55 protein-coding genes (1 of these 55 cut by a window edge) are annotated in these 56,866 nt (G+C 67.7%); 16 read left to right on the top strand and 39 right to left on the bottom strand.

Annotated elements, in window-relative coordinates; genetic code table 11:
• Positions 1–37, bottom strand: partial view of a pyridoxal-phosphate dependent enzyme gene (locus WKF39_RS02915; protein WP_340385731.1) — the 5' portion only. The gene continues 947 nt to the left of window position 1, outside the view; the window shows 37 of its 984 coding nt (coding positions 1–37); it begins with the start codon at positions 35–37; the stop codon falls past the left edge of the window.
• A gap of 6 nt (positions 38–43) precedes the next feature.
• On the bottom strand, positions 44–517 hold the full coding sequence (locus WKF39_RS02910; protein WP_340385730.1) for a PGPGW domain-containing protein: 474 nt from the start codon (positions 515–517) through the stop codon (positions 44–46).
• Between the two features lie 69 nt (positions 518–586).
• Between WKF39_RS02910 and WKF39_RS02905 the strand changes: the two genes are divergently transcribed.
• Positions 587–1,894 carry a cyclopropane-fatty-acyl-phospholipid synthase family protein gene (locus WKF39_RS02905; protein ID WP_340385728.1) on the top strand — a complete coding sequence of 436 codons (1,308 nt, stop codon included), beginning with the start codon at positions 587–589 and terminating at the stop codon, positions 1,892–1,894.
• Between the two features lie 7 nt (positions 1,895–1,901).
• Complete coding sequence (locus WKF39_RS02900; RefSeq protein WP_340385726.1) at positions 1,902–2,708, top strand: DUF1295 domain-containing protein; 807 nt, start codon at positions 1,902–1,904, stop codon at positions 2,706–2,708.
• Positions 2,709–2,715: 7 nt separating this feature from the next.
• Here WKF39_RS02900 and WKF39_RS02895 read toward each other — a convergent pair whose 3' ends face one another.
• Positions 2,716–3,405, bottom strand: a complete 690-nt coding sequence (locus WKF39_RS02895) for a metal-dependent transcriptional regulator (RefSeq protein ID WP_340385724.1) — start codon at positions 3,403–3,405, stop codon at positions 2,716–2,718.
• A gap of 55 nt (positions 3,406–3,460) precedes the next feature.
• Between WKF39_RS02895 and WKF39_RS02890 the strand changes: the two genes are divergently transcribed.
• A complete protein-coding gene (locus tag WKF39_RS02890) occupies positions 3,461–4,807 on the top strand; it encodes a deoxyribodipyrimidine photo-lyase (RefSeq protein WP_340385722.1) in 1,347 nt (448 codons plus the stop codon).
• 13 nt (positions 4,808–4,820) lie between these two features.
• Entirely contained in the window at positions 4,821–5,537 is a 717-nt protein-coding gene (locus WKF39_RS02885; protein WP_340385720.1) for a hypothetical protein, read from the top strand.
• 8 nt (positions 5,538–5,545) lie between these two features.
• Here WKF39_RS02885 and WKF39_RS02880 read toward each other — a convergent pair whose 3' ends face one another.
• On the bottom strand, positions 5,546–6,814 hold the full coding sequence (locus WKF39_RS02880; protein WP_340385718.1) for an MFS transporter: 1,269 nt from the start codon (positions 6,812–6,814) through the stop codon (positions 5,546–5,548).
• 66 nt (positions 6,815–6,880) lie between these two features.
• Positions 6,881–7,546, bottom strand: coding sequence for a DedA family protein (locus WKF39_RS02875; protein ID WP_340385716.1), 666 nt, complete (start codon positions 7,544–7,546; stop codon positions 6,881–6,883).
• Positions 7,547–7,702: 156 nt separating this feature from the next.
• Here WKF39_RS02875 and rfbB point away from each other — a divergent pair, with 156 nt between their 5' ends.
• Positions 7,703–8,701 (top strand): dTDP-glucose 4,6-dehydratase, encoded by a 999-nt coding sequence (gene rfbB / locus WKF39_RS02870; RefSeq protein WP_340385714.1) that lies wholly within the window; start codon positions 7,703–7,705, stop codon positions 8,699–8,701.
• Between the two features lie 55 nt (positions 8,702–8,756).
• On the opposite strand, the gene pdxH is transcribed toward rfbB, so the two are convergent.
• Positions 8,757–9,401 (bottom strand): pyridoxamine 5'-phosphate oxidase, encoded by a 645-nt coding sequence (gene pdxH, locus WKF39_RS02865; protein WP_340385712.1) that lies wholly within the window; start codon positions 9,399–9,401, stop codon positions 8,757–8,759.
• 36 nt (positions 9,402–9,437) lie between these two features.
• Here pdxH and WKF39_RS02860 point away from each other — a divergent pair, with 36 nt between their 5' ends.
• Entirely contained in the window at positions 9,438–10,544 is a 1,107-nt protein-coding gene (locus WKF39_RS02860; RefSeq protein WP_340385710.1) for a citrate synthase 2, read from the top strand.
• Positions 10,545–10,653: 109 nt separating this feature from the next.
• Here WKF39_RS02860 and WKF39_RS02855 read toward each other — a convergent pair whose 3' ends face one another.
• A complete protein-coding gene (locus tag WKF39_RS02855) occupies positions 10,654–11,466 on the bottom strand; it encodes an ABC transporter permease (protein ID WP_340385708.1) in 813 nt (270 codons plus the stop codon).
• A complete protein-coding gene (locus WKF39_RS02850) occupies positions 11,463–12,425 on the bottom strand; it encodes an ATP-binding cassette domain-containing protein (RefSeq protein ID WP_340385706.1) in 963 nt (320 codons plus the stop codon). Before WKF39_RS02850 ends, WKF39_RS02855 begins: the two co-directional genes overlap by 4 nt.
• A 90-nt stretch (positions 12,426–12,515) precedes the next feature.
• On the opposite strand from WKF39_RS02850, the gene WKF39_RS02845 reads away from it, so the two are divergent.
• From WKF39_RS02845 to WKF39_RS02835, 3 genes are all read left to right on the top strand, one after another.
• Positions 12,516–13,298, top strand: a complete 783-nt coding sequence (locus tag WKF39_RS02845; RefSeq protein WP_340385704.1) for a TetR/AcrR family transcriptional regulator — start codon at positions 12,516–12,518, stop codon at positions 13,296–13,298.
• A gap of 105 nt (positions 13,299–13,403) precedes the next feature.
• Entirely contained in the window at positions 13,404–13,691 is a 288-nt protein-coding gene (locus tag WKF39_RS02840; protein WP_340385702.1) for a DUF4287 domain-containing protein, read from the top strand.
• Positions 13,692–13,720: 29 nt separating this feature from the next.
• A complete protein-coding gene (locus tag WKF39_RS02835) occupies positions 13,721–14,644 on the top strand; it encodes a hypothetical protein (protein WP_340385701.1) in 924 nt (307 codons plus the stop codon).
• Positions 14,645–14,931: 287 nt separating this feature from the next.
• On the opposite strand, the gene WKF39_RS02830 is transcribed toward WKF39_RS02835, so the two are convergent.
• The 4 genes from WKF39_RS02830 to WKF39_RS02815 are packed head-to-tail and all read right to left on the bottom strand — an operon-like array spanning position 14,932 to position 20,759.
• Entirely contained in the window at positions 14,932–15,723 is a 792-nt protein-coding gene (locus WKF39_RS02830) for a transglutaminase family protein (protein WP_340385699.1), read from the bottom strand.
• Between the two features lie 24 nt (positions 15,724–15,747).
• On the bottom strand, positions 15,748–16,719 hold the full coding sequence (meaB, locus tag WKF39_RS02825) for a methylmalonyl Co-A mutase-associated GTPase MeaB (RefSeq protein ID WP_340385697.1): 972 nt from the start codon (positions 16,717–16,719) through the stop codon (positions 15,748–15,750).
• A 27-nt stretch (positions 16,720–16,746) separates the two neighbouring features.
• Positions 16,747–18,930, bottom strand: coding sequence for a methylmalonyl-CoA mutase (gene scpA, locus WKF39_RS02820; RefSeq protein WP_340385695.1), 2,184 nt, complete (start codon positions 18,928–18,930; stop codon positions 16,747–16,749).
• Positions 18,927–20,759: a methylmalonyl-CoA mutase subunit beta gene (locus WKF39_RS02815; protein WP_340385693.1), complete on the bottom strand. Its 1,833-nt coding sequence runs from the start codon at positions 20,757–20,759 to the stop codon at positions 18,927–18,929. Before WKF39_RS02815 ends, scpA begins: the two co-directional genes overlap by 4 nt.
• A gap of 131 nt (positions 20,760–20,890) precedes the next feature.
• Here WKF39_RS02815 and serC point away from each other — a divergent pair, with 131 nt between their 5' ends.
• Positions 20,891–21,997, top strand: coding sequence for a phosphoserine transaminase (gene serC, locus WKF39_RS02810; RefSeq protein ID WP_340385691.1), 1,107 nt, complete (start codon positions 20,891–20,893; stop codon positions 21,995–21,997).
• Positions 21,998–22,036: 39 nt separating this feature from the next.
• Here serC and WKF39_RS02805 read toward each other — a convergent pair whose 3' ends face one another.
• The 3 genes from WKF39_RS02805 to WKF39_RS02795 all read right to left on the bottom strand — a co-directional run bounded on the left by WKF39_RS02805 (position 22,037) and on the right by WKF39_RS02795 (position 25,124).
• Positions 22,037–22,576, bottom strand: coding sequence for a gamma carbonic anhydrase family protein (locus WKF39_RS02805; protein ID WP_340385688.1), 540 nt, complete (start codon positions 22,574–22,576; stop codon positions 22,037–22,039).
• Between the two features lie 27 nt (positions 22,577–22,603).
• Positions 22,604–24,043: an NCS2 family permease gene (locus WKF39_RS02800; RefSeq protein ID WP_340385686.1), complete on the bottom strand. Its 1,440-nt coding sequence runs from the start codon at positions 24,041–24,043 to the stop codon at positions 22,604–22,606.
• Between the two features lie 67 nt (positions 24,044–24,110).
• Positions 24,111–25,124 carry a hypothetical protein gene (locus WKF39_RS02795; protein ID WP_340385684.1) on the bottom strand — a complete coding sequence of 338 codons (1,014 nt, stop codon included), beginning with the start codon at positions 25,122–25,124 and terminating at the stop codon, positions 24,111–24,113.
• 59 nt (positions 25,125–25,183) lie between these two features.
• On the opposite strand from WKF39_RS02795, the gene WKF39_RS02790 reads away from it, so the two are divergent.
• On the top strand, positions 25,184–25,594 hold the full coding sequence (locus WKF39_RS02790) for a DUF2530 domain-containing protein (protein WP_340385682.1): 411 nt from the start codon (positions 25,184–25,186) through the stop codon (positions 25,592–25,594).
• 1 nt (position 25,595) lies between these two features.
• Here WKF39_RS02790 and WKF39_RS02785 read toward each other — a convergent pair whose 3' ends face one another.
• Together WKF39_RS02785 and WKF39_RS02780 are read right to left on the bottom strand one after the other, a co-directional pair.
• Positions 25,596–27,149, bottom strand: coding sequence for an MDR family MFS transporter (locus tag WKF39_RS02785; protein ID WP_340385680.1), 1,554 nt, complete (start codon positions 27,147–27,149; stop codon positions 25,596–25,598).
• Between the two features lie 86 nt (positions 27,150–27,235).
• Complete coding sequence (locus WKF39_RS02780) at positions 27,236–27,976, bottom strand: DUF3027 domain-containing protein (protein ID WP_340385678.1); 741 nt, start codon at positions 27,974–27,976, stop codon at positions 27,236–27,238.
• 67 nt (positions 27,977–28,043) lie between these two features.
• Here WKF39_RS02780 and WKF39_RS02775 point away from each other — a divergent pair, with 67 nt between their 5' ends.
• Positions 28,044–29,543, top strand: a complete 1,500-nt coding sequence (locus tag WKF39_RS02775; protein WP_340385676.1) for an MFS transporter — start codon at positions 28,044–28,046, stop codon at positions 29,541–29,543.
• Here the strand turns inward: WKF39_RS02775 and WKF39_RS02770 are convergent.
• The 6 genes from WKF39_RS02770 to WKF39_RS02745 all read right to left on the bottom strand — a co-directional run bounded on the left by WKF39_RS02770 (position 29,457) and on the right by WKF39_RS02745 (position 33,547).
• Positions 29,457–30,188 carry an AEC family transporter gene (locus WKF39_RS02770; RefSeq protein ID WP_340385674.1) on the bottom strand — a complete coding sequence of 244 codons (732 nt, stop codon included), beginning with the start codon at positions 30,186–30,188 and terminating at the stop codon, positions 29,457–29,459. The two genes, WKF39_RS02775 and WKF39_RS02770, sit on opposite strands and share 87 nt — an antisense overlap.
• 181 nt (positions 30,189–30,369) lie before the next feature.
• On the bottom strand, positions 30,370–30,765 hold the full coding sequence (locus WKF39_RS02765) for a cold-shock protein (RefSeq protein ID WP_340385672.1): 396 nt from the start codon (positions 30,763–30,765) through the stop codon (positions 30,370–30,372).
• 49 nt (positions 30,766–30,814) lie between these two features.
• Positions 30,815–31,504 carry an alpha/beta hydrolase gene (locus WKF39_RS02760; protein WP_340385671.1) on the bottom strand — a complete coding sequence of 230 codons (690 nt, stop codon included), beginning with the start codon at positions 31,502–31,504 and terminating at the stop codon, positions 30,815–30,817.
• A gap of 31 nt (positions 31,505–31,535) precedes the next feature.
• Positions 31,536–32,549 carry a YihY/virulence factor BrkB family protein gene (locus WKF39_RS02755; protein WP_340385670.1) on the bottom strand — a complete coding sequence of 338 codons (1,014 nt, stop codon included), beginning with the start codon at positions 32,547–32,549 and terminating at the stop codon, positions 31,536–31,538.
• Positions 32,546–32,923: a type II toxin-antitoxin system PemK/MazF family toxin gene (locus WKF39_RS02750; RefSeq protein ID WP_340385668.1), complete on the bottom strand. Its 378-nt coding sequence runs from the start codon at positions 32,921–32,923 to the stop codon at positions 32,546–32,548. The genes WKF39_RS02755 and WKF39_RS02750 overlap by 4 nt, the downstream gene beginning before the upstream one ends.
• Before the next feature lie 78 nt (positions 32,924–33,001).
• Complete coding sequence (locus WKF39_RS02745) at positions 33,002–33,547, bottom strand: sigma-70 family RNA polymerase sigma factor (protein ID WP_340385666.1); 546 nt, start codon at positions 33,545–33,547, stop codon at positions 33,002–33,004.
• A 135-nt stretch (positions 33,548–33,682) separates the two neighbouring features.
• Between WKF39_RS02745 and WKF39_RS02740 the strand changes: the two genes are divergently transcribed.
• Complete coding sequence (locus WKF39_RS02740; RefSeq protein WP_340385664.1) at positions 33,683–34,573, top strand: hypothetical protein; 891 nt, start codon at positions 33,683–33,685, stop codon at positions 34,571–34,573.
• Here WKF39_RS02740 and WKF39_RS02735 read toward each other — a convergent pair.
• From WKF39_RS02735 to WKF39_RS02715, 5 genes are all read right to left on the bottom strand, one after another.
• Positions 34,542–36,137, bottom strand: a complete 1,596-nt coding sequence (locus tag WKF39_RS02735; RefSeq protein WP_340385662.1) for an AMP-binding protein — start codon at positions 36,135–36,137, stop codon at positions 34,542–34,544. The two genes, WKF39_RS02740 and WKF39_RS02735, sit on opposite strands and share 32 nt — an antisense overlap.
• Positions 36,138–36,288: 151 nt before the next feature.
• Complete coding sequence (locus WKF39_RS02730) at positions 36,289–37,707, bottom strand: exopolysaccharide biosynthesis polyprenyl glycosylphosphotransferase (protein WP_340385660.1); 1,419 nt, start codon at positions 37,705–37,707, stop codon at positions 36,289–36,291.
• Positions 37,708–37,715: 8 nt separating this feature from the next.
• Positions 37,716–38,636: a glycosyltransferase family 2 protein gene (locus WKF39_RS02725; RefSeq protein ID WP_340385658.1), complete on the bottom strand. Its 921-nt coding sequence runs from the start codon at positions 38,634–38,636 to the stop codon at positions 37,716–37,718.
• 2 nt (positions 38,637–38,638) lie between these two features.
• Positions 38,639–39,073: an adenylyltransferase/cytidyltransferase family protein gene (locus tag WKF39_RS02720; RefSeq protein WP_340385656.1), complete on the bottom strand. Its 435-nt coding sequence runs from the start codon at positions 39,071–39,073 to the stop codon at positions 38,639–38,641.
• A gap of 116 nt (positions 39,074–39,189) precedes the next feature.
• Positions 39,190–39,981: a sigma-70 family RNA polymerase sigma factor gene (locus WKF39_RS02715; RefSeq protein ID WP_340385654.1), complete on the bottom strand. Its 792-nt coding sequence runs from the start codon at positions 39,979–39,981 to the stop codon at positions 39,190–39,192.
• Between the two features lie 395 nt (positions 39,982–40,376).
• On the opposite strand from WKF39_RS02715, the gene WKF39_RS02710 reads away from it, so the two are divergent.
• Positions 40,377–41,669, top strand: a complete 1,293-nt coding sequence (locus tag WKF39_RS02710) for a Wzz/FepE/Etk N-terminal domain-containing protein (RefSeq protein ID WP_340385652.1) — start codon at positions 40,377–40,379, stop codon at positions 41,667–41,669.
• A gap of 67 nt (positions 41,670–41,736) precedes the next feature.
• Here the strand turns inward: WKF39_RS02710 and WKF39_RS02705 are convergent, their stop codons facing one another.
• From WKF39_RS02705 to adh, 6 genes are all read right to left on the bottom strand, one after another.
• A complete protein-coding gene (locus tag WKF39_RS02705; protein WP_340385650.1) occupies positions 41,737–43,239 on the bottom strand; it encodes a polysaccharide biosynthesis C-terminal domain-containing protein in 1,503 nt (500 codons plus the stop codon).
• The gene (locus WKF39_RS02700) at positions 43,232–44,518 is read right to left on the bottom strand and encodes an O-antigen ligase family protein (protein ID WP_340385648.1); all 1,287 of its coding nucleotides are present in this window, start codon (positions 44,516–44,518) and stop codon (positions 43,232–43,234) included. Before WKF39_RS02700 ends, WKF39_RS02705 begins: the two co-directional genes overlap by 8 nt.
• Before the next feature lie 11 nt (positions 44,519–44,529).
• On the bottom strand, positions 44,530–45,273 hold the full coding sequence (locus WKF39_RS02695; RefSeq protein ID WP_340385646.1) for a CDP-alcohol phosphatidyltransferase family protein: 744 nt from the start codon (positions 45,271–45,273) through the stop codon (positions 44,530–44,532).
• A complete protein-coding gene (locus WKF39_RS02690; RefSeq protein ID WP_340385644.1) occupies positions 45,270–48,122 on the bottom strand; it encodes a fibrinogen-like YCDxxxxGGGW domain-containing protein in 2,853 nt (950 codons plus the stop codon). The genes WKF39_RS02695 and WKF39_RS02690 overlap by 4 nt, the downstream gene beginning before the upstream one ends.
• Before the next feature lie 127 nt (positions 48,123–48,249).
• The gene (locus tag WKF39_RS02685) at positions 48,250–48,642 is read right to left on the bottom strand and encodes a DUF779 domain-containing protein (protein ID WP_340385642.1); all 393 of its coding nucleotides are present in this window, start codon (positions 48,640–48,642) and stop codon (positions 48,250–48,252) included.
• Positions 48,642–50,165, bottom strand: a complete 1,524-nt coding sequence (adh, locus tag WKF39_RS02680) for an aldehyde dehydrogenase (protein WP_340385640.1) — start codon at positions 50,163–50,165, stop codon at positions 48,642–48,644. The genes WKF39_RS02685 and adh overlap by 1 nt, the downstream gene beginning before the upstream one ends.
• 99 nt (positions 50,166–50,264) lie before the next feature.
• Between adh and WKF39_RS02675 the strand changes: the two genes are divergently transcribed.
• Positions 50,265–50,765, top strand: a complete 501-nt coding sequence (locus WKF39_RS02675) for a serine acetyltransferase (RefSeq protein WP_340385638.1) — start codon at positions 50,265–50,267, stop codon at positions 50,763–50,765.
• Here the strand turns inward: WKF39_RS02675 and WKF39_RS02670 are convergent.
• The 4 genes from WKF39_RS02670 to WKF39_RS02655 are packed head-to-tail and all read right to left on the bottom strand — an operon-like array spanning position 50,762 to position 54,534.
• Positions 50,762–52,048 carry a GAF domain-containing protein gene (locus tag WKF39_RS02670; protein ID WP_340385636.1) on the bottom strand — a complete coding sequence of 429 codons (1,287 nt, stop codon included), beginning with the start codon at positions 52,046–52,048 and terminating at the stop codon, positions 50,762–50,764. The genes WKF39_RS02675 and WKF39_RS02670 overlap by 4 nt on opposite strands.
• A 56-nt stretch (positions 52,049–52,104) precedes the next feature.
• On the bottom strand, positions 52,105–52,806 hold the full coding sequence (locus WKF39_RS02665; protein ID WP_340385634.1) for a hypothetical protein: 702 nt from the start codon (positions 52,804–52,806) through the stop codon (positions 52,105–52,107).
• On the bottom strand, positions 52,796–53,614 hold the full coding sequence (locus WKF39_RS02660; protein WP_340385632.1) for an ABC transporter permease: 819 nt from the start codon (positions 53,612–53,614) through the stop codon (positions 52,796–52,798). Before WKF39_RS02660 ends, WKF39_RS02665 begins: the two co-directional genes overlap by 11 nt.
• Entirely contained in the window at positions 53,611–54,534 is a 924-nt protein-coding gene (locus WKF39_RS02655) for an ATP-binding cassette domain-containing protein (RefSeq protein ID WP_340385630.1), read from the bottom strand. The genes WKF39_RS02660 and WKF39_RS02655 overlap by 4 nt, the downstream gene beginning before the upstream one ends.
• A 51-nt stretch (positions 54,535–54,585) precedes the next feature.
• On the opposite strand from WKF39_RS02655, the gene WKF39_RS02650 reads away from it, so the two are divergent.
• Positions 54,586–55,464, top strand: a complete 879-nt coding sequence (locus WKF39_RS02650) for a tryptophan 2,3-dioxygenase family protein (protein ID WP_340385628.1) — start codon at positions 54,586–54,588, stop codon at positions 55,462–55,464.
• A 167-nt stretch (positions 55,465–55,631) separates the two neighbouring features.
• On the opposite strand, the gene groL is transcribed toward WKF39_RS02650, so the two are convergent.
• On the bottom strand, positions 55,632–56,866 hold a 1,235-nt coding region (groL, locus tag WKF39_RS02645; protein ID WP_340385626.1), incomplete at its 5' end, for a chaperonin GroEL.

Genomic DNA, 56,866 nt, shown 5'->3' with positions numbered 1-56,866 from the left:
GATCCGCGGTGGGGAATCGAGTGCCGAGTCGGGTCATGGCTCGCTACACATCGGAGTGGGAGCGCGGCTTGGGCTCGTGCCAGCGGATCACGCTGTAGACCAGCAGTCCCCAAGCGGCAGCCGCTGAGGCCCACAGGCCGAGCGCGGTCGCCCATCCGTGCGCCGGGAGCTGTGGACCGAACCCGACACTCAGCACCTCAAACTCCGGGATCTCGGGGCTGATCCACCACACGACACCCAGGGACACCAGCCACAGGCCACCCAGGAATCCGAGCAGGATCCGAGGCCACGTCGCGACGCCGTACTTGGCTGCCTCGATCGCCCTGCGCTCCAGCGGGCCGAGCAGCTTCTGCGCCCACACGTAGTGGCGGGACAGGAGCGCGACACCCGCCACGACGATCAGCAGGCCCGGTCCCGGGAGCGGCATGAGGACCAGTCCGAGAGGTATGAGGATCCAGCCGAGGATCTCCCTGCCAGTGCGCTGGAACCAGCTCTTCAACGTGGCTCCGGCACTCATGGACCAAGTCTGCCAGCAGACAGCAATTTGGGCTGGCGCGACCCGGCCGACCACGGTTGACTTGTTCGGGTGAACACCGCATCCTCACTTCTCCGGCTTGCCGAGGAGACCCTTGGTCTGACCCTCCCGATCCGCCTGCGCGCCTGGGACGGCAGCGAGGCCGGCGTGCCCGGCGCACCGGTCGTGGTGATCCGCAACAAGCGCGCGCTGCGGCACATCATCTGGAAGCCGGGCGAGCTCGGCGTCGCGCGAGCGTACGTCCAGGGCGACCTCGACATCGAGGGCGACCTCGGCGACGGGCTGCGGGCCATGTGGGACGCCGTGCGCAACGCCCGCATCGCAGACGATTCGGCCGGCCGGCCGAAGATCGGGCCGAAGCAAGTCCTCAAGGGTGCAGCGCTGGCCATCCGCCTCGGCGCGATCGGTCGACGCCCCCCGGCCCCGGCCGCCGAGTCCAACCTGACCGGCGAGCTGCACAGCAAGGAGCGGGACCAGGCCGCGATATCGCACCACTACGACCTGTCGAACGATTTCTACGAGCTGATCCTCGACCCCAACATGGCCTATTCGAGCGGCTTCCACGTCACCCCCGAGATGACCCTCGAGGAGGCACAGACCGCCAAGCTGCACCTGATCTGCAAGAAGCTCGGCCTGCAGCCCGGTATGCGGATGGTCGACATCGGCTCGGGCTGGGGATCGCTGACCCTGTTCGCCGCGGAGCACTACGGCGTCCACGTGACGGGGGTGACCCTGTCGGTCGAGCAACGCGACTATGTCATGGGCAAAGCCGCCGAGCGCGGGCTCAAGGGCAGGGTCGAGGTCAGCCTGCGACACTTCCGCGACCTCGAGGCGTCAGGGGTGCGCGACAACGAGATCGACGCGATCGCCTCGGTCGAGATGGGCGAGCACGTCGGAGACGCCGAATATGTTGTGTTCGTCGACTCGATCCACCGATACCTCAGGCCCGGCGGGCGCGCACTGATCCAGCAGATGTCGCGGAGCAACGACGCGCCCGGCGACAGCCCCGGTGGCGGTCCGTTCATCGAGACATACATCGCTCCGGACATGCACATGAAGCCACTGGCCAAGACGATCGGCCTGATCGCCGATTCCGGGCTGGAGATCCGCGATGTGCAGGCGATGCGGGAGCACTACCCGCAGACGGTCGCCGGCTGGGCAGCCAAGCTCGAGGACAACTGGGACGCGGCGGTCAAGCTGATCGGCGAGGAGAACGCCCGGGTGTGGCGGCTCTACCTCGTCGGCGGCTCGCTGGCCTTCGAGGAGAACCGGATGGGCGTCGACCAGATCCTGTCGGTCAAGCCAAGCGCGCGAGGTGTCAGCAGCATGCCGACCTCCCCGCTCGACTGGCTGACATAGTCATCGCATGATCCCCAACGACCTGTCACAGTCGGTCACGAGCCTCGCCGCCGGCCTCGGTGTGGTTGTCGCCTTCATGGCCGTCGGCCTGGCGATCGCGCAACACCAGAAGAAGCTCACCGTCGTCGACACGATGTGGGGGCTGGGCTTCGTGCTCGTCGCCGCCGAGACCGCCCTGGTCTCCTCAGGCGGCGACGGCGACCCGGCGCTCCGTTGGATCCTGCTCACGATGGTCACGATCTGGGGCGTACGCCTCGCGTGGCACCTGCACCGGCGCAACTCCGGACAGGCCGAGGACCCCCGTTATCAGGAGCTCGCGGACGCCGACGGGCGCTCGTTCACCCGGGTTGCCCTCATGCGGGTGTTCCTGCCCCAGGGTGTCGCGATGTGGCTCGTCGCGACCCCCATCATGGTCGGCGCCAACAATCACGACATCTGCACTCCGTTGCTGGCCGTGGGACTCGTCGTGTGGGCCATCGGCGTGTTCTTCGAGACCGTCGGCGACGCGCAGCTCGCGGCGTTCAAGCGCGACCCGTCCAACAAGGGCAAGCTCATGGACCAGGGTCTGTGGCGCTACACGCGCCACCCCAACTACTTCGGTGACGCCTGCGTCTGGACCGGGATCTGGATCGTTGTCGCCGGCTCGTGGGCGGGCCTTGCCACCGTGATCGGCCCGATCGCGATGACGGTGTTCCTCACCAAGGTCACCGGCGCCGCGCTCAACGAGAAGGGCATGAAGAAGAGCAAGCCCGGCTACGACGAGTACGTCCGGCGTACCAGCGGCTTCATTCCCCTACCCCCGAAGAAGAAGTAACCCCGGGTCAGGAGGAGACGAAGATGTGGACGGCGGCCTCGGCGTCGATCTCGGCGGTCTCACCCTGACGCGCGACGATCACCCCATCATGCCCCTGCGACACCAGCACGTCGTTGCCTGGCAGCACCCCGACGCGACGCAGGACCGACATGACCTCGGTGTCGGTCTGCAGGGGCTCGCTGATGCGCCGGACGACGAGGCGGATCGGCTCGATCGCACCGCTCACAGCCTTGGTCATCGGCAGCACCCCCTCGAGGAAGTCAGCGTCGCCGCCCAGCTGGCCCAGCTCGGCCAGGCCCGGGATCGGGTTGCCGTAAGGGGACTCGGTCGGGTGCTCGAGCAGCTCCACGAGCCGGCGCTCGACCTGCTCGGACATGACGTGCTCCCAGCGGCAGGCTTCCTCGTGGACGAATTCGATCTCGAGCCCGATGATGTCGGTCAGCAGGCGCTCCGCGAGACGGTGCTTGCGCATCACGCGAGTCGCGAGCTGACGACCCTTGGGCGAGAGCTCGAGATGGCGGTCCCCCTCGACCGTCAGGAGACCGTCACGCTCCATCCGGGCGACCGTCTGGCTGACCGTCGGTCCGCTCTGGTGGAGGCGCTCGGCGATGCGCGCGCGCAACGGGATGATGCCCTCCTCTTCCAGCTCGTAGACCGTGCGGAGGTACATCTCGGTGGTGTCGATCAGGTCGCTCACCCAGCCATTGTTCCACGCCCTGCACCAACGCCGTTCGCACCTGACAATAGGAGGCGTGACGACTTCGGTGATGTGGTTCCGGCGCGACGTCCGACTGGGTGACAATCCGGCGATCCACGACGCCCGTGACGCGGGGCCCGACGGTGTCGTGCCGCTGTTCGTGCTCGACGATCGGCTGTGGGGTTCGGGGGCGTCGACGCGCACGGCCTATCTCTCGCGCCTGCTCCAGGACTTCGCGGACCGGATCGGTAGCCTGCACGTCGTGCACGGTGACCCCGTCGAGGAGGTCGTTCGTGTCGCCCGTCAAGCCGGCGCCTCGAGCGTCCACATCGCGGCCGACTTCGCACCGTACGGAGCCCGGCGGGACGCCCGGGTCGAGACGGCGCTGGCGAAGCACGACATCGCACTGGTGCGCACCGGCTCCCCCTACGCCGTGGCACCCGGCCGGGTCACGAAGGACGACGGCACCGGTTACCGGGTCTTCACGCCGTTCTTCAATGGATGGAAGGAGCACGGCTGGCGCGGCCCGGCGCCCGAGGTCGGCGACATCCCGTGGCTGCGCCCCGATGGCCGCACGCACCGCATCCCGGCAGCCGCGATCCCCCACGGCCTCACCCTGCCACCGCTCGGTGAGGACGCAGCGCTCGAGCGTTGGCAGAGCTTCCTTGCCGACGACGTCGCCGACTATGCCGAGACCCGCGACCTGCCCGGTCCCGACCGGACCTCGCGCATGTCGGTGCACCTCAAGTGGGGCACGATCCATCCGCGTACGCTGCTCGCCGACCTGGCCCCGCTGCGCTCGCGAGGCGCAGAGGCCTACGCCCGTGAGCTGGCGTTCCGCGAGTTCTATGCCGACGTGCTGCACCAACGCCCGGACTCGGCGTTCGGCTACTACAACACCGCGTTCGAGCAGATGGAGTACGACGAACCCGGGGAAGCGCTCGAGGCGTGGAAGGCCGGGAGTACCGGCATCCCGGTCGTCGATGCCGGGATGCGACAGCTGATGGGTGAGGGCTGGATCCACAACCGCGTCCGTATGATCGTCGCCAGCTTCCTGGTCAAGGACCTGCACATCGAGTGGCAACACGGAGCACGGCACTTCTTGGACCTGCTCGTCGATGCGGATCTCGCATCCAACCAGCATGGCTGGCAATGGGTCGCCGGATCGGGCACAGACGCCTCGCCATACTTCCGGATCTTCAACCCGATGACGCAGGGCAAGAAGTTCGACCCCGACGGCCAGTACGTACGCCGGTGGGTCCCCGAGCTCGCCGATGTCGACGCCAAGCACATCCACGAGCCGTGGACGCTGGAGCAGCCGCCGGCCGGCTACCCGGCGCCGATCGTGGATCACGCCGAGGAGCGAAGGGAGTCGCTTCGCAGGTATGACGCGATCAAGTAGATAGGTTGATCCCGTGGTCACGATTCCTGCCCAGTTCAACGGGCCCCTCCACTCGGGCAACGGCGGTTATGTCGCGGGTCTGCTCGCCCAGGAAGTCACCGGCGACGGCCCGGTCACCTCGACATTGCGAATTCCGCCGCCGCTCGACGTACCGCTCAGCTGGGAGCGCGACGGCCCCGATGTCAGACTGCTGACCGCCGGCGGCGCCATCATCGGCAGTGCATCGCCGGGTGCGTTCGACCGCGAGGTCCCGGCCGGTCCCTCCGCGGAGGAGGCCGCCGCAGGCCTGGCCAACTATCCCGGCTTCACGCACCACCCCTTCGATCACTGCTTCACGTGCGGCACGGCTCGCGGCGAGGGCGACGGGCTGCGACTGTTCGCCGGGCCCATCGACCCGGCGAACCCCGGGCTGACTGCGGCGCCGTGGACACCGCACGAGGCATTCGCCGGTCCCGACGGGACGATCGGCGCCTGCGTGGCCTGGGCATCGCTGGACTGCCCCGGCGGCTGGGCAGCCGACTTCAGCAAGCGCACGATGGTGCTGGGCCGCATGACCGCCGAGCTCCTGCGGCGGCCGCTCGCCGGCGAGCCCTGCATCGCGGTCGGCGACCTGCACGCGCAGGAGGGGCGCAAGTTCTGGACCGGCACCGCGCTCTACGCAGCAGACGGCGAGCTGCTGGGGCGGTCCGAGCAGACCTGGATCCAGGTCGACCTGCCGACCTCACCCTGAACCGGGGCCTAGGGCTCAGGGTCCCTGGCGTCGTACGCGAGGAACCTGCGTTGCAGGATCACGGCGGTCGCCAGGCCGGCGAGGCACAGCGCTCCCCCGATGATCATGGCCCATTCCTCGTTGGTTGCTGCCGCGATCGAGCCGATCAGGAAGTCGCCGAGGCGCGGCCCGCCGGCGACGACGACGATGAACACGCCCTGAAGTCGTCCGCGCAGCTCATCAGGAGCGGCGGTCTGCAGGATCGTCGAGCGGTATGACGCGCTGACCATGTCCGCAGCGCCCGACAGCGCGAGGCAGGTGACGCCGAGCCACAGGACACCCGGCAACCCGATGGCGGAGAATCCGGTCGCGGCGACCGCCGCCCCGTAGACCGCGATGGCAACGACGATCGCGACGCCTTGCCGTCGCACCCGGCCGATCGAGCCGGAGACCGAGAACGCGATCAGCGAGCCAATCGCCGGCGCCGCCTGCAGCAGGCCGAGCGTCGAGGCCGAGCCGGCGTAGACCGTGATCGCCAGGGCCGGGAACAGCGCCCGGGGCTGGGCGAAGACCATCGCACACAGGTCGACGATGAACGTCATGCGCAGATTGGGTGCCGCCGCCAGGAATCGCAGGCCCTCGACGACTGAGCGCAGCCCGGGCGCCTGTCGACCGGTGTGGGCCGGAGGCATGGGCGGCAAGCGGATCAGCGAGTAGAAGGCGGCTCCGAATGTGAGCGCATCCAGGGTGTAGGCGACGTCGACACCGCGCCACCCGATGATCACCCCGCCGAGCAACGGGCCGACCGTGAAGCCGAGGTTGAACGAAGCCATCCCGAGCGCATTGGCCGCGGGCAGCTGCTCGGCCGGCAGAAGACGGGGCAGCATCGCAGATCGAGCCGGGTTGTTGACCGCGAAGAACACCGCCTGCAGGCCCACGAGGACATACAGGAGGCCGACCGAGTCGATCTCCGCATATGCCTGTGCAACCAGGACGCCGGAACAGATCCACAGGCCGACTGCCGACCACAGCGCCACGAGGCGTCTGTCGAACGCGTCGACGAGCGCACCACCATAGAGCCCGCCGAGCACCAGGGGAACCAGGCCACACAGCCCCACGAGCCCGACCTTGAACGATGACTGTGTGAGGTCGTAGACCTGGAATGCGATGGCGATGACGGTCATCTGCTGACCGAACTGCGAGATCGTCTGACCGAACCAGAGCCGGCGGTACGCAGGTGACTCCCGCAGGGGCCGGACGTCGGTGACGACGCGTCCCGCACGGGCCAGGAAGCTCACCGGTCGATCATGTCACCGTGCCGCACCAGCCGGAGTCGATGGCCGCCCTCATCGGGCCGGCCGAGGTCAGGGCTGGAGGTCGCCGACCAGCGGTGAGAACCTCGACCGCCGGGCGGCAAGCTCGAGGGACGCCACGTCCGGTGCGGCAGACACCGGACGAACGCCCACGACGGTGCGAATGATCAGCACCGGGATCACGGCCAGTGCGAGCAGCACCAGCAACAGCCACGAAGCGCGCCCGAAGATGTCGGACGTCATCGCCGCGAGTGCACCGACGGTGGAACCGCCACCGACGTATGCCGCTGCCCATGTCGCCGATCCCGCGAGCGATGGCGGTCCGAACCGGCGATATTCCAGTCCTGAGGCACCGGCCGCAGCCGGTGTGAGGGTGCGCACGATCGGGACGAGCCGCGTCGCGAACACCGCGACGCCTCCGCGACGGCGGAGCAGGTCGGTCGCGCGGTCGTAGTGGCGTACGCCGAGGCGCCTGACCATCTTGGTCTCGCGCAGGGCATCTCCGTATCGACGACCGAGCAGATAGCCCACGTGATCACCGAGGCACGCGCCGATCATCACCGCGACACCGAGCATGACCATCTCGACCGGCGAGCCCATCGTCGCGGCGAGCACGACGACGGCGGTCTCCCCGGGCACCACCATGCCGAACCCCAGGCCGGATTCGGCGAAGGCGAGGCAGAAGCCCAGGGCGAGAGTCAGCGCGGTTGCCGTCATGCCTCCAGCGTGACGCGGTGGCATGACGCGATCCCTGCGTCGAGGTGGATGCCGCGTGAACAGCAGGTATGCAGTCATGGGACAGCTCAACGGTCGTCGAGCAGGCCCAGCCCTTCCTTTCGCCGAGGCAGCGAACCGGGCCACTACTGTGGCCACATGCGAAACGTCCTGGTGACCGGGGGCGCCGGCTTCATCGGCTCCAACTTCGTCCGTCACCTCATCGCATCGACCGATCTCGACGTCACGGTCCTCGACAAGCTGACCTATGCCGCAAGCCGGGAGAGCCTCGACGGCCTGCCCGAAGAACGCTGCCGCCTCGTGGTCGGTGACATCGCCGATGCCGCGCTCGTCGACGGCCTGGTCGGCTCACATGACGCAGTCGTCCACTTTGCCGCGGAGTCACACAACGACAACTCGCTCGCCGACCCCAGCACGTTCGTGCAGACCAACCTCGTCGGCACGTTCACCATGCTCGAGGCCGCCCGCCGGCACGATGTGCGCTTCCACCACATCTCGACAGATGAGGTCTACGGCGATCTCGACCTCGATGACCCTGCACGGTTCACCGAATCGACCCCCTACAACCCCTCGAGCCCCTATTCCGCGACCAAGGCCGGGTCGGACCTCCTCGTCGCAGCATGGGTCCGCTCCTTCGGCGTACGTGCGACGATCAGCAACTGCTCGAACAACTACGGTCCCTATCAACACGTCGAGAAGTTCATCCCACGACAGATCACCCAGCTGATCGACGGCCTGCGGCCTCGGGTCTACGGCGACGGGCTCAACGTGCGGGACTGGATCCACGTCGATGACCACAGCCGAGCCGTCCTGACGATCCTCGAGCGGGGTGCGATCGGTGAGACATACCTGATCGGCGCCGCCGGTGAGCTGGGCAACCGTGAGGTCGTCGCGCAGCTTCTGGCACTCTTCGGCCGCGAGCCCTACGACTTCGATCACGTCACCGACCGGGCCGGCCACGATCGCCGCTATGCGATCGACTCGGGCAAGCTGAGGGCCGAGCTGGGCTGGGCGCCAGAGCTCGCCGACTTCACCTCGGGCCTGGCGGACACCGTCGAGTGGTACCGCGCCAACGAGCACTGGTGGCGACAGAGCAAGGCCGCAACCGAATCCATTTATGCACGACACGGGCAGTGAGTGTCGGGTCTTCGCCGAGATCTACGCCCCGCGCACGACCTGACAGGGTGTCCCGTCACGGCGCGAGGCGATCGCGACGCCAGCCATCGCCCTGGCGTAGGTATCTCAGCCGATCGTGCAGCCTGCTCTCACGGCCCTGCCAGAACTCGACCTGCTCGAGCGCGATCCGGTAGCCACCCCAGATCGGCGGTCGTAGCACGTCATGGCCCGCGAAGATCTGCTCGACCTCGATGACCCGCTCCTCGAGCACCTCGCGGCTGGCGATCCGTCGGGACTGGGGGGAGGCGACAGCGCCGATCTGAGAACCGCGAGGACGGGACTGGAAATACGCGTCGGACTCGGCCTCATCGATCCTGGCCACCGGCCCCTCGACACGGACCTGACGCTGCAGCGGATGCCACAGCATCGTTGCCGCAGCCCGCGGATTGGCCGCCAGCTCGGCGCCCTTGCGCGACTCGTAGCCGGTGAAGAAGGTGAGGCCCCGGTCGTCGAGGCCCTTCAGCAGGACGATGCGCGACGACGGCCGGCCGTCGGGCGTCGCGGTCGCGAGCGCCATCGCGTTCGGCTCGTGCAGACCCGCGTCGATCGCCTCACCCAGCCATCGTCCGAACAGGGCCAGCGGATCGTCACCCGCAGCCGCCTCCTCGAGCCCGTCCCGGGCGTACTCGGCTCGCATTCGGGCCAAATCAGGGGACTCCATGACTCAACGGTAGTAGCGCAGGGCAGAATGCACGGTATGACTGAAGTGCACCACGGACTTGAAGGCGTCGTTGCGTTCGAGAGCGAGATCGCCGAACCCGACAAAGAAGGGTCTGCGCTGCGCTATCGCGGTGTCGACATCGACGACCTCGTCGGCCGCGTGCCGTTCGAGAAGATCTGGGGGCTGCTCGTCGATGGCTGCTACGAGCCGGGGCTCCCGCCGGCCGAGCCGTTCCCCATCCCGGTGCACTCCGGCGACATCCGTGCCGACGTACAGAGCGCGATCGCGCTGACGGCACCTGCCTGGGGCCTCAAGCAGCTCTATGACATCGACGACGCCCAGGCTCGTGAGGACCTTGCCCGCACCGCGGTCATGGTCCTTTCCTATGTCGCCCAGGCCGCTCGCGGTGTCAGCAAGCCGATGGTGCCGCAGGCAGAGATCGACAAGAACGACACGATCATCGGCCGTATGCTCACGCGCTGGCGGGGCGAGGTCAACCCCGATCACGCCAAGGCCATCGACGCCTACCTCGTCTCGGCCGCTGAGCACGGCATGAACGCCTCGACGTTCACGGCCCGCGTCATCGCGTCGACCGGCGCCGATGTCGCCGCCGCACTCTCCGGAGCCGTCGGCGCGATGTCCGGCCCACTGCACGGCGGCGCCCCCGCCCGGGTGCTCACGATGATCGAAGAGGTCGAGAAGTCCGGCGACGCCACGGCCTACGTCAAGGGCCTCCTGGACAGCGGCGAGCGCCTGATGGGCTTCGGTCACCGCGTCTATCGCGCCGAGGACCCCCGCGCACGGACCCTGCGACGTACGGCCAAGGAGCTCAACGCTCCGCGCGCCGAGGTCGCAGTCGCGCTGGAGGAGGCTGCCCTCAAGGAGCTCCGCGAGCGTCGTCCCGACCGCGTGCTCGAGACCAATGTGGAGTTCTGGGCGGCGATCGTCCTGGACTACGCCGAAGTTCCGCCGCACATGTTCACCGCGATGTTCACCTCGGCCCGCACAGCGGGGTGGAGCGCCCACATCCTCGAGCAGAAGCGCACGGGCCGCCTGATCCGCCCGTCGGCGATCTACACCGGCCCGGCAAGCCGCGGCGCTGTTGAGGTCGAGGGCTGGGACCCGGCCTGGGCCACGGACTGACCCCAGGTCCGGCGGCCCACCGCCCCGCCACCAGCATCGAGCGGTGGACCAGCGACCTATCCGAGGTGCTGAAAGGTCGGTAGGTCACCGCCGAACTGGCGAGGTCCCGCTACAGGATGCTCTTGGTGACGGTGCGGACACCGACCCACAGACCTCCGGCCGCCGTGACGACGGCCGCGATCAGCCCGAACAGCACCGCCCGGTCATCAAAGGTGCCGGAGAACAGCACCCGCTCGGCATCGACGATGTAGGTCAACGGGTTGAACTTCGACAACACCTGCATCCACTCGGGTCCGGTCTCCAGCGGCAGCATCATGCCCGACAGGATCAGCAGCGGGAACAGCAGCGACTGCTGCACCGCCCAGAACGCCCACTCGTTCTTGCGGGTCGCGATCGCCAAGGCGTACGACAGCGCGCCGACCCCGACCCCGAAGACGCCAAGGATCAACAGTCCGACCACGATGTGCCCCGGGAAGAACTCGAACCCGAACGGGACCGCCACCAGCGTGATGATGAGCGCCTGTACGACCAGCGGCGTCAGCTCCTTCAGGGCCCGGCCGATCAGCAGGGCGGGACGGGCAAGCGGCGTCGCGAGGATCCGCTCGAACGCGCCGGTCATGATCTCGAACTGCAGGTTGGCGCCGGTCATCGACGTGCCGAACATCGTGATCATGACCACGACACCGGGCAGGAAGAACTGCAGCGTCGAGCCGAAACCGAGCCCGTCCTCACCGGCGACACCTGACAGAAGCGGGCCGAACAGCCCCAGGAACACCAGTGGCTGGATGAGGGAGAAGATCAGCGAGAACGGGTCCCGCAGGATCGTGAGCGTCTCGCGCATCCACACCGACCTGATGTCGCCGAGCAGCGATCGTCGGGCGATGCGGTCGGAGGTGGCGGCTGAATCGATGATCGTGGTCATGCTTCTGCTCCTTCGCGAAGGCTGCGGCCGGTGAGGTTGAGGAATACGTCATCGAGAGTGGGTTGCTTGAGCGTCGCCGCCCTCACGGCAACCCCCTTGTCGCCGAGCGCGTGCAGGACGCCGGGCAGCGCCGCCGGCCCTGCATCGACGCGGAACGAGATCGTGACGCCTCCCGCGTTCGGCGCCTCCTGGACCTCGGTGCCGGTCCGCCCGACCACGTCCCTGGTCGTCGGGAGATCGGCCGCATCGATCGTGAGTGAGATGCGGTCGCCGGCTTGCTCGGCCTTCAGCGCATCGGCGGTGTCGTCGGCGATGATCCTGCCGTGGTCGATCACGACGACTCGTTCGGCCATCGTGTCGGCCTCCTCGAGGTAGTGCGTCGTCAGCACGATCGTCGTGCCGAACTCCTCTCGCAGGCGCAGGATGTGGTCCCACAGGTTGGCCCGGTTCTGCGGGTCCATCCCGGTCGACGGCTCGTCGAGAAACAGCAGGGCAGGTTCGTGGATGAGACCCAGGGCGATGTCGAGGCGCCGCTTCTGGCCACCGGACAGCGTGCTGACCTTGCGCAGCTTCATGGCCTCGAGGTCGAGCGAGCCGAGGAGCTCGTCGGCCCGGGTCGCGGCACGATCCTTGCTGAGTCCGTAGAAGCGCCCCTGCAGGAGGAGCTCGTCCCAGACACGGTAGTTGTGGCCCGCCCCATCCTTCTGGCCGATGTAGCCGATGCGGCTGCGCACTCCGGCCGGGTCCGCCGTGACGTCGATGCCCGCCACCGTCGCGTTGCCCGAGGTCGGCGGCAGCAGGCTCGTCAGCATGCGCAGCGTCGTCGACTTGCCGGCGCCGTTGGGGCCGAGGAAGGCGACGAGCTCGCCCGCGGCGACGTCGAGGTCGATTCCGCGGACCGCCTCTACGGTCTCCTTCCCGGACACGAAGGTCCGGGTGAGCTGTTCGGTGTGGATCATGTGGGTCCCTTTTCGTACGTTGTACTGAATACTTACAATTACATCATACGGTGTACGGTGTGACAAGAACGTGGCTCGAGGAGGATTGCCGTGGCAGACGTTTCACAACCCGTTCCCGAGAGCGAACCCTCGACCTGGGGCACGCCCGAGGGACGCCACATGATCGAGCTCCTGTGGGATCCACCCGCCCCGGCCGGCCGGGGGCCCAAGCAGAAGCTCACCCTCGACCAGGTCATCGAGGCCGGCATGTCTGTGGCGGCCTCCGAGGGAGTCGACAAGCTCTCGATGCGCAATGTCGCAGCCCATCTCGACGTCGGCGCCATGAGCCTGTATACGTACGTTCCGGGTCGTGACGAGCTTTTCGAGCTGATGATCGATCGTGCGTATGCCGTACGGTCGCTCCCCGACCCGACCCTCCCCTGGCGGTCGCAGCTCGAGGCCCACGCCCGCGAGGCCTGGGCGATGTACCAGACCTATCCGTGGCTGATCCGTGCCAACCTCTGGCGTATGCCGCTCGGCCCCCACGTGCTGGATGTGCAGGAGTCGATCTATTCAGCCACCCGGCTGACGGGCCTCACCGAGGTCGACGTGGTGCGCGTGGCAAGCCTGGTCGAGTCGCACGTGTTCGGGGTGGCCCGCGGCCGGATCACCGACACCAGCGTCTCGTCCAACACCGGCATCACGGCCGATGAGTACTGGGAGTCGCGGGGCAGCTTCTGGGGCACCTACTACACACCGGAGCGCTTCCCATCCATGACGCACATCTGGGAGACCGGGGCGTTCGACCGGCCTTTCGAGGACGACATCGAGTTCGGGCTCGCACTCCTGCTCGACGGCATCGAGCTGCTGGTCGCGAAGTCCGTCGACGCATGATCCCTGCTCACCCGAAGAACGCGTGGAACCGATGTCGAAATCGGCGCCGGCCGGTCGACGTATGAGTGCCAGCACCACACCCCAGGAATCAAGGAGACGATCGCGATGTCATTTCAGGCCTACCTCGACAAGGCCGAGGAAAAGACCGGCCTCACCCCGCGGGAGATCATTGCGCTGGCGCACGAGCGCGGATACGACCAGCCCGAGATCAAGGCCGGCGTGATCGTCGAGTGGCTCAAGACCGACTACGACCTCGGCCGGGGCCACGCCATGGCGCTGGTCCATGTCATCAAGAACGGGCCCGCGATCAGCAACAAGCATGTCGGCACGGATGGGACACACCGGGACGACTCCGACACGCTCTGGCTGGACGGCAAGCACAACCGGACCTGACCCGGCACTCCTCGCCTATGCTGAGCGCCGTGAGATCAAAGTGGAGCACGATCCTCGCGGGGGTCATCTCCTGCGTCGTCCTCGCGAGCGTCGCACTGGTCCTTGCCTCTCCCGATGGGTCAGTCGGCGACGACAGGGCCCGCCCGACATCCACGGCGACCACGGAGGGCGAACCGTCCACTGCAACTCCCTCCCCCTCCCCCTCATCGACTGCGACCACCGCCGCTCCCGAGCCGAGCGGCCGGCTCGCCCCGGCCTCCGTGCGCGGCCCGTGGCCCGGCCGGCCCGACGCTGCCACAGCCGACGGCTCGAAGGTCGACTGGTGCCCGGCCGTACGGACGACCGGTGCCGCCGAGGCACAGCGAGAGTTCGGCAAGGCGAGAGTTCTCCGGGCTGCCTGCGCCGCAGTGAGCTTCATCTTCGATCGGCGCTATTCACGGTTGTCACTGCCCCGCAGCTCCTACGCCGCCAAGGATCTCGACTTCGTTCTACCGGCGCTCACGGAGTCCGCCGTGAGGGGATACCGACCCCGCATCAACACCTTTCTCGCCAATCCTGACAGCGTCGATGCCCGGGAGGATCTTGGGCTCGTGCTGTTCCGCGGCGAAGGCACCGCCAAAGGCGCGAAGCACGCGTCTGCCGGACGGGGCCGTGTCTTCTACGGCACGGCATTCACGACCAAGGGCTACAGGCATCGCGACGAGTGGATCAATCCGAAGTGGTCCCGCGTCCGGATCAGTGTGGATCGGTCGAAGGCCGAGCCGCGAATTGTCGCCAGGCTCGAAGCCTCGGCCTCTGCACCCGTGTTCAACACCAGCATCCGCCGTCACGACATGGTGACCGTCCCGACCAGCGCGACGTTCTTCCTGCGCCGCGAGGGCCGCGGCTGGAGGATCGGCGGCTGGGACATCACCAGCGGGTCCTACGCGTACCGGCGACTCGCGCTGAAGTGACCGCGGACAGGAGCCGGCCATCCCCCCGATCTGGCCGGCCCCATCACGCCGTCGCGACGGCCTTGCCCAGGCCCGAGCATCCCCCCGAACGGTTCGGGCCTGACACCTCAGATGAACGCTGACGTGTCCGCGCAACGAAGTTGCAGGCATGACTGTAGCGCAAAAACTAGTCCATTAGAACTATGTCGAACTAGTCCTCATGAGCATCGCGATCGCGCGAACCCCCAGCCGATCCCACGCAGGTGTCAATCTGTCAGCAAAGGCGTCACTTTCGCGATCGCGTTCGCTCAACGCAGCTGGGTCAGCTGCGCAAGGTCATCCGTGGGCAGCGAGTCCACAACAGCGGTGACGTTGATCGACAGCAGGTCGACCTGAGCCCAGTGTTGCGACAAGAATGCGGTCTCCGACGCGTCCTGGCCGGTCGCGATGCGGAGCAAGCTGCCCCGCGGAGCGAGAGTCGTGGCGTCGACGACGTGCCACGCGTCCTCGATGTACGCCTCGGCGACTGCGTGGAAGTCCATCGGTGAAAGCCCAGGGGCGTAGACCGAGACCAGTCGTGCCGGCACGTCCAGGGCACGCAGGATCGCGACGACGAGGTGGGCGTAGTCACGGCACACACCTTGCCTCGCCAACATCGTCGCGACGGCACCGTCGGTGGGCTGGCTGGCCCCCGGCACGTAGGAGAGGTGGGCGCCGACCCAGGAGCTGACGGCGTCGAGCAGATCCTTGCCGCGCACTCCCGCGAACTCGGACCTGGCGGTCGAGAACAGGGTGTCGGACTCGCAGTAGCGGCTCGGCCGGCGATATTCGATTAGGTCCAGCTCGTCGACGGGTGCCGGGTCGGCCGATCCGATGACCTCGGCGGAATAGTCGATCGTCATCCGACCCGGGGGGCCGGTCAAGCGGTGCAGCCGGGTGCCATGTCGACCGGCGATCTCGTGCGCCTCGAGCTCGGCGCCCTCAGACGTGATCGTGAACGTCTCGGTGGCATCGACGCCCTTGGCCACCGCGATCGAGAAGATCAGGTCCGCATCGGCGTGCAGGTTGAGCGTGAGATGGGCTGAGACTGATCGCTTCACTGCCCGATCGTGTCACACCACTGGTCAGGAGTCGTAGGCCTCGAGGATCTTGTCGGCGGCCGTGGAGGCCGGCATCTCACCGGAGAGCACGGCCTCACGGATCTCCTTGCGTACGGCCGCGACCCGCGCATCGGTCCGCAGTCGCTGGTCGAGCTCATCCCGGACCAGCGCCCAGGTGAAGTCAAGCTGTTGCTGCGCCCGCTTCTCCCGCAGACCCTTGCTGCCCAGGAACTCCCGGTGCCGGATGATCCTGCTCCACACCGTGTCGATGCCGGTGCCGTCGAGCGCCGAACAGGTCAGGACCGGCGGGACCCACCCGGTGCCGCCTGCATAGACCATGCGCAGGGCCCCGGCGAGGTCCTTGGACGTCGCCTCGGCCTCCTGTGCACGCTCGCCGTCGGCCTTGTTGACCGCAACGACGTCCGAGATCTCCAGGATGCCCTTCTTGATGCCCTGCAGCTGGTCACCCGTGCGCGCGATCGTCAGGAACAAGAAGGTGTCAACCATGCCGGCGACGGTGATCTCGGACTGGCCGACTCCCACCGTCTCGATCAGGACGACGTCGAATCCCGCCGCCTCCAGCACCGTCATGGCTTGGCTCGTGGCCCGGGCGACACCGCCGAGGGTGCCCGCGCTGGGCGACGGGCGGATGTAGGCATCGGGGCTCACGGCCAGCTTGGACATCCGCGTCTTGTCACCGAGGACCGAGCCTCCCGTGCGTACGCTCGACGGGTCGACGGCGAGAACGCCGACGCGGTGCCCCTCGTCGACCAGATGCGTGCCGAGCGCCTCGATGAACGTCGACTTGCCGACTCCGGGCACGCCCGAGATGCCAACACGTACGGCTCCTCCAGCCTCCTCCGTCAGCAGGCCGAGCAGCTCACGCGCCTCGGCCCGGTGGTCGCGCCGGCTCGATTCGATCAGCGTGATCGCACGCGAGATCGCCGCCCGCTTGCCCACCCGGACATCGTCGGCGAGGTCCGCGAGGTCGACCATCAGGCTCCGCCGATCATGGGTGGGCGATCACGGGGTGGAGGTCTGCTGCAGCTTGTCGAGCAGGTCGAGCGCTGAGTCGGCGATGACCGTGCCGGGCAGGAAGACCGCCGCGGCGCCCATCTCCTTGAGTGTCGGGACATCGTCAGGGGGGATGACCCCGCCGATCACCACCATGATGTCGGGGCGACCCATCTCGGCAAGCGACTGGCGCAGCGCCGGCAGCAAGGTGAGATGTCCTGCAGCAAGACTCGACACGCCCACGATGTGCACGTCGGCGTCGATCGCCTGCTGGGCGACCTCCTCCGGTGTGGAGAACAGCGGGCCGACATCGACGTCGAAGCCCATGTCGGCGAACGCCGTGACGATGACCTTCTGACCGCGATCGTGACCGTCCTGTCCCATCTTGGCGACCAGGATGCGCGGGCGACGCCCTTCGGCCTGCTCGAACGCCTCGGTGGCGTCGATGACCTTCTGGATGTTGCCCCCCTGGCCGGCCTCGGTGCGGTACACACCTGAGATCGTACGGATCACGGCCTGGTGACGCCCATAGACCTTCTCCAGTGCGTCGGATATCTCACCGACGGTCGCCTTCGCCCGAGCCGCATCGACCGCCAGCGTCAGCAGGTTGTCATCAAGCGACCCGTCACTCGCGGAGCCGCGCTCCGCACTCCATGTCAGCGCTGCGAGTGCGGCGTCGACATCGGCCTGGCTGCGCTCGGCGCGCAGGCGCTCGAGCTTGGCGATCTGCGAGGCATACACCGCCTTGTTGTCGACCTTGAGGACGTCGAGCGGGTCCTCATCGGCAAGCCGATAGGTGTTGATGCCGATGACGGCCTGCTGGCCGGAGTCGATGCGCGCCTGCGTACGCGCGGCGGCCTCCTCGATACGCATCTTGGGGATGCCCGCCTCGATCGCCTTGGACATGCCGCCGGCCTTTTCGACCTCCTGGATGTGCGCCCAGGCGCGGTTGGCCAGATCGTGGGTGAGGCGCTCGACGTAGTAGGAGCCTCCCCACGGGTCGATGATGTCGATCGTGCCGGACTCCTGCTGCAGCAGCAGCTGGGTGTTGCGGGCGATGCGGGCGCTGAAGTCGGTCGGCAACGCGATTGCCTCGTCGAGTGCGTTGGTGTGCAATGACTGCGTGTGCCCCTGGGTCGCAGCCATCGCCTCGATGCAGGTGCGGCCGACGTTGTTGTAGACGTCCTGGGCGGTCAGCGACCAGCCCGACGTCTGGCTGTGGGTGCGCAGGCTCAGGCTCTTGGCGTTCTTGGGCTTGAAGTCCGCGACCAGCTGCGCCCACAACGCACGGGCTGCCCGCAGCTTGGCGATCTCCATGTAGAAGTTCATCCCGATCGCCCAGAAGAAGCTCAGCCGCGGGGCGAAGGCATCGATGTCGAGGCCGACGTCGAGGCCGGCCCGGATGTACTCGACGCCGTCGGCCAGCGTGTAGGCGAGCTCGAGGTCGTTCGTCGCCCCGGCCTCCTGGATGTGATAGCCCGAGATCGAGATCGAGTTGAAACGAGGCATCCTCTGCGCGGTGTAGGCGAAGATGTCCGAGATGATCCGCATCGAGGGAGCCGGCGGATAGATGTAGGTGTTGCGGACCATGAACTCCTTGAGGATGTCGTTCTGGATGGTCCCTGACAGCTTCTCGGGCGGCACGCCCTGCTCCTCGGCCGCAACGATGTAGAGCGCGAGCACCGGCAGCACCGCGCCGTTCATCGTCATCGACACGCTCATCTCATCGAGCGGAATGCCCTCGAACAGCTTGCGGGTGTCATAGATCGAGTCGATCGCCACGCCGGCCATGCCGACGTCACCGACCACCCGAGGGTTGTCGGAGTCATAGCCGCGGTGCGTCGCGAGGTCGAAGGCGACCGAGAGGCCCTTCTGCCCGGCCGCGAGATTGCGGCGATAGAACGCGTTGGACTCCTCGGCGGTGGAGAAGCCGGCATACTGCCGGATCGTCCACGGCTGGGTCGTGTACATCGCCGGATAAGGACCCCGCAGGTAGGGCGCGAGGCCGGGGTAGGTGTCAAGCGCGTCAAGGCCCTCGAGGTCGGCGGGCGTGTAGAGGCCTTCGATGTCGACGCCCTCGGGTGCCGCCCACGGCTCAGCGCCGTCGGTCGCCCGGGCGTACGTGTCGGCATCCGGGTCGTACGGCCGCTCGGGATCCAGCGGCAGCCCATGGAAGCTGTCGGGAATGGTCATGCTGATACCTCCAGCTTGGTGCGGGTCTCTCGCAGGAAGGCGAGGGCGTCCTGGCCGACGGCTGCGGTCGTGTCGGCGCCGATGTCTGCCGTGCCAGCGACGACGACGTGGGTCGCGCCGGCATCACGCAGCGCTGTGACGAGATCGGCTCCCCACTCCCTGTATGCCTTGTCGTTGCCCACCAGGCACACCACAGCCGGCCTGCCGGCCTCGGCATGGGACGCGATGACGTCGTCGACGCCTTCGGTCGGCCCGGCGACGACGGTGTCGACGCCGCCTGCGGCGAACAGGTTGGCCGCAAAGGTTCCGCGGGCGGTGAAGGCCGCCACCGGCCCCATCGACGCCAGAAACACCGGCGTCGACGCGCGCTCGTCACGCAGGGCTTCGTACTCTCCCGCATAGCGGTGGACGCCGATCGGCTCTCCGTAGGGCCTGCGCTGCGGCAGCTCCTCATGCAGGTTGGGGAACGCCGAGACACCCGTGATGGATCGTTTGCGCGTCGCGATGTCGAGTGCGCGGGCTGAGACCGTCTCGGCGATCCCCGATCGGAGGACGTCGAGCGACTCCAGCAGCCCGCCCCTGCCCTCGATCTCGCCGAACAGCTCCCACGCTGCCCGCGCCAGGTCGTCGGTGAGCTTCTCGACCGCGTGCGCTCCCCCGGCCGGGTCGGCGACCTCGGCGACGTGCGACTCGCTGATCAGCAGGCTCGAGGTGTTGCGGGCGATGCGGCGGCTGAACGGCTCCGGCAGGCCCAGCGGCTCGTCGAACGGGAGCACCGTGACGGATGCCGCTCCCCCGACGCCGGCGGCGAACGAGGCGATCGTGGTGCGGAGCATGTTCACGTAGGGGTCATAGCGCGCCATCATGGGCCGCGACGTGACGGCATGCTGCAGCTGGCCGGCCGCAGCGCTCGTGACCCCGCTGAGCTCGGCCACCCGGTTCCACAACCGGCGGGCGGCACGGAGCTTGGCGATCGTCGGGAACTGCTCGTCGGTCGCGGCATAGCGGAAGTCGATGAGTGCGGCCGCGTCGTCGACGTTGGATCCGGCCTCGACCAGAGCGCGGAGATACGTCACCCCGGCGGCGAGCGAATAGGCGAGCTCCTGGACATCCGAGGCCCCCGCATCGTGCACCGCGGTCGCATCGACCGTGACGGCGCGGACGCCGAGCGGCCCGGCGAGTGCCGCTACGTCGCCGACGACCCCCAGGTCGGTGACCCCGCGGCCACGGATCAGGGCACCGAGCGGATCGGCGCCGAAAGACGTACCGGGCGCGGCAGTGACCGCCTTGTCGTCGAGGATCGCGGCCAGGGCCTGGGCCGCCTCGACCGGTTCAGCTGGAGCGTCGAGGACGACCGCAGCGAGATCGAGAAAGACCGGTTCGAGGATCGTCGCGAGCGCGTCGATGGGAATGGCCCCGGTGCCGGTGGAGAGCCACAGCGAGTTGACCCCGTTCTCGATGTCGGTGACGACGTCTCTGGCCGTGCGCTCGGCGTCCGGGTCGGCGAACCAGGCGCGGACGTCCCATCCGTCGAGCTCGCGGGAGGCCACGCTGCCGCGGGTGAAGGGCGCCTGGCCCGGGAGCCCACCGTCGGGCAGGTCCTCGGACAGTGTTGGGGTGCCGAGCGGGGTGACCGAGATGCCGTCGAGAGTCGTGGTCGCGAGCTGGTGCCACACCTCGCTGTCGGACGCATCGTCGGCGAGCTTCCCGGCCTTGCGGAGGACTGCGGCGGCCGCCTGCTCCCATTCGTCCTGTGAGTGCTCGAGGCCCTCGGAGAGCGGGACCTCGATCGCCGCCCTCCCTGATCCTGCCGTTGGGTCCGATGCCATAAGGGGCATCGTACGAACAGGCCGTGACCTCGGCCACCCAATGTGACAAATGTGACGGCCTAGTTCGGTCATGACCTGCGTGCTGGATGTGTGCTGAGACTCGCGTGGAGCAGGCCTGAGAGACTGGACGGGTGAAGATTCCTGCGGAGCTCCTGCCCGGAGACGGACGTTTCGGCTCCGGCCCGTCGAAGGTGCGCGTCGAGGCACTCGAGGCCCTGGCGTCCACCGGCGACTCGCTCATGGGCACGTCCCACCGACAGGCCCCCGTGCGCAACCTCGTCGGCAGCCTCCGCGAGGGTCTCGCCGAGCTGTTCACTCTGCCCGACGGCTATGAGGTCGTGCTGGGCGTGGGCGGCTCGCACGCATTCTTCGACGCCGCGATGTTCGGCTTGATCCGCGAGCGCAGCCAGCACCTCGTGCACGGCGAGTTCACCCGCAAGTTCGCTGAGGCGGTGTCCGGGGCGCCCTTCCTCGCCGATCCGCACCTGATCGAGAGTGACGTCACGACGCACCCCGTGCCGATCGCGGAGGCGGGCATCGACGCATACGCGTGGGCGCACAACGAGACGTCGACCGGCGTCATGGTGCCGGTCGAGCGCGTTGCCGGTGCCGACGACCACTCGCTCGTGCTGATCGATGCGACCTCGGGGGCCGGCGGGCTGCCGATCGACATCGCGCAGACCGACGTCTACTACTTTTCCCCGCAGAAGACGTTCGCATCCGATGGTGGGTTGTGGATCGCGTTGATGTCGCCTGCGGCGATCGACCGCGCCGAGGAGATCAAGGCCAGCGGTCGGCACATCCCCGGATTTCTCGACCTGCCCCTCGCGATCGACAACTCACGCAAGAACCAGACCTACAACACTCCGGCCCTGGCCACGCTCTTCCTGAGCGACGACCAAGTGCGCTGGATCAACGCTCAGGGCGGACTCGAGTGGGCAGTCGAGCGTACGACTGACTCCTCCACCCGGCTCTATCAGTGGGCCGAGGCCTCGACATACGCCACCCCATTCGTGACCGACCCGGCCGACCGCTCGCTCGTCGTCGGGACGATCGACCTCGAGGGCGTGGATGCCACCGCCGTGACGGATGCGCTGCGCCGCAATGGCGTCGTCGATGTCGCGGGATATCGCGGGCTCGGCCGCAACCAGCTGCGCGTCGCGACGTTCCCCGCGATCGAGCCCGACGACATCACCAGGCTCACGCAGTGCATCGACTTCGTCGTGGCCAACCTCTGACCCACGACGCCTCACCGATGACGCCTTGATGCTCGGCCCCTAGTCGCTGGCGCTCGTGGGCTCCTCGATCTCGACGCCCCGGCGGTGCAGCTCACGATGCTCCTCGTAGATCCCGGCGTTGGCGCGCAGACCGGCCACCTGCTCGTCGGTGAGGTCGCGCCGCACCTTGCCGGGCACGCCCGCGACGAGCGACCGAGGCGGGATGACGACACCCTCGGAGATCAGGGCGCCCGCAGCCACCAGGGACCCCGCACCGACCACCGCCCCATTCATGATGATCGCGCCCATGCCGACCAGCACGCCGTCCTCGATCGTGGCGCCGTGGATCACGGCCCCGTGCCCGACCGACACGTCCTCGCCCAGAACGACCGGCTTGCCCTTGTCGACGTGGAACGCGCAGTTGTCCTGCACGTTCGAGCGCGCACCGATCGTGATGGGCTCGTTGTCGGCGCGGAGCACCGCGCCGTACCAGACGCTGGCCCCGGCGCCGATCGTGACCGCACCGGCCAAGGTCGCATTGGGTGCGACCCACGCGGTCTCGTCGATCTGGGGGACCTTGTCTCCGAGTGCGATCAGCATGCCTTCAACCTACCCAAACACCGACGCTCAGCTGATCAAGCGGGTGATGGGATCGATCGCGAAGTAGACCACGAAGAGCCCGCCGATCAACCACATGAGCGGGTGGATCGCCGCCGCCTTGCCCATCACGAGCTTGATCAGGACGTACGCGATGAAGCCCGCACCGATTCCTGCGGTGATCGAGTAGGTGAACGGCATCAGCACGATCGTGAAGAACGCGGGAATCGCGATCTCCAGGTCGTCCCAGGCAATGTCCTTGACCTGGCTCATCATCAAGAAGCCGACCAGCACGAGCGCCGGGACAGCTGCCTCGCTGGGGATGTGCTCGACGAGCGGGGCTGCGAAGGTCGCCAGCAGGAACAACACGCCGGTCACGACCGAGGCCAGCCCGGTGCGGGCACCGTCACCGACACCGGAGGCCGACTCGATGTACGACGTGTTGCTCGACACACCCGCAGCGCCACCCGCAGCGGCCGCGATCGAGTCGACGACCAGAATCCTCTGGGCACCCTCAGGGGTGCCGTCGACGTCGTTGAGACCCGCTTCGGCGCCGATCGCGGTCATCGTGCCCATCGTGTCGAAGAAGTCGGCAAGCAAAAGCGTGAAGACCAGCAGAGATGCGGTCACGACGCCTGCCTGCTCGAAACCACCGAGCAGGTTGAAGTCACCCAGCAGCGAGAAGTCCGGCTTCTTGAAGATCGTGTCGGGCCACGACGGGTCGTTGAGGTTCCAACCCTTGGAGGTGGGGTCGCCGTTGCCGCGTGGCACGTCCGCGATCGCCTGCACGATCCCGGCGATGACCGTCGTGACGGCGATGCCGATGAGGATCGCGCCGGGAACCCCGCGTGCGTAGAGGCTGATCATCAGCAGCAGGCCGATGATGAACACCAGGACGGGCCAGCCGACGAGGTTGCCGCCGATGCCGAGCTGCACAGGTGGCGCCGCGATGCCGGTCGTACGGACGAATCCCGCGTCGACCAGACCGATGAGCGTGATGAACAGGCCGATGCCCACCGCGATCGCGGTCTTGAGCTGACGGGGAACCGCGTCGAAGACCGCTTTGCGGAATCCCGTCAGCACCAGAGCAAGGATGATCAAGCCCTCGATGACGACCAGACCCATCGCGTCGGCCCACGTCATCTGGGAGGCGACGGAGAAGGCGACGAACGCGTTGAGCCCGAGGCCCGTGGCGAGCGCCAGCGGGAAGTTGGCGACGACGCCCATCAGGATCGTCAGGATCCCCGCGACCAGCGCAGTGACGGCAGCGATCGTCGCGAAACCGGATCCCGCCTCCGATCCTCCGCCGAGGAAGTTGCCGTCGACGTCCGGGACACCCGCCAGGATGATCGGATTGAGCACGATGATGTAGGCCATCGTCAGGAATGTCACGACCCCGCCGCGCACTTCCTTGCCGATCGACGATCCGCGTTCGGTGATCTTGAAGTACTGCTCGAGCGTGCTGGTCATGGCACTCCTGGTCGAGTTGGAACCGATCGTCTCGGAGCATGCCAGAAGCGGAGCCGCAGCGCGACTGTCAGGTCCGGCGCGTGGCCGCGACAGCGATCGCCGCGAGCAGGGCCATGACGCCGGCGGCCCAGAACCAGGTGGCCCCGGCAAAGCCGTTGTCCGCAGGCGGCTCGGCGTCGGACGGCTGTCCTCGTCCCGGATCTGGCGTCGCCGGGCCCGAGCTGGCCTGCGGAGTCGGGAGGGTCAGGGGCATCCGGATCAGGGTCGAACCAGCCCCCTCGCTACCGATCAGGAACGATCGCCCGGACCGCTCGATCGCGATCGACTCGCCTTGGGGTTGCCGCGACGCCTCGTCGGAGCTGATGAGCTTCCACGTCGTGGCGTCGTAGAGGAGAACCGACGTGTAGGTCCGAAGGAGCGCATAGCGGCCGTCTGCCGTCAGCGTCCCGTCCGTCACGAGGAGCGGCAGCCCATCGCTGTCCTCGGTCGCCTCGTTCCGGCCGGTGGTCGAGAGTCGGTCCGGCAGGGACAAGACCCGGCCGCCGACCAGCTCCTTGCTGATGAGTGCCTTGGCGCCGGTCCGCCGGTCGATCAGCAGGGCCTCGACATCGACCGGACCGGACTCGTAGGTGATCGGGTAACGCTTGGCCGTGACGGTCCGGTCGCCCGGTCCCGGTCCAGGCTCGAGGAACGCATAGATCGCCACCTCGCCCCGGGACTCCTGGTTGTCACCGGTGTCCGCGACCCACAGCCTGCCGTCGCCGTCCAGCGCGATCGCCTCGGTGTCGAGCAACGAACCACCAGCGATCGTCGTCGTGCCGAGGACCGCACCGGTCGAGATCTTGATGGCATACACGACCGGATCAGCACCGGAGTCGTTGATCGTGTAGGCCAGGTCCTCATGGCGCTGGCTGACGGCCAGGCCGCTCGACTCCAGGATTCGTGGGTCGCTCAGCCGGCTGACCACGACGGGACCAGTGGGTGCGCCATCGGCGTTGCGGGCCAGGGAGCTCACCAGCACGACGACCAGCAGGGCAAGGAGCAGGCCCGGGATGAGCAGGCGTCGATGGCGCGGATTCATGGCAGTCCAGCATGACAGCACGCCCATCCCCCGACGTTCGCGGCGGGTAGGGTGACCCTGTGAGCGACAACGAGGACGAGTGGGTGATCCGCGAGGGCGATGGTCCGGAGACCATCGAGCGCAAGATGGGTCACCGTGAGATCGCTCGGCTCGAGCGAGCCGCCCGACGACACGAGTTCGGCCGACCCGAGCTCACCGAGCTCGAGATCGGCAGCAAGACACACCGCGTCGCCGAGGTCGAGCCGATGGATGTCGACGGCGTCCGCACCATGACGGTCGGCACGATCGTCTGGGGCGTCATAGCGGTCGCACTCCTGCCGTTCCTCGGCACGCTGGACGAGGACGGCCGCACGTGGTGGCTGTGGACCGCACTGGCGGGATTCGGCCTGGGCCTGATCGGCATCGAGTACTGCCGCCGCCGCCGCAACGCCCTGCGCATGCAGCCCGGGCGTCGCCGCCGCGTCGACTAGGTCAACCGTCCTTGTGCAGGGTCGTGCGCAGCGGGACTTCCTTCATCAGCAGCGCAGCCACCAGGCTCAGGACCGCGATGCCGGCCGCGACCATGAAGATCGTGCCGGTCGCATCGCCATAGGCCGCGCGGACGACCTCCGCGACTGGTGCCGGCAGGTTCTTCAGGTCGAGCAGCGACACATCGCCGCCTGAGGGCTGGACACCGAGTCCCGCAAGCCTGGTCGACACGTCGTCCCTGACCTGTGCCGCCAGGATCGCGCCCAGCACCGCGACACCGATCGCCCCGCCGAGTGAGCGGAAGAACGCCACGACGGCGCTCGTCGCGCCGACCTCGGACACGTCCACGGTGTTCTGGACCGCGAGCACATAGTTCTGCAACAGCATGCCCATGCCAAGTCCGAGGAAGCCGATGAATGTCACGGAATGCCACTCGGGTGTGCGGTGGTCGATCGTGCCGAGCAGACCGAGGCCGAGGGCCAGCAGCGCCGAGCCGAGAACCAGCCAGCGCTTCCACAGGCCCGTCCTGCTGATGAGTCGACCCGAGACGACGGTGCCGATCAGTGAGCCGACCATCAGCGGGATGGACAGGAGCCCGGCGTCGGTGGGCGTATGGCCGCCGGCGACCTGGAAGTACTGGCCGATGAAGACCGAGCCACCAAACATGCCGACGCCGACGGCGATGCTGCCGACGATGGCGAGCGCGGTGGTGCGCTGGCGTACGACCTGCAGGGGGACCATCGGCTCCGGGTGATGCAGCTCGACCCGGATCGCGATGAGGGCGGCGACCAGGGTGCCGCCGAGATAGGCCGCGGTCTGCCACGACATCCAGTCGAAGGCGCTGCCCGCGAACGACACCCAGATCAGCGGGAGGCTGGCGGCGATCGCGATGAGGATCGCGCCCCAGTAGTCGATGCGCACCGTGCGCCGGACCGTCGCGATGCGGAGATACTTCTGCAGGATGACCAGGCTGATCAGCGCCAGCGGCACGCACACGTAGAAGGTCCAGCGCCAGCCCAGGCCCGGTGTGTCGACGATGACGCCGCCGAGCAGCGGTCCACTGACTGTGGCAACTGCCATCGTGGCGCCCATGTAACCGCTGTAACGTCCGCGCTCGCGTGGCGGGATGATCGAGCCGATGATCGACTGGGCGTTGGCCGTCAGGCCACCCATGCCCAGACCCTGGATCACCCGCATCGCGATGAGCTGGGGGGCGTTCTGCGACAGGCCCGCAAGGATCGAGCCGATCACGAAGATGATGATCGAGGTCTGCACCAGCAGCTTCTTGTTGAACAGATCCGAGAGCTTGCCCCACACCGGTGTCGACACGGTCATGGCCAGCAGCGACGCGGTGATGACCCATGTGTACTGGGTCTGCGAGCCGTTGAGGTCGCCGATGATCGTCGGGAGCGCGTTGGACACGATCGTCGAGCTGAGGATCGCGGTGAACAAAGCAGCGAGCAGCCCGAACAGCACCTCGAGGATCTCGCGGTGGGTGAGCGGCTGTGATGCGGACGAGGCTTCGCGTTGACCGACCTGCTCGCCCGTTAGTTGCATACTGCAACTGTATGTCGGGATGCCGTCACGGCGCAACGCGAAAGAGAGGTACGTGAGCGGACTCACGTACCCAGAAGCCGTGCAGGCTAGAAGTTGTCGACCTCGTCGACGCCGACCGTGTCGAACACCGGAGGCGGGAGCTTCTGGGCTCCGGCCGAGCGGCTCAGACGGGCGCCGGAATGCGCACCGCAACCGTGCTCGAACGAGACGACCCGGCCGTCGTCGTTGGCCATGCCGTTGGCGCAGACACCGAAGCGGTCGGAAAGCGGGCCGGCCAGGCTGACCAGGAAGCCGCAGGAGTGACACACCCCGGCGGCCTGCTGGGCGATCGCCGTCTCGGGGCCCTGCTCGCCGTCCTGCCAGCGGTCGGCGGCCGACTCGCGACCCTCGACCGACAGCACCCACTCCCGACCAAGGCCGACCTCGCGGGCGTAGAAGCGGTCCGGGGTCTGCTCGTCACCGTCACCGGCAGTCCATGACGGCACGAGGCGTATGTCGTCCTCGTCGGGGGGCAGAACGTCGCCGGGGCTGAGATCGCCGGGCCGGATCCGCTCGCGATAGGGGGTCCACACCGGGGCGATGATCGCGTCGTCGCCGGGCAGCAGGACCACATCGTTGACCGTGATCCGGTCGCTGTCGGGCGCCCGGGAGATGCTGACCGACCAGTACCAGCCGGCATATCCGCGCCTGAGGCAGGCGAAGTGATGCGAGACGAGGAGCTCGCCGTCGTCGACGACACGCACGTGGTCACCGACGGTTCCGGCGTCGGCAGCCTCGTCGACGGCCGCGCGGGCTGCGGCGATCGCGGAGGAGAGCTGCTGATCCATGGGCATTGATCCATTGTCGCCCATGTCTGGCCAAGCATGCCTCCCGGGGTGAGGCAGGATAGTCGGTGTGGAGGAGCGCGGAGAGCACGACCCGGTCGGGCCGGATTCGACACGGGTCGATCCCCCCCACCCCGAGTCAGAGCAATCCCGCCTGAGCCGCTCGGCCCAGGCCGCGGGCCGACTCTCCACCGGCACGGCCCGTCTCGTCGCCCGTGGCAGCACCTCGGCATTCAGCGCGTCCCGCCGGTTCACCCACTCCGGTGGCGCGGGTGAGAGCGGCCTGTCGCGACTGCTCGAGCTGCACGCCTTCAACACCGCCGGCGACGCGGCGTTCGCGGTATCCCTGGCGGGCACGCTGTTCTTCACGGTCCCGACCGGCGAGGCGACCGGCCAGGTGACGCTGTTCCTCGTGCTGACGATGCTTCCGTTCGCCGTCGTCGCTCCCCTGATCGGCCCGTTCCTCGACCGGTTCCGGCGGGGCCGCCGGTGGGCCATCGGAGCAACGCTCGCGATCCGGGCATTCTGCTGCTGGGTGCTCGCCGGTGCCATCTCCTCGGATGACCCCCCGCCATCGTTCTACTTCGCGGCGCTCGGCTGCCTCGTGGCCTCCAAGGCATACGGCGTGACCCGGGCCTCCGCAGTCCCCCGGCTGCTGCCCGCCGAGTTCACCTTGGTCAAGGCCAACTCCCGCATCTCGCTGACCGGCACCGGTGCCGCGGCGATCTCGGCACCGCTCGCTGTCGGCGCCGCGGCGCTGGGAGCGGAGTGGGCGGTCCGATACGCCGCACTGCTCTTCGTGGTCGGCACGGTCCTCGCGATCCTGTTGCCGACCCAGGTCGACTCGAGCGACGGCGAGGAGCAGGTGGACCTGACGCGGATCGCGACCGGGGTGGCCAAGAAGGGCATCAGCATCTCGCGCGACGTCGTCAACGGGCTGCGGAGCAACTCCGGCCTGCGACTGCTGTCGGGATTCCTCACGATCTTCATGGCGTTCACGTTGCGCGACCCGCCCGCCTCGATGGGCTGGGATGGCAATCCCACGATTCTGCTCGGCCTCGTCATCGGCGGTGCCGGTGCCGGCAGCACTATCGGGACGCTCGTCGCCTCGATGACCAAGTCACGCCGTCCCGAGCGCGTCGTGATCGCGGTGCTCGTGCTGGACGTCGCCGTCGTGGTCACGGTCGCGGTGTTCTTCACCTGGTGGACCGCGGTGATCCTCGGCCTCACGGTTGGCCTGTGCCAGTCGCTCGGCAAGCTGAGCCTCGACGCACTGATTCAGCGCGATGTCGCCGATCGCGTACGGACCAGCATGTTCGCCCGCTCCGAGACCTTGCTGCAGCTGTCCTGGGTCATCGGCGGGCTGATCGGCATCGGCCTTTTCACGATCGACGCAACCCCGCGCAACGGCCTGCTGGTCACGGCCGTGATCCTCGTCGCCTGGCTCGTGTTCGTGCTCAGACGAGCACATGGCGCGCCGATGTCAGGCCAGCAGGGCCGCCAGCCCGAACAGCACGGGCACGGAGAGGGCCGTCGTGACCGCGATGCTGTCCCTGGCCAGGAGCGCTGACCGCTCGAATCGCGTCGCGTAGACGAACACGTTCTGCGCGGTCGGCAGAGCGGCCATGACCGTCAGACCAAACACCTCGTGCGACCCGAGACCGAAGGCGAAGCGGGCCAGGAGATAGGCCACTGCGGGCATCCACACCAGCTTGAGCACCGCGAGGGCCGCGATCTCACCACGGTTGGCCGAGCCGATCGCGCCGCCGAATCGCAGCGCCACGCCGTAGGCCAGCAGGGCGCCCGGAACCGCCATGCCACCGAGGAGGGAAATCGGTTCGGCAACGACGTCTGGAAGGTCGACGTCGAGCACCGACAGCAGGACGCCGCACATCGCAGCGATCGACACCGGGTTACGTACGCCGGCCAGCGCCAAGGCGATCGCCGAGGGCTGACGACCGCTCACATCGAGGTCCAGCAGCGAGAGGGCGAGCGGAGCGTAGACGAGCAGCTGCAGCAGCATGACCGGCAGGGCGAACGTCGCGTCGCCGAGCACGTAGACCGCGATCGGCAGCCCCAGGTAACCGCCGTTGGCATACGACGCCGAGAGCGCGCCGATCACGACGTGCGACCTGGAGCGCCCTCGCCGACGGGCCAGAGGTATGTAGACCACGAGCACCGCGAGCACGCTGAGCGCCGCTGTCGCAAAGCCCACCCCGAGCACCTTGGCACATCGGTCCTCGACAGCAGGTCGACCAGCAGAGCTGGCGTTGCGACGAAGTAGACGAGGCGCGACAAGATGTGCTGGGTCTCCTCCCCGAGCACACCCACGTGCGCGAGGACGAAGCCGAGAGCGATCAGGATCCCGATGACCCCGAAGCCCTGGATGACACCGGTCAGAGCTCGAGCTCGCTCGCCACGGCGCGGAGGACCTGGGCAGCGGACTTGGCCTTCTTGCCGTCCGGGTGGCGCCCGTGGCGATAACCCTCACCGATCGAGTCGAGCAGCCTGATCAGGTCCTCGACGATGACGGCCATCGTCTCGGGGTCCTTGCGGCGCGCCTGGGACTGGGACCGGCTGATCGACGTGACCGGATCAAGGACCCGCACCTGCAGAGCCTGGTCACCGCGGCTGCCCTGGACGATGCCGAACTCGACCCTCGTCCCGGCCTTGAGCGCGGTGGTGCCGTCGGGCAGCGCGTCAGAGCGCACATGGACATCCGGCCCGTCCTCCTGGCTCAGGAAGCCGAAGCCTTTGTCCGCGTCGTACCACTTCACTTTGCCCGTGGGCATGGCGCCACCTTCAGGTCGCAGGGTCACGACAGTCGTCGCGGAACCAACCTTAGTGGGCGCGGCCTTCGCGACAGAACCCGAGGACCGCGTCGCGTGTGCCTGTCGGGTCCTGGAGCATCGGCAGGTGGCCTGTTGCGAGCTCGGCCTGGTAGGACGCGCCGAGCCGGTCGGCGAAGACCGCTTGCAGCTTGGGCGGCACCTCGGGATCGGCGGTCGTCGTGAGATAGCCGCGCCGAACCGCGGGATCCAACGGCACGAGTCCGTCGCGGAACAGCCGTTGGGACTCCGGGGTGAACGACTCGACGACGCGATCGGCCGTCTCCTGATCGAGTCCGGCCGCGAGCCCCTTGCGGAGCATGGACTCCGGTGGCCGGGTGCCGGCGAACCGCACGATCAGACCCGCAATCAGGCTCTGCGGAAATCCGAAGGCAGCGAAGAAGCCCTTGCCCGGCTTGGGCACGACTCCGGCCACCGCCAGCACCCCGTCGGCGCGCGGGCCGAGACGTGCCGCCGCAGCGTGTGCGACGACCGTCCCGATCGAGTGTCCGACAAGCACGACTCGGTCGACCCCGGCGGCATCGACCTGTCGGACGACCCCTGCCGCATAGTCATCGACCGACCCGCCGGCGCGCACGGAGTCTGGGTGATCGATCGCGAGCGCGCCGGGAATGTCGGCCTCCTCCCAGATCCAGGAGCCGAGGCCCGAGCCAGGTAACAGGACAGGAGTCGGTGTGCTCATGTGTCCATCCAACTGTGGCCAGGTGACAGTTTCAGCGGTTCGGCGGCGGGTCGACCGGCGGCCTGGGTTCGCGGTCCTCGAACGTCACCTCGACGGACTGGAAACCCTTGTGCCGCTGCGACTTGGCGTACGCGGCATACGCCTTCTGGTCAGCCTCGGTGAGGATCACGTTGTCCGTGAACGGCGTCAGGAGGGCACGCGGATAGAGGTGCCGGCGCAGGACGACGTTGACCTCGAGGCCAAGGACGACCATGACGGCTGCGATGAAGATGAAGGCGATCAGACCGAGGACCAGCGCGAAGGTCTGGTTGACCTGGTCCTCGGCATTGCCGATGACCTCACGGACATAGGTGTTGCCGATGTACTGCAGTCCCTGCCACAGCACCGCGGAGACGAGTGCGCCCGGTAGGACCGCGCGCCACCCTGCTCGACCCAGGCTGACCAGGCGGTAGACGCTGACGAAGATCACGACGGTCAGTCCGAAGCCGACGATCCGGATGACCCATCGCAGCGCCACCTCGAGGTCGCCGCCAAGGGCGTCCGGATTGGCCAGCACCGAGGTCGCGATCGCCAGAGCGAGGATGCCCGCGCCGCCGATCGCCAGGAAGATGATGCTGCGCAACCGCAGGATGAACGGATTGGCGCGGCTGTTGCGCGGCACCGACCACGCGATGTTGGCGGCATTCTGGGCGGCCTGGCCGAGGCCCATCGCACCATAGAGCGCAGCGATCGAGCCGATGACGATCGCGGTGGTGCTGCCGCTGATCCCCTCGGGCCGGCCGAGCTGATCGCCGATGATCGGGAACTGGCTGAGGGCAGAGTCGAGCAGCCGGTCGCGGAGGTCAGGGTTGTTCTGCAGCACGAATCCGAGGATCGACGAGCCCAGGAGCAACAGCGGGAAGATCGCGATGAAGGCGTAGTAGCTGATGATCGCAGCGAGGTAGGGGCCCTGGTCGTCGAAGTACTTGTAGATGACCGCGAGCGGAAACCCGACCGCCGGATGCTTGCGTTGGAATGCGTCCACCTTGTTGATCCGGGACGTCATGGCAGGTAGGGCTCCAGCGCCGCGACGACCGCATCGAATCTCGGCTTGTCGAGGACGGCGCCGATCCGGCGGACATCGGTGGGGTCGACAGTCAGCAGTCGGTTGAGCCGCACCTCACTGGACCGGCCCTTCGAGTCCCACGGACCCGTGCCCACATCGAACCAGAACCGGCCTTCGTCGGCCTCCTGCTGCATGTCACGGTCGTGGTCCTTGGAGGTGAGCCCGACCGCGACGAGGGTCTCGCCCTGTCGGCCGATCACCAGGACCGGCCGATCCTTGCCCTGCGTCGGGTCATCTTCATAGGGCACCCAGGCCCATACGACCTCGCCCGGATCAGGAGCATCGTCAGGATGGGGGTCGTAGGCGATGTCCACCCAGCCAGCCTGCCACAGCGAGCGCACCTCGACCCGTTGACCGCGCCCCGGCAAACGGCGGACCTGACCGGTGATGAGCTAGGCGGCGTGGTCCCGGTATGCCTTGCGCAACCCCGCTCGCGCTCGCAGACCCAGCGCTGACACAGCATTGGGGGTCAGGCCGAGCTCGCCGGCCAGGTCCTGCGGTCGCCTGCCCTCGACCTCCAGCTGCCAGAGCACGAACTGCCAGCGCGCCGGAAGCGCGCGATAGGCCGTGGTGACGTCCTCGTGATCGAAGGCCGTATCGACCCGCTCGACGACGCAGTCATAGGTCTCGACGTCCTCGACCAGGACCAATCGACGGTGGCCGGCAGCCCGCCGGCCCGCCTCGTGCCGCAGCGCGGTCAGGAGATATCCCCGCACCGAGGTCGTGGGCCCGCGCCCGTGCCGCAGCTGGTCCAACGTCGCGGCGAAGGCCTCTGCGACCACGTCATCGACATCCGAGGGGCGCACGATCCGGCGGCCCATGGCGCGCAGCGCCGGTGCGTGCCGCTCGAACAGCACGGCATACGCCTCGACGCTGCCGCCTCGCGTGAGCATCACCAGATCGCCGTCACTCGGTTGGGTCGGTCCGTCATCGTCCATGGGTCACTCCGTCCTGTGGGTGATCCAGTTATTGCCCAATGAGCGGAGATGTTCCAGCACCGGGAGTCGCACCTGTGGACAACCGGCGGCGCTCCGAGATGCGACGCAGCACACTCGTGCTCGGAGGTGGTGTGGATGGCTGAGACCGGGCAGCCGATCGGGTTGAGCGACCTCATCCGCGGAGTCGGGCGATCGTGGCGGGTGCTTGTCAGCGGCGCCCTGGCCGGTGCCCTGATCGGGTTGAGCGCACATCTCGCTCTCCCCCAGACCTTTTCGGCCACGGCGTCGCTCCGGGTCGAGGCGACCGGGCTGGACCCGCTTGCCGAGCCGACACCCCATCAGGTCGACATGGCGACCGAGGAGACGGTCGCGTCGTCCCGGCAGATCTCGGGATCACGCAAGGTGGACGTCGAGGCGGTCGGCCAGTCCTCGATCCTGCGGATCACGCACACCAGCGCAACGCCCCGAGGCGCCGCACGGGGTGCCAATGCGGTGGCTCGCGCCTATCTCGTGGACCGCGCCCAGCGAGCGGCCAGGTCCGTGGCCGAGGCACGTGCCGTGCTCAAGGGGCAGGTTGAGGCACTGCCGCCCCGGTCGTCAGCCCCCCAGGCGCAGCAGCTGGCCACCGATCTGGCCCTCTCCCGTCGCCTCCGGACCGGCGGGGGCAGGATCATCGACGTCGCCAGCCCACCCGAGCGAGGAGACCTGCCGGGTCCGGCCCTGTCGTGTCTCGCGGCCGGTCTCCTGGGACTGCTCCTCGCAACGCCGCTGGCTGCGCTCCGATCGCGGCCGGACGCGACGGCGACCCAGGTCGTGCTGCTCGACGTCGATCCGGCGGCGCAGATCGAGCTCCGACAGGGCGCAGCGGCCCTCGCGGACCACGTCCTCGTGCTGCGGGACGACGCAGACCTCGACCCCGCAGAGCGATGGTGCGAGCACCTGAGATCGGTGGGCATACCCGCAGATGTCGTGCGAGTGGGTGATCCGATGCGGATCAGTCGAACGGCGGCAGGTCGCGCTTCATGACCTTGCCGGTCGGGTTCCGGGGCAGCTCATCGAGAAACTTCACCTTCCGCGGCACGGCGAACCGAGGAACGTTGTCCTTCGCGAACGCCATCAGGTCCTCCTCGCTCAGCGAGGCGCCGCCCTTGACCACGACGTAAGCAGCGAGGGCCTGCCCGAACTTCTCGTCGTCGATGCCGGTGACCACGACGTCGGTGATCTCCGGATGATCGATCAGGGAGTCCTCCAGCTCTCGGGGAAACACGTTCTCCCCGCCCACCACGACCATGTCGTCATCACGTCCGGAGACGAACAGGCGGCCATTCTCGTCGAAGTAGCCGAGATCGCCGGTGCTCATGAGCCCGTCTGCGAACGTCTTGGTGTTGCCGTCGGTGTAGCCGCCGAACGGCATGTCGTTGCCGACATGGATGACCCCGGTCTCGCCCTGCGGGAGCTCCTTGCCGTCGCCGTCGAGGACCTTGACGAACGTGCGGAACGGGGGCGTCCCGGCGGTGCCGGGCGCCTCACGCAGGTCCTTGGGGCTCGCGATCGTCACCCATCCGGTCTCGGTCGCGCCATAGAAGTTGTAGACCGAGTCGGTGAACATGTCCATGTAGCGGTTCGCCAGGTCGCCGGCCAGCGCCGACCCGCTCGCCGCGGTGACCAGGAGGGACGACACGTCGGTCTTTTCGACGATCACCGGATCGGCGTCGACCAACCGCTGCATCATGAGTGGCACGACCACCAAGACGCTTGCCTTGCGCTCATCGATGTCGCGCAACACCTGCTCGGCGGAGAACTTGCGCCGCAGGACATACGTCGGAGCGGTCGACAACCCGAACCCGAAGTTGATCAGGCCCCACGAGTGGAACAGCGGCGCGGCGAGCACGACGGTGGAGTTGCCGCGATAAGGGATAGCGCCGAAGAAGGCGATGAGCGGCTTGAGGTCTGCGGGCTCCTCGCGCTTGGCGCCCTTGGGCAGCCCCGTCGTGCCGGACGTGAAGATGATGATCTGCCCGTGGCGGGGCGGCTTGGGCTGGGCCTTGGTGGGCTGATCGGCCATCAGCTTGGTGACAGTCGGTATGTCCGAAGGTGCGTCGTCGTCGGCCCACAGGAGCAGGAGGTCATCGCGTTCGACGCCCTCGCCGACATCGAGGAACTCCTGGTCGAGCAGCACGAGCTTGGCGCCCTCGCGCTTGCCGAGCTCGGAGAGCTGGGAGCGACTTGCCATCGTGTTGAGCAGCAGGACCCGCGCGCCGGCCTGCATCACGGCCACCAGGGCGACGATCATGTAGCGGTGGTTGCGCGAGAGCAGCGCGACCGAGTCCCCCGGCTCGATGCCCTTGTCCTTGAGCGCCTGGGTGAGCTGGTTGATCTGCCCGGCCAGCTCGGACCAGGTCACCTCACCCGCGTCGTCGATGATCGCGAGCTGGTTGGGAAAGCGCTTGGCCGCGGCATTGACACCCGACGGCAGCCCCGGACCCCATTTGACGAGCTGCAAGCCGGCGCCGAGGAGGCGATGCGGGAGGACCGGCTTCAGCATGCCGATCTGTCGGAAGACCTTGAGCGTGTATCCCAGATCGCTCATGCCTGTGGTTCCACGATTGGCTCGCTCATACACTTCTCCAGCTCGCTGGGCGCGTGACCCCGACACGGTAGCCGCGGGCAGGCAGATCGAGAAAGTGTAACAACGAGTTACCTTTACCACGACCTGATCGCCGAGGTGCGTGACGAAGGCCTCAGAGAGCACCGTCTCGAGCCAGCACGGCGCGGAACGTCCGGGCCAAGATGGCGAAGTCGAGGCGCAGGTTCCAGTTGTTGACGTACTGCAGGTCCATCCGGATCGACTCCTCCCACGAAAGTGCTGAGCGACCGCTGACCTGCCACAGCCCCGTCAGCCCTGGCTTGACGTGCAGGCGACGCCAGACCCACTCGCTGTACTGCGATGTCTCCGACTCCAGCGCGGGCCGGGGGCCGACGAGCGACATCTCGCCCTTGACGACGTTGATCAGCTGGGGCAGCTCGTCGAGGGACGTCTTGCGCAGGAACCGGCCGAAGCGGGTGATGCGGGGGTCGTTGCGCAGCTTGAACAGCGGGCCGGCGCCCTCGTTGCGGATCCTCAGAGCGTTGAGACGCTCCTCGGCGTCGACAACCATGGTGCGGAACTTGTAGATCGTGAACAGCTCGCCGTCCTTGCCGGTCCGCTCCTGCCGGAAGATCGCAGGTCCGCGTGAGCCGAACCGGATCCCGAAGGCGAGCAGGAACAGCAGCGGAGACAGCAGCACCAGTGCGATGCCGGCTGACACCCGGTCGAACACCGACTTGGCGGCGAGCGACATCAGGTGATCGTTGGGTGCCCGCAGTGACAGCGCGATCTGGTCGCCGACTCGCCGTGGCTTGAGATATTCGACGTGATCGCTCATGTCGGCGACCACGAGGCACTCGACCTCGGCTCGCTGCAGTGCCCATGCCAGGTGGCGCAGGGCCGGAGTCGCAAAGGCTCGACTGCTGGCGATCACGACAGATGTCGCACCGTGCTCCGCCACGGCGGTGAGCACCTCACGTACGACTTGGGCGAGTCCTTCGTCGGTCACCGCGCCGATCGGCGCGAGCTCGTGCGGGGCACGCCACGAGCACGTCGCGACGATGTTGACATCCGATCGCGCGGCCCACCGGGTGGAGAGCCGATCCACGGCCTCGAGCTGGCCGACCAGGATCGTCGGGGTGCGGCGCAGCAGCAGGTTGCGGTGCAGGAACGCCGAAGCGGCCGAGATGGCAGGGGCCGCCAGCACCGCGACGGTGGCCTGGCGCAGGGTGGTCGAGTTGTCCAGGTCGGCGATGACCAGAGCCAGGGTCGCCGCACCGAGCAGCTCCACGAACCGAATCGCCGGCTTGAAGGAACGGGCCCGCTCATAGGCCGGCAGCGCGGCGAAGCTGTAGAGCAGCCACAGACCGACGAGCGCAAGGACTCCCGTCGTCCACCGGCCCGGCAGCGCGAAGTAGTCGCGCGACAGCAACCAGGTCGCCACGAACGCCCCGAGATAGCCCAGCACGCCCATCCGCAGCACCCTCGCGGGCAGACCGCCCAACCCACGTCGTCGAGACCGACTGACGGGGAGCTCGGTCCTCAGCCCCCGCAACGGGGTGTTGACGTTCATGACCGCCATCAGATGCCCTTGCCGAACCTGTTGGCGACGCGAGCGATGGCTCCGGCGGAAGCCAGCCGGTAGGAGATCAGGAGGCCCAACCATGCACGTACGTTGAACCGTTGCGTGCGCAGTGCTGACCGCAGCCACCCTCGGGCCTGCGAGCGTTGGCCGTCCGCGGCCAGCGCGAATCCGACCTGGGAGCCGATCCGGGCGAGCGCGTCGGGATCCTCACGCAGCTCAGGATGCTTGTCGAGCAGGTAGGTCAGGCCCGCGGCGTACTGGGCCCACTTGCCGTAGAAGTAGGACTGCCCGGACCAGCGCACCGAGACGAGGGGCTCATTGACGAGCCGGATCGAGGAGCATCGCGAGGTGGTGAGCAGGACGTCATAGTCCTCGCCGTAGCTGCCGGGCAGCTCTTCGTCGATCATCCCGACCTCGTCCACCAGCACGTCGCGGCGGAACACGAAGCTGCTGGAGTGCAGTCCGGCGATCCGGTCGCGCACGAGATCGGCATGCGTCACCGACGTCATGGGCACACGACGCTCATGTGTCTTGCGGCCGTCGTCGACCAGCATCGCGGTGCCGACCAGACCGACCTCGGGGTGATCGGCGAAGACCGCCATCTGGGCCTCGAGCTTGCGCGGCAGCCACGTGTCGTCATCGTCGAGGAATGCCACGAACTCGTGCTTGGCCTGGAGTATGCCCATGTTGCGGGCTCCGGCCAGGCCGCGTACGCGCTCGTTGACGACAGCCGTCAGCGTGCGGTGCGGACCGGTGACAACATCGGGCAGCTCCGGTTCGCACGCGTCGAAGACCACGATGATCTCGATCAGGCCGGGATAGCCCTGGTCGACGATGCTCTGCACGGCCGCGCGCATCAGCTCAGGCCGACGATGCGTCGGCACGACCGCGGTGACGGCGGGTGGCTCGAACGGCATGCTCACTCCTCGTGCTCAGTCAGGAACGACCGCAACATCGAGCTCGAGGTGTGACGCGTATAGGGGAAGTAGACGACTTCGGCACCGAGGTCGGCCATGGTGCGCTCGAGCCGGTAACCCTTGGGCGTGCCCTGCCAGTCGTTTCCTTTGAAGATCGCATCGAAGGGGCGCTGCTGCCAGATTGCGGCCTTGTCCTGCGACCGATCGATGATGACCTCATCGACGATCCCGAGGGCCGAGATGATGTCGATGCGCTCGTCGCAGGGCACCACCGGCGGGCGGCCCTTGAGGTTCTCGACATACTCATCGCTCGCGACCCCGACGACCAGGTGATGGCAGTAGTTGCGGGCCCGACGCAGCAGGTTGAGATGCCCGACGTGGAACATGTCGAAGACGCCGCTGGAGTAGCCGACGTCGTACTTCATCCGTGCGCTCACTGGGTCCATGCCTTTGGTTGGGGTTGCCCTAGGAGAGCCGCATCGACCCGATTCGTGACGGGATCTGCGTGACATAACCGCCAGGGAGGACCGTGACAGTCGTCACCTCTGTCCGGTCAAGCGAGGTTCGGCGCCGGCTCCGCGAACGCTCCGACCCCTCGGTTGACCTCCCGGAGGTCCAGGTGGACCGCCATGCACTCGGCGCACGCCTCGAGGTGTGCGAGCGTCCGTTCCTGCTCGCGGGCGGACGCCGTGCGCCGCACGAACGCCGGCAGCTTGGCGCGGGTGTCCCGGCAGGTGAGATCGCCCATCGGTCCGTCACGCTTGACGTGCTGCCGCAGGTAGGCCTCCCGCAGTCCGGAGCGAGCTCGATAGACAAGGGCCGACACTGCGTTGGGGGTCAGGTCCAGCACTGGTCCGAGCTCGTGCGGCCTTCGTCCCTCGACGTCGAGATGCCAGAGGACCGTCCGCCATCGAGCCGGGAGGGATTCGTATGCGGACCGGATCGCCGACTTCTCGAACGCGTCGAGCTGTCCTCCGCCGAACGGCACCACCGTGTCGATCCGGTGCTCGTCATCGGTGGGCACGACCCGGCGCTCGGCCTTGGCGCGCCGGGCCACGTCATGCCGGATCGTGGTGAAGAGGTAGGCCCGAAAGGCTCGGTCCGGACCCTTGCCCTTTCGCACGAGATCGAGCACCTGTGCGAACGACTCAGAGACGACGTCCTCCGCCTCTTCGCGGCGTCCGAGGTGCCGAGCCAACCGGTGTGCCGCATAGGTGTATCGCGTGAACAGCGCGGCGTAAGCATGTGGATGTCCACGACGGACCAGCGACAACAACTCACCATCGTCGCGCTCGGCGAGTGAGAGCTCTGCCTCAGGCGCGTCAACTTCGTCAACGTCCTGCACGTATTTCCCCTGGATTTGCTGCGGATCGACCCGGTGGTGGCGTCTCCGCGTATGGCAACCGATTGTCACGGCACGCGCAGCATTGCACGGTTAGAGATAGCAATCCATAGCCATACGGCACTGAATCATGGGTGACTTTCCCCGGTATCACTGTATTTTTTTGGTCCCCGCAGCTTGTCCCTTCCCAGTGGCCGGCTTGCTCCCGCTTGAAGACCGCTCACTTCGAGATTTGTTTTTCTCCCGACTCGCGGGGAACCGCCATGAATCTGGACAGATGTGTGACTTAGCCCTCAGCCAACCAAGGACGAAACAATCGTCATACCAGTGGGGCTGGGGACTCTCAGTCAATAGAGCTCCCCGGACCGGGGACCTGATCCAGACCCGAGGACCGTCACATGCCCACCGCTCCACAGCCCGCGCAGCTCACCGACATCATCGGGAGTCTCAGGCGGCATTGGCCTGTCGTGGCCATCATGGCGATCATCGGACTCATCCTCGGCGTCGCGGCGTCGTTTGCGATCCCGGCCAAGTACTCCGCGACCACCACGGTCTCGGTGAACCCGATGAACTCCCAGACGCTCAGCGCCTCGGTGGACAGCGCGCGCTCGGTCAGCATGCCGACCGAGAAGGGTCTGGCCACCTCGCGCAAAGCGGCCGTCGCAGCAGCCGAGGAGCTGCAGCCCCGCTACTCGATCGATGCCGATCGCATCGTGAAGTCGACCCGGGTCGAGATCCCCGAGGACTCGCTGATCCTCACGATCCACTTCACCGGAAGCTCTCCCCAGCAGGCTGCCGCGGGCGCTGATGCCGTCGCCAAGTCCTACCTCCTGGTCCGACGCACGGATGCCGCCAGTGAAATCGACCGCCTGGTCAAGGCAGCCAATGCGCAGATCGCCGAGATCCAGGCTGATGCCCGCAAGCAGGCATACGCCAGCCCCATCGCCCAACGATCGCTCCGCATCCAAGCCGACGCACTCGGCACCAAGCTCGCCGAGCTGACCAACTTCGACCTCAACCCCGGCCAGATCATGGGCAGCGCTGAGGCGCCCACGCAGCGGTCGACCCCCGGCCCTGTCGCGTTGGGCCTTGCAGGTGTGTTCCTCGGGCTCCTCGCAGGCATCCCCATCGCCCTGCTCCGCAAGGAAGAGGATTCCGAGATCGGCGGGGTCGACGGACTCCATGCGATCGGCGACCAGATCGTGCTCGATGGGACCAAGGACTCGAACCGTGCCGACACATGGGACATCGCAGCGTTCATGCTCAAGATCCCGACCGAGATCGGTGTCGACGGCCCGTTCATGATCATGGTCGACGCCGAAGTGGGCTCCGGCAGGTCGACCACTCCGGGCCAGGAGCTTGTCGATGCGCTCTCGCGACGCGGACGCGCTGCTCGCTTCGTCGACGCCGGCGCGATCAACGAAGGCAAGATCAGCCGCGGTTGGCCCGCGGACAAGAAGCGCATCACGTGGGCCGGCGAGGTCATCGTCATCGACACGACCCACCTCACCTCAGATGCCAACAAGGTCGCGCTGGCGACGCGCTCGGACGCAGTGCTGCTGGCCCGCTCCACGGCGGACGACGCCGCTGCCCTGCGCCGCCTCTCCGGCCTGCTCAAGTCCAAGGGCGTCGACGTTGCCCTCACTGCCTTGTTTCCCCCGCGGCAAGACATGCTCGCGGCCAACCGCTGACCCCCCGCGGACCAGCGCAGCAGAACCCCCGACTCGTCGCGCAGGAGAATCCTTTGTCGACGAGGCTCTAGCGGAATGCCAGGAGCGCGGGCAGTCCGAGACGGTGACGCAGCGGCCAGCTGATCGCCAGATAGGCCGCGGCGAGCACCACTATCGTCACGCCGAGCACAGGCAGCGACGAGCCGAACAGCAGCCGCGCGGCTGTCCCGAGAGTGCCGACGACGGCCAGGGCGAGCCCCGCGGCGAGCAGGAGGGGTTGGTTGCCGGCCGACGGACGTACGCCCATCAGTCGCTGCACCTGGAACACCACGATCGCCGTATCGACGACGAGGGTCACAGCCCACGCAACCGCTGCTCCCGTGATGCCCCACACGGGGATGAGCACGATGTTGAGACCGACATTGAGGACGAGGGCACCCGACTTGTCGGCCAGCTGCCAGCTGCTTCGTCCGCCCATCAGCAGGATCGTCTGCACCGTCCCTGCCGCGGTCGCCAGCGCCATGGCCAGGCCGAGGATCGCCAGGGCATTGGCACCGGTCTCGAACCCGGGGCCGAACAGCGACAGCACGGAGTCACCGAAGATCGCGAGCAGCAGGAAGAAGGGCCAGGAGAGCCAGGTCATCGCGGCCGAGACCAGGCCATAGATCTCCCCCGCCTCACGGGGGTCCTTGCGGGCCAAGGCGGCGCTGATGTGGGGGCCGACCGAGATCCGGGCAGCGGACTGCACGACCTCGCTGGCGCGAGCGCACCTGGTCACGACCGCATAGACACCGGCCTCGGCCGGTGATGCGAGTGCGCCCACGAGCAGTACGTCGGACCACTCGAGCAGGATCTCGACCGCAGCCGAGAAGCCGCGGGCGCCACTGAATGCCCAGAACTCCCCCGACAGGCGGCGGCGTTGGGCCTTGGGAGCCGGGCCGGACCGATTCGCGCCGACGTCGCGGCGCAGCAGATGCACCACTGCCGCGGCAGCGAGCAGGAAGATCACCGGCACGGGCGCGAGCCAGGACACGAGGACGCCCGAGACCTCAACACCCGCCCCCACTGCCACGATGACCGCGACGAGGCGCAGCACGGGGAGCCCGATGTTCTGAAGCAAGGGATAGATCAGGGCATCACCCATGCCACGCGTCGCCGCGAGGAGCACCGCGGTCAGCGACGACAGGACCACCAGCGCCGCCGCAGTGACCAGCAGCGCGGGAGGAAGGCCTGCTGCAAGAGACGGCCACGCCGTGAGCCCGCCCAGCGCGACCGCGACGATCACGACTCCGGTGTACGCGACCGGCACGACCGCCAGACGGATCAGGTGAGGGAGGTCGGCAAGCCGATCCACGGCGGGGGCGGCAGAGACGAACCGCACCTGTCCGGTGTCGGCGCCGAGCTCGGCGACGCTCGAGGCGATCATGAAGACCGCGACGACCAGGAAGTAGGTGCCGGCTCCGGTCGTCCCGAGGTGACGGCCGACGATCGCCGCGAGCAGCAGCCCGATCATCGAGCCGGCGGCCCCTCCGAGGAGGTTGACCGCACCTGCCCAGGCGATGCCCCGCGACTCGGCCCTCGTGTCAGCCATCGGTGCGGGTGTTGCCGGTGCCGGTGTCGTCCAGCCCGTAACGGCGTCGCAGCAGGACCGCCGCCACCAGCATGATCGTGAGGTACTGCATGATGTCCAGACCATAGACCGCGATGATGACGCTCGCCACGATCAGGACGCTGTGCAACGCCAGGTCGACATCGCCGGGCGCCCGGAACGTGCGGAGGGTCGTGCCCCACAGGAAGATCAGGAAGAACGCGAGGCCGACGAACCCGAAGCTGAACATCAGCGTCCAGATGTAGCCCTGCGTCCCGAGTGAGATCTCGGACGCGGGGGACGGTCTCGGCGCCCCGTAGCCGAGCAGTGGCGACTGCAGCGTACGGGCGATCGTCTCCCCGTAGAGCGTGAAGCGGGTACCAGAGGAGTCGCCGTATTCCTGCCTGGTCGAGATCTGGGTCAGCAGACCATTGCCGATCAGCACGGCAGCCCCGATCACCCCGAGCACCGCGATCGTCAGGACGGGTGCGGCCCGGTTGCGCACGGCAAGTCGTACGACGACATAGACCGCGGCCAGGATCAGCCCCACGAACATGCCGCGGTTGCCGGTTGCCATGGCGGGGCCGATCATCGCCGCGAGTCCGACCACGATCGCGACCCGGAGCACCCGGGAGCGGGTCATCAGGAAGCAGGCCGTGGCCACGGGGGTGAGCAGCACGATCGCGACGCCCCAGCTGTTGGCATAGGGAAACGGCGCCGACGGACGGATGAAGGTCTGGGGCGAGCCGTAGGGATGCTGGATCTCCGCGAACGGTGGGAAGAACAGATCGTAGACATAGTCGTTGCTGGTCAGCGAGCTCGGCAGCATCATCCCGACCGGCGTCGACAGCCGCACCTCGGGAAATGCCATGCCGAGCAGCCCGCCGATGATCGTCACGAACCACACGAAGGTCAATCCGTTGACGATCTTGCGCCTGCTCAAGGCGCTGCCGGCGCTGATCGTGTAGACGAAGGCCGTACCGACCACGGCCAGGATCGAGAACCGGTACATCAGGCCGAGCAGCCGGGCGGTGGAGTCGATCATGAGGGCACACGGGATGACCCAGGCCACGAACGCCGTGAACGCATAGACGCCCGGCACGAATCGGACGGCCCGGCTGTGTGCGAGATAGGACAGCATCACGACCGTCAGGAGCACGCCGCTGATGACGATGGCGCCGAGCATCCAGAAGATCGGGAAGCCCCACAGCAAGGCGAGCACCGGCCACGCCGGCAGGCTGTCGCGCCGGGCCGCGGCATCGGTCGACGGAGCGTCACGCATCAGCGTCATCGTCAGGTCACCTGGGGTGGTGCCGCCAGCGCTGCCAGCTCCCGGTAGCGGCGGACGAGCGTCGCCGCGAGCAGCAGGGCGTTGAGCGCACCCATCAGACCGTAGACCCAGAGGAATGCAGTCGTGGACGGCCAGAGCAGCACCACGAAATTGAGCACGCCCGTGTCTGCGGGCGCCTGGATCCAGGTGCCGAACCTCGGCACAGAGTCCGGTTCGGCGAGGGGATCGCGACGGGCCAGCTGCTCGGCAAGGATCTGGGCGAAGAAGCGAACCGTCGAGACCAGGCCGAATGCGAGCGGGATCAGCAGCACGGCGTCGGACACATCGGTGAAACGATAGAGCCCGACCAGCACGGCGAGGTGGAACAGCAGGTGCCGGCCCGAGTCGACGACGTGATCCAGCCACTCCCCCGCAGGTGACCCGCCGCCGGTGAGCCGGGCCAGCTGGCCGTCAGCGGAGTCGAACGCAAAACCCAGCTGGAGCAGCAGCATCGATCCGATCGCCATCGCGGCCCCGGGCTCGGCCACGACCAGCAGTGCGATCCCGCCGACAAACGCGAGGAAGCTCGCAGCGGTCATGTGGTTGGGGGTCAAGGACCCCTGTGCCGCGACCGAGGCGATACCCCGACCCAGTCGCCGGTTGACCGCCCGCATGTACCACGGCACTCCCGCGCCGCTCTTCTGAGCGCGCGCGAGCTCGTTGTAGGCCGCACGCACGCCGCCGCGCTTCGAGGTCACCTGGGTCATGAGGTGGCGATCAGACGCAGATCCATGCTGGTGCTGGGTGTGCTGCGATAGTTGGAGTGCACCTCGACCGCGATGCTGTTGGAGCCGGCCTGCAGGAGCGCGATCGGCACGTCGAAGGTGACCTCGTTGGCGATCGCTGTCGTGGTGCTCGGGGCCGAGCTCGCATACGTCGACGCCGTGATCGCGCCGGCAGGCAGGTTGGAGCGGCCGACCTCGGTGCCGTTGACATAGACAGCCACCCCGTCGTCCGCACGAGTCGTGACCCTGACCGTCCCGAGCGATGCGGGGTCGGTCACGGTGAACGACTTGCGGTAGTAGGAGGCCAGGGCCCGGGTCTGGCCAGTGGCCACATCGATGTTGGTCGCGATCGGGCCGGTGCCCCAACCGAGGGCCGCAGCACCAGTGCGCCATGAGCCGGTGTCGGTCGCTGAGGTCTTCCACCCCGCGGCGACCGGAGCGGTGTTGTCGAAGTAGTAGGACCACGTCGATCCGGCCGGGACCAGCGTGGTGGGTGCAGTGGCAGGTGATGCGGCGGCGGTGGAGGCCGAGCGATTGCCCCAGCTGTCGGCGGCGCGCACGAAGTAGCGGTCAGAGCCGGTCGCGCCCGGGATCGTTGCCGATGTCGCCGAGGTCGTCGCGACGACACGGTCGTTGCGCAGAACCTCATAGGTGACACCGGACCCGCCGGCGCCCCAGGTGAGATCGGCCTCAGATCCGTCGAGTGCGACCTTGAGATCGCTGGGCTTGGCCGGGGCCGTGCTCGGCCGCGGGGCGTAGCGGACGAAACCGCCGACCCACTGATTGCTGCCGTTCTCCTTGACCGAGCTGGTCATCGTTCCACCGGCCCACAGCACGCCATCGGTTGCGACCTTGAGGGCCCAGGCGCCCGAGCCACCCCGTGAACGCATCTCGGGGGTGAACTCCTGGACGAAGTCGCCGGTCACCTGGTCCCACGCCCCGACGTAGTAGATCTTGTCGGCCTGCGACCAGGAGACGTTGGTCGATCCGGGGGTCAGGGAGTCGTAGGCCGCCGTGTCCGAATAGTTCCAGTTCTCGCAGTGGCATCCGCCGTAGACCAGGCCGTTGCCCTTCGTGATGGCCTGCAGGTCGCCGCCCTGCTTGGTGACGTGCTTGTTCTCCAACGCGAAGGTGCTGGTGTTGTAGGAGAACATGCTGTGCTGTGAACCGCCGAGCCAGACCTTGTTGCCGGCCTGCTGGATCGCCTGTTGGTAGCGCGCAGACCCTGATGTGCTGAATGTGGGCTGCCATGCCGGCGTGATGCGCGGCGCCCCGGCCGCGGTGCTGAAGGCCGCGGCCCGATCCGCGGTGGTGCCGCCCCTGGCGGTCGTGAAGTAGCCCGAGAAGTAGACCCGCGACTTGTCGTCGCTCACGTCGATCGCCGTGCCGGTGCCGTTGAACTCGGGGTTCCAGTTGCTGTCCGCCACGCCGGTGGACAACAAGATGCGTGCCCCACCCTTGGCATAGCGATCGCCCGTGCCGGGCCGGGTCAGGTGGGTGAAGGCTCCGGTGGCATACAGGTGAGTGCCGTCGGTGTCGAGACCGCGGACCGAGACCTTGGAGTCGGAGGTCCGATTCTCAAAATTGGTCGTCCACGACGCGTCGAGGTCTCCCGAGGACGGATCCAGGACCACGACCCCCTTGCGGGCCGTGCCGGCCACGCTGGTGAACTCGCCACCGACCGCCAGCTTGCCGTTCGGCAGCGCGAGCAGCGCCTTGACCTGGTTGTTCAGGACCGGCTTGAAGGACGGGATGTAGTCACCCGTCGTGGCGTTGAACGCGGCGAGATAGGGATGGGGCACCTTGTCGGCACCGGTCGCCGCGGAGCCCTTCTGCACCGTCGTGAAGTTGCCACCGACGTACATGACGTTGCCGATCTGGGCAAAGGCCTGCACCTCGGCGGAGTTCTCGCTCGCTCCGGCCGCGCCGAGTCCTGTCACTCCCCACGACGAGGCGAGCGAACCGTTCCTGGGCGCAGCTCGGATGGTCTCCGGGGAGGTGCCCGAGGCGGGGATCGAGGAGAAGTTCAGATCGCTCGTGCGGAGCTTGGGGCGGATGAACACCTGGCTGAAAGGCGTGCCGTAGGCGCCGTTGGCGGCCTTGGAGTAGATGAAGCTGCTTGCCGACGTCGAGCCGATGCCGCCTTGGCCAAAGTTGAAGCCGCGGACATAGCCGTTCTTGACGTTCTCGTACGTCCACAGGCGCCGATATGCGCTGTCGGCGCCGAACTCGTATGTCGTGACGTTCGAGAGTGCCGATCCGCCGATGTTGGCCGTGGCGAGCGGGAATCCGGCGCCGAACGACCAGTTCCAGCGGTCACGGGAGTTGACGCGATAGGTCCAGCGGACCTCCTGCCAGTCCGTGCCGGCCTGGTTGGCGGCCCGGCGGATTCGGACGCCGTCACTGAAGGAGTCGAGCCGGCGGCCGCCCAGCAACCCGTTGACGACCGCGGAGTCGAGCTGGCGGGGCTGGAACGCGGCGGTACCGGTTGTCGTGTCGGCGACCTGCGAGGGGGTGCCGTTGCCGTTGTAGGCGAGCGACCAGCCGTCGCGGCCACGGCCGACCAGCGCCCAGCCGCCACCATCGGTGGTCATGTCGCAATAGATCTTGGTCGGCGCCTTGAGCTGCGGCGTCAGGATCCAGTACGTGCCGTTGGAGGCGCTCGGCGCGACCTGCTTGGCCTCCCAGCAGGAGGCTGCAGCGGTTGCCTGCGTCGTCCCGTCGTTGGTCACAGCGGCCTGGGCTGGGCTGGACAGCGCGACGAGCGCACCCGTCGACAGCAGCGATGCCGCCAACCACACACGGGCGTGACGGAAGGGAAGGGCTCGCACGGCAGAAGTATCCTCAGGCTTGTCTGACAGAGTCACGGACGCCGACAGAGCCGAGTCCTACAAGGTGCTAGAGGTCTCAAGCGCCTGGTCATGACGCGGTATGCCCGCGAATCCGACGAGACCTGGGTCACGGAGCAGCGTGCGTCGCCAGCTCGGCGGACTCCTCGTCGGTGAAGATCCGCGAGCGGATGATGAAGCGGTTGCCGGTCGGACCCTCGATCGAGAAGCCCGCACCCCTGCCAGGCACCACATCGATCGTGATGTGCGTGTGCGACCAGTATCCGAACTGCTCGCGCGAGATCCATACCGGCGCAATCTCGGACCCGTCATAGTCCAGGTCGCCGAGGTGCACGTCCTGGGGCCCGGTGAGGAAGGTCCCTTGCGTGAAGCACATCGGGGCCGACCCGTCGCAGCAGCCGCCGGACTGGTGGAACATCAAAGGCTTGGCATGCGAAGCCCGCAGGCTGCGGAGGAGCTCCGCAGCCTGTGGGGTGATCGCGACCCGTTCCACCTGATCCATCAGAAGAAGCCGAGCTTGTTCTCGTCGTAGGAGACCAGGAGGTTCTTGGTCTGCTGGTAGTGGTCCAGCATCATCTTGTGGTTCTCCCGGCCGATGCCGGAGTTCTTGTAGCCGCCGAACGCCGCGTGCGCCGGGTAGGCGTGGTAGCAGTTGGTCCAGACCCGGCCGGCCTGGATCTCGCGGCCGGCCCGGTAGGCGGTGTTGATGTCGCGGGACCAGACGCCGGCACCGAGGCCGTAGAGGGTGTCGTTCGCGATCTTCATCGCGTCGGCGTAGTCGTCGAACTCGGTCACCGAGACGACCGGGCCGAAGATCTCCTCCTGGAAGATCCGCATCTTGTTGTGACCCTGGAAGATCGTCGGCGCCACGTAGTAGCCCCCGGACAGGTCGCCGCCGAGATCCGTCCGCTCGCCACCGGTGATGATGCGCGCACCCTCCTGCACCCCGATGTCGAAGTACGACAGGATCTTCTCCAGCTGGTCGTTGCTGGCCTGGGCGCCGATCATGGTGTCGGTGTCGAGCGGGTTGCCCTGGGTGATCGCCTTGACCCGCTCGGTCGCGGCGGGCAGGAACTGCTCGAGGATCGAGTTCTGGATCAGACCCCGACTCGGGCACGTGCACACCTCGCCCTGGTTGAGTGCGAACATCGCGAATCCCTCGAGCGCCTTGTCGTAGAACGCGTCGTCCTTGCTCGCGACATCCTCGAAGAAGATGTTGGGGCTCTTGCCGCCGAGCTCCAGCGTCGCCGCGATCAGGTTCTGGCTCGCGTACTGGGCGATGAGCCGGCCGGTCGTGGTCTCGCCCGTGAAGGCGATCTTGCGAATGCGGCTGCTCGAGGCGAGCGGCGCGCCTGCCTCGACGCCGAAGCCGTTGACGACGTTGAGCACGCCAGCCGGCAGCAGGTCAGCGATCAGCTCGACCAGCAACATGATCGAGGCCGGCGTCTGCTCGGCAGGCTTGAGCACGACCGCGTTGCCCGCGGCAAGCGCCGGAGCGAGCTTCCACGTCGCCATGAGCAGCGGGAAGTTCCAGGGGATGATCTGGCCGACGACTCCCAGTGGCTCGTGGAAGTGGTATGCGACGGTCTGGTCATCGAGCTGCGACAGCGAGCCCTCCTGCGCACGGATCGCGCCGGCGAAGTAGCGGAAGTGGTCGACGACCAGCGGCAGGTCGGCGGCCAGCGACTCACGGACCGGTTTGCCGTTGTCCCACGTCTCACCGACGGCCAGCATCTCGAGATTCTGCTCGATGCGGTCGGCGATCTTGTTGAGGATGTTGGCGCGCTCGGTCACCGAGGTCTTGCCCCAGGCAGGTGCCGCGGCATGAGCGGCGTCCAGGGCCAGCTCGATGTCCTCCGCGGTGCCGCGGGCGATCTCGCAGAAGACCTTCCCGTTGACCGGCGAGGGGTTCTCGAAGTACTCGCCTTTGACCGGGGCGACATATTCGCCACCGATCCAGTTGTCGTAGCGGGGCTGGTAGGAGACCACGCTTCCTTCGGTTCCGGGCTGGGCGTAGACACTCATGGAGGCTCCTAGATGAATCGGGGGATGCCGTGACGCTAGTCACACCTGCGTTGCAGCGGAGTTGCCCCGAGGTTGCAGCGCTCCGTACTGTCAGGGGCCATGACCTCACTGACCGACGAGATCCTGCAGGACTGGGCCGCGAACAGACCCGACCTGCGCGGCAGGATCGTCATGGTGGCCTTCCGTGCGGCCCATGTCGCGAGCCGCCATCGCAAGGGTGTGCTGTCGTTGCCTGCTGCGCTGGCGGGAGTGATCTATCGGCTGACGGTCGAGTGGGTCCTTGGCATCGAGATCCCCTGGAAGACGTCGATCGGGCCCGGCGCGCGACTGCGTCATGGCGTGGGGCTCGTCATCAACGACAGCACCGTGATCGGTTCGGGAGTCATGCTGCGTCACGGGGTCACGCTCGGCAACGTCGGGCGCGGCGGCGACTGCCCCGTCATCGGCGATGATGTCGAGATCGGTTCGGGTGCGGTGATCCTCGGTGGCGTCATGATCGGCGACCGGGCCCGCATCGGGGCCAACGCCGTGGTGACCAAGAATGTCCCGGCAGGCGGTGTCGCTGTGGGCAACCCCGCCCGGCTGCTGGAACCGCGCTAGCCGAGGTCGAGGTCGAGCCGAGCCACGTGGGCCGCAACCTGTGCATGCCGCGGGGACGTGGGGGGAAGGATCGCGAGGATCCGCTCCCAGATCTCGAAGTCGTCGCGGCCATGCGGCGTGTCGGCGAACGACAGCAGGGCGTCGGCGTCGTCTGCTGCCAGCAGGCACGAACGGACATACATGTGGATCTCGTCTCGCAGCCGCTCGACGGCCGGGGCCGTCGAGGCCGGCAGGATCGGCCCCCGGTAGCGCGCGACCGCGTTGCGCAACAAACCGGTGGTGAGGTCGTCGCGTACGCGCGTGACGTCGGTGCTGATCGCGTTGCCCAGCCGATAGGGACGCGAGGCCAGCTCGATCGGCCCCAGCGCCGAGCGCAGGCGCGAGAGCTCAGCCCGGATCGTGACCTGCGCCTGCTCGTCCTCGCTGAGGGCGACCGCCAGCTCGGCGGCGGTCATCCCGTCGGCCGACTCGGCCAGCAGCAGGAGGATCTCGCTGTGCCGCAGGCTGAGTCGGGTCGTGGTCGTGCGATGGCGCAGCGTCGCGCCGTGGCCGCCGAGCACGTCGAGCGTTGGGATCGACCAGCCGCTCGTGGCGACCGCGGCCGGGACGGTCGGGCTGAGCCGGTGGATCCGCAGCTCGGCCTCGACTGCCGCGACCGTCGCGCGTACGAGGGTCAGGCTCTGCGGGGTTGCGACCTCCGGCCCGCCGGTCAGATCGAGCACGCCGAGGATCGCCCCGGTGTCCGGGTCATGGATCGGCGCGGCCGAACAGCTCCAGGGGGTGACCTGTCGGGCCAGGTGCTCGGGGCCGAAGATCTGGACTGGGCGGTCCAGCGCCAAGGCCGTGCCCGGGGCGTTGGTGCCGGCACTGGCCTCACTCCAGTCCGCCCCGGCCAGGAAGTGCATGCCCTCGGCGCGAGCCCGCAGCGAAGCGTCGCCCTCGACCCACAGCAGCTGGCCGGCCGCATCGCTGACCGCGACGAGCAGGCCGGCCTCAGCGGCACTCTCGACCAACAGACGACGGATGACGGGCATACCCGGAGCGAGCGGATGCGAGTCGCGGATCGCGACAAGCGACTCGTCGTCCAAGCGGATCGGGGCGAGCAGCTTCTCGGGGTCCACGCCACCGTCGACACTGCGTTGCCAGGACTCGAGCACCAGCCGGCGCAGCGCCGGGTCGGCCTGACCCGTGCTCACGAACTGGTCGTGCGCAGCCTCGAGATGTCGGGACAGTGCCGCCGCGTCGGCGCCGGGCGGCATCGCGAGATCGTTGCTACGTCCCATGCCGCGAGTGTACGGGCCGCTGTGATCCCCGTCACGTCACGAGCCTCGGCGTGCTGTCAGGGCACGTCGCCGTGGCTCCACGAGGTGTTCTCGCGGACGATCCGTGCCGGGGAGCCCACCGCAACGGAGTGCGGAGGCACCTTCTGCCCTCGGACCAGGCTGCGCATCCCGACGACAGCGCCCTCGCCGATCTCTGCGTGCCCCGTCACGATGGCCTCCTTGCCCAGCCAGACATGCTTCCCCAGCCGGATGTGGGCACCGAACGGGTTGATCCGCTCGCCCGTGCGGCGGTCCTCCAGGCGGTGCATGTCATCGGTCGCAACATAGACGTCAGAGGCCCACAGCTGATCCGGTTCGGCGATGATGCTGCCGCCATTGCGAGCGTCGATGACGGCGCCGCGCGTTGCGATCATGGGTCCGTGCAGCACGATGTGGGAGTCGGCCCCGCAATAGATCCTCCCCGCCGTGAGCACGCACTCGCGACCCAGGAAGACCGTGACGAAGTCGCCGCCGATCAGTAGCGACGTCAGCCACTCCATGTGTGTGCCGACTGCAATCAGCACGTTGCTGACCGGGATGGTCCCGAGCGATGCCAGCACGTGGTCCGGCAACGAGGCGCCTTCGGCGAGGTACAACGCGTTGCCGTTGCGGTGCCACCAGTCAGGCATGGGATCCCCGAGAAGCTCCCAGGTCAACGGGTCGATCGCCGATGCCTCGACCCCGGCGGCCCGCAGACGTCCGCGGTGCTCAGGCGTCACGGCGGATGAATAGCGTGTAGGAGCCTCCCAGCAGTGCCCCGACGAAGACGGCCATGACGAGCCCGCCACCCACCGGACCGAAGGGAGCCACCCCGAGGAAGCTCAGCAAGTCCTCGATCGAGGCCCGGGTGTACATCTGCCCGCCCGCATCGTAAGGGAGGTACTTGAGGATCTGGACGAGCCCGCCCGTGCCCCGCGGATCATCAGAGGTCGACTTGATCGCCAAGATGATCGCCTTGATGATCTGCTCGACGACGGTGGGGACGAGCATCAGCAGCGCGACTGCGGCGGTCTGGTTGCGGGTCAGCGCGGCATAGGCCAATCCGGACAGCGAGAACAGCACAGCAAAGATGACGGTCCCGCCGGTCAGGTTGGTCAGCTCCGAACCGGACGGCAGGTCGAGGCCGAAGATCAGCTGTCCCGCCAGGGCGATCGCGATGCAGCCGAGCGCCGCGAGCGCAGAGACGATCGCGGTGGAGACGACCTTGGCCGCGAAGACCGTCCCGCGACTCGGCAGCGCCGTGAGGGTCGCGCGGATCATGCCGTGCCGATATTCGTGACCCATCGAGAAGACTCCGACGAGGCCGATGATGTAGGCGATGAACAGCGGCGCGAGTCCGGTCGAGGCGCCGATCGTGGCCAGGATGTCGAAGGCGTTGTCACCACTGGGCGGATCCGCGGCAACCGACATCCGCCAGGCGATCAGCATCGACATGATCAGCTGGAACGTGACGGCCAGCCCCACCAACCAGTACGTCGAGCGGATCGTCCGGAGCCGGACGAACTCGTAGCGCAGAGCGTCGATCATGCCTGACCCCCTTCGGCCTGGGCGCCGCGGAACTCCTCGGACATCCCCGTCGCCGCAAGGAACGCCTCCTCGAGCGTCGCCTGCCGGGTGACCAGCTGGTGCAGCCGGACCCCGGCAACCTGGGCGGCGTCGCCGATCTGCTCAGCCGTCGCATGCTTCACGACCAGGACACCGTCGACCTCGGTGAACGTCGCCTCGAGCGCTGCGAGCGCCGGAGCGAGGAGCGCCGCGTCGGGCGTACGGACCTCCACCGTGGCGAGCCCGCTGCCGGTCAGGAAGTCCGCGACCGGCCCGTTGGAGAGCATCCGGCCCCGGCCGATCACGACCAGCTCGTCCGCGAGCACGGCCATCTCCTGAAGCAGATGGCTCGACACGAGGACCGAACGACCTTCAGAAGCAAGGTGCTTGAGAAGGGTGCGCAGCCAGGTGATGCCCTGCGGGTCGAGCCCGTTGCTCGGCTCGTCAAGGATCAGGGTGTGCGGATCACCCAACAGGGCGCACGCAATGCCGAGTCGCTGCCCCATCCCGAGGCTGAACTTGCCCGGCTTGCCCGAGCTGACCGATGTCAGCCCGACCATCTCCAGGACCTCGTCAACGCGCCGGTCGGGGATGCGATTGGGAGCCGCCAGCATGCGCAGGTGGTTGCGCGCCCGGCGGGTCGGGTGGAACGGCTTGGCCTCGAGCAGGGCGCCGACGTGGCGCATGGGCCGGTCGAGCTGCGCGAACGTCAGGCCGTCGAATGTCGTGACCCCCTCGCCACGGTCGAGCCCCAGCATGAGTCGCATCGTCGTCGACTTGCCGGACCCGTTGGGCCCCAGGAAGCCCGTGACACTGCCCGGGTGCACCTCGAACGAGAGGTCGTGGACCGCGCGCGTGCTTCCGTAGGACTTGCCGAGCCCGCGAGCCATGATGAGCGCCATGCCTCCACCCTGTCATGGAGCATCGAGCGGCTCACGGCATACCGTGCAGGTATGAGCGAGCCAGGCGGATCACATCAGGCTGGGCAGTCCGAGGCCTTCCGACCGATCGAGGACGGCGTCGCGACCGACCTGCGCGGGGAGATGACCTACGCGAGCTATCTCCAGCTGCCGACGCTGCTCGCCGCGCAGCAGCCCGTGTCGGACCATCACGACGAGATGCTCTTCATCATCCAGCACCAGGTCACCGAGCTGTGGCTCAAGCAGCTGACCCACGAGCTGCGGTCGGCGATCGAGCTGATCGCGGCCGACGACCTGGCGCCCGCGCTCAAGCGGCTGGCGCGGGTCAAGGCGATCCAGCGGCAGATGTTCGAGCAGTGGGCCGTCCTGGAGACCTTGACCCCCATCGAGTACGCGCAGTTCCGGGACTCGCTCGGAATGGCCTCGGGGTTCCAGTCGCCGCAGTACCGCACGGTCGAGTTCCTGCTCGGCAACAAGAACCCCCAGATGATCAAGGTCTTCGCGCATGATGAGTCGCTGCGGTCCGCCCTGCAGGCCGATCTCGAGGCTCCGAGCCTCTACGACGAGTTCCTCCGCTACCTGGCCCGCCACGGGCACGGCGTGCCGGCCTCGGTGCTCGATCGGGATGTGACGCAGCCTTATGTCGCCGACGCTGGCGTGATCGAGGTGTTACGCAAGATCTACGCCGACCCCGATGCGCATTGGGACGCCTACGAGATGTGCGAGGAGCTCGTCGATGTCGAGGGGAGCTTCCAGCTGTGGCGGTTCCGCCACCTCAAGACCGTCGAACGCATCATCGGGTTCAAGCGCGGGACCGGCGGGTCCTCGGGCGTCGGCTTCCTGCAGAAGGCCCTCGAGCTCACGTTCTTCCCCGAGCTCTTGGACGTCAGGACCCACATCGGCGCCCCCTGACAGCACGCCGCAACTGTAAGAAGTCCCCACCCAAGCTCTCGCTCGGGTGGGGACTCCTAGGTGTTACGTGAGTGAACTCAACAAAGGCGGAAGCACATCGCGTTGGCTACCCGCGAAGCGCAACCTCGCTCAATCACGTAGCAAAGTGGCGTTGCGCTGCGAGGCGACTAGAACCCCATGCCGCCCATGTCACCCATGTCCGGGGCGCCGCCACCGGCAGCAACCGGCTCGGGCTTGTCCGCGACGACGGCCTCGGTGGTCAGGAACAACGCCGCGATCGAAGCTGCGTTCTGCAGCGCCGAGCGCGTGACCTTGGCCGGGTCGATGATGCCCGCGGCGATCAGGTCGACGTACTCGCCAGTGGCCGCGTTGAGTCCGTGGCCCTCCGGGAGGTTGGCGACCTTCTCAGCGACGACTCCGCCTTCGAGGCCGGCGTTGATCGCGATCTGCTTGAGCGGGGCCGAAGCCGCGACGCGCACGATGTTGGCACCCGTCGCCTCGTCACCGGTGAGCTCGAGCTTCTCGAACACTGCTGCGGTCGCCTGCACCAGGGCCACGCCGCCACCGGCGACGATGCCCTCTTCGACGGCTGCCTTCGCGTTGCGAACGGCGTCCTCGATGCGGTGCTTGCGCTCCTTGAGCTCGACCTCGGTGGCCGCGCCGACCTTGATCACCGCAACACCGCCGGCCAGCTTGGCCAGGCGCTCCTGCAGCTTCTCGCGGTCGTAGTCGGAGTCCGTGTTGTCGATCTCGGCGCGGATCTGGTTGACCCGGCCCTGGATCTGGTCGGCCTCGCCGCCGCCCTCGACGATCGTGGTCTCCTCCTTGGTGACGACGACCTTGCGGGCCTTGCCCAGCAGGGACAGGTCGGCGTTCTCGAGCTTGAGACCGACCTCCTCGCTGATGACCTCGCCACCGGTGAGGATGGCGATGTCGCCCAGCATCGCCTTGCGGCGGTCACCGAAGCCGGGAGCCTTGACGGCGACCGACTTGAAGATGCCGCGGATCTTGTTGACCACCAGGGTCGCGAGGGCCTCGCCCTCGACGTCCTCGGCCACGATGGCGAGGGGCTTGTTGGACTGCATGACCTTCTCCAGCAGCGGGAGCAGGTCCTTCACCGACGAGATCTTCGAGCTGACCAGCAGCACGTAGGGGTCGTCGAGCACGGTCTCCATGCGCTCGGCGTCGGTGACGAAGTACGGCGAGATGTAGCCCTTGTCGAAGCGCATGCCCTCGGTGAGCTCGAGCTCGAGGCCGAAGGTGTTGCTCTCCTCGACGGTGATGACGCCTTCCTTGCCGACCTTGTCCATGGCTTCGGCGATGATCTCGCCGACCGTGGGGTCCGCAGCGGAGATCGAGGCGGTCGAAGCGATCTGCTCCTTGGTCTCGACGTCCTTGGCCA

Origin of the sequence: Aeromicrobium sp., assembly GCF_037719875.1 — a bacterium.
Lineage (GTDB): Bacteria > Actinomycetota > Actinomycetes > Propionibacteriales > Nocardioidaceae > Aeromicrobium.
This window is presented reverse-complemented; position numbering and strand designations above follow the sequence as displayed.

Excerpts from the sequence above, each read along its gene's own strand:
- WKF39_RS02910 (WP_340385730.1), bottom strand. The coding sequence starts at position 517 with ATGAGTGCCGGAGCCACGTTGAAGAGCTGGTTCCAGCGCACTGGCAGG.
- WKF39_RS02900 (WP_340385726.1), top strand. The coding sequence starts at position 1,902 with ATGATCCCCAACGACCTGTCACAGTCGGTCACGAGCCTCGCCGCCGGC.
- WKF39_RS02875 (WP_340385716.1), bottom strand. The coding sequence starts at position 7,546 with ATGACGGCAACCGCGCTGACTCTCGCCCTGGGCTTCTGCCTCGCCTTC.
- rfbB (WP_340385714.1), top strand. The coding sequence starts at position 7,703 with ATGCGAAACGTCCTGGTGACCGGGGGCGCCGGCTTCATCGGCTCCAAC.
- pdxH (WP_340385712.1), bottom strand. The coding sequence starts at position 9,401 with ATGGAGTCCCCTGATTTGGCCCGAATGCGAGCCGAGTACGCCCGGGAC.
- WKF39_RS02860 (WP_340385710.1), top strand. The coding sequence starts at position 9,438 with ATGACTGAAGTGCACCACGGACTTGAAGGCGTCGTTGCGTTCGAGAGC.
- WKF39_RS02855 (WP_340385708.1), bottom strand. The coding sequence starts at position 11,466 with ATGACCACGATCATCGATTCAGCCGCCACCTCCGACCGCATCGCCCGA.
- WKF39_RS02850 (WP_340385706.1), bottom strand. The coding sequence starts at position 12,425 with ATGATCCACACCGAACAGCTCACCCGGACCTTCGTGTCCGGGAAGGAG.
- WKF39_RS02840 (WP_340385702.1), top strand. The coding sequence starts at position 13,404 with ATGTCATTTCAGGCCTACCTCGACAAGGCCGAGGAAAAGACCGGCCTC.
- meaB (WP_340385697.1), bottom strand. The coding sequence starts at position 16,719 with ATGGTCGACCTCGCGGACCTCGCCGACGATGTCCGGGTGGGCAAGCGG.
- scpA (WP_340385695.1), bottom strand. The coding sequence starts at position 18,930 with ATGACCATTCCCGACAGCTTCCATGGGCTGCCGCTGGATCCCGAGCGG.
- WKF39_RS02815 (WP_340385693.1), bottom strand. The coding sequence starts at position 20,759 with ATGGCATCGGACCCAACGGCAGGATCAGGGAGGGCGGCGATCGAGGTC.
- WKF39_RS02805 (WP_340385688.1), bottom strand. The coding sequence starts at position 22,576 with ATGCTGATCGCACTCGGAGACAAGGTCCCCCAGATCGACGAGACCGCG.
- WKF39_RS02800 (WP_340385686.1), bottom strand. The coding sequence starts at position 24,043 with ATGACCAGCACGCTCGAGCAGTACTTCAAGATCACCGAACGCGGATCG.
- WKF39_RS02795 (WP_340385684.1), bottom strand. The coding sequence starts at position 25,124 with ATGAATCCGCGCCATCGACGCCTGCTCATCCCGGGCCTGCTCCTTGCC.
- WKF39_RS02785 (WP_340385680.1), bottom strand. The coding sequence starts at position 27,149 with ATGCAACTAACGGGCGAGCAGGTCGGTCAACGCGAAGCCTCGTCCGCA.
- WKF39_RS02780 (WP_340385678.1), bottom strand. The coding sequence starts at position 27,976 with ATGGATCAGCAGCTCTCCTCCGCGATCGCCGCAGCCCGCGCGGCCGTC.
- WKF39_RS02765 (WP_340385672.1), bottom strand. The coding sequence starts at position 30,765 with ATGCCCACGGGCAAAGTGAAGTGGTACGACGCGGACAAAGGCTTCGGC.
- WKF39_RS02760 (WP_340385671.1), bottom strand. The coding sequence starts at position 31,504 with ATGAGCACACCGACTCCTGTCCTGTTACCTGGCTCGGGCCTCGGCTCC.
- WKF39_RS02755 (WP_340385670.1), bottom strand. The coding sequence starts at position 32,549 with ATGACGTCCCGGATCAACAAGGTGGACGCATTCCAACGCAAGCATCCG.
- WKF39_RS02745 (WP_340385666.1), bottom strand. The coding sequence starts at position 33,547 with ATGGACGATGACGGACCGACCCAACCGAGTGACGGCGATCTGGTGATG.
- WKF39_RS02740 (WP_340385664.1), top strand. The coding sequence starts at position 33,683 with ATGGCTGAGACCGGGCAGCCGATCGGGTTGAGCGACCTCATCCGCGGA.
- WKF39_RS02735 (WP_340385662.1), bottom strand. The coding sequence starts at position 36,137 with ATGAGCGATCTGGGATACACGCTCAAGGTCTTCCGACAGATCGGCATG.
- WKF39_RS02730 (WP_340385660.1), bottom strand. The coding sequence starts at position 37,707 with ATGAACGTCAACACCCCGTTGCGGGGGCTGAGGACCGAGCTCCCCGTC.
- WKF39_RS02725 (WP_340385658.1), bottom strand. The coding sequence starts at position 38,636 with ATGCCGTTCGAGCCACCCGCCGTCACCGCGGTCGTGCCGACGCATCGT.
- WKF39_RS02710 (WP_340385652.1), top strand. The coding sequence starts at position 40,377 with ATGCCCACCGCTCCACAGCCCGCGCAGCTCACCGACATCATCGGGAGT.
- WKF39_RS02705 (WP_340385650.1), bottom strand. The coding sequence starts at position 43,239 with ATGGCTGACACGAGGGCCGAGTCGCGGGGCATCGCCTGGGCAGGTGCG.
- WKF39_RS02700 (WP_340385648.1), bottom strand. The coding sequence starts at position 44,518 with ATGCGTGACGCTCCGTCGACCGATGCCGCGGCCCGGCGCGACAGCCTG.
- WKF39_RS02695 (WP_340385646.1), bottom strand. The coding sequence starts at position 45,273 with ATGACCCAGGTGACCTCGAAGCGCGGCGGCGTGCGTGCGGCCTACAAC.
- WKF39_RS02685 (WP_340385642.1), bottom strand. The coding sequence starts at position 48,642 with ATGGATCAGGTGGAACGGGTCGCGATCACCCCACAGGCTGCGGAGCTC.
- adh (WP_340385640.1), bottom strand. The coding sequence starts at position 50,165 with ATGAGTGTCTACGCCCAGCCCGGAACCGAAGGAAGCGTGGTCTCCTAC.
- WKF39_RS02675 (WP_340385638.1), top strand. The coding sequence starts at position 50,265 with ATGACCTCACTGACCGACGAGATCCTGCAGGACTGGGCCGCGAACAGA.
- WKF39_RS02670 (WP_340385636.1), bottom strand. The coding sequence starts at position 52,048 with ATGGGACGTAGCAACGATCTCGCGATGCCGCCCGGCGCCGACGCGGCG.
- WKF39_RS02660 (WP_340385632.1), bottom strand. The coding sequence starts at position 53,614 with ATGATCGACGCTCTGCGCTACGAGTTCGTCCGGCTCCGGACGATCCGC.
- WKF39_RS02655 (WP_340385630.1), bottom strand. The coding sequence starts at position 54,534 with ATGGCGCTCATCATGGCTCGCGGGCTCGGCAAGTCCTACGGAAGCACG.
- WKF39_RS02650 (WP_340385628.1), top strand. The coding sequence starts at position 54,586 with ATGAGCGAGCCAGGCGGATCACATCAGGCTGGGCAGTCCGAGGCCTTC.